The sequence below is a fragment of the Spirochaetota bacterium genome, from assembly GCA_034190085.1.
In the GTDB taxonomy this organism is placed as follows: Bacteria; Spirochaetota; UBA4802; order UBA4802; family JAFGDQ01; genus JAXHTS01.
In genome coordinates, this window is sequence record JAXHTS010000078.1 from 1 (window position 1) to 57,671 (window position 57,671).

Consider the following 57,671-nt stretch of genomic DNA (forward strand, 5'->3'; position numbering starts at 1 on the left):
AGATCTTATCCATAAGATTGTACATGTTATCAGCATAATATGATTCTGATAGAGAATCCCTGCGAGAAAAAACAGGATCCCTATCCAGCTTGTCCTGTTGAATTATCTGATTAACCAGGTTTCTGACGTTTGAGATAGTATCAGCTACAGGATGTTCCTTGCTTGTCAATAGATCATCTACAAGATATACCACGTTCTTGGTTTCGCTGAGATAATCATCCAAAGATTCAGCAAGTAGCTTATTGAATGTGCGCTGATCAATCGGATTGAACATGCTCCGTAAGGCGGGCCAGTCATCAAGCAGGTTAAATAACTTGAATTCAGGTTCAGGATCATTCTTCTGGAAATAAGAAAGATCCTCTGAGGAACAGAATACGAACGAAAATAGTAGTAATGTAGTACATAAAAAAGCTGAATATCTCTTCATAATAAATACCCCCTCAAAAAAACTTTGATAAGTTTAGTCCCTAATGTGCCTACAATGCAGCTTCTAACTCTGATTGAGGGTAAATTGAAAAGATACAGCCATAACTTGTCTTAATATTATGTATGACTAAGCTAAGATCCGTTCACAAATCAACATCGGGTATATGAGAGGTTATTTCCGCTTCCATTTCCTGCGTGTTATAGATGTAACCCTCCAAATTGTTAAGAAACATTTGTAGACCCAGAAAACTCGGACATTATTATAAACGAGATCAAAATCTCGCTAAGTAATTTAAAACTTAGCTTGGGTACAGAAACCTTGGACTTGTTTGTTAACGAGCATCATCCCGCTTTTTAAATAAAACTTAGCATGGGTGCAGAAACCTTGGACAAATTAGAAATTCATTTAAATCATTTAAGCTTAATCAGAATCAACTACGATAGCTGTAGTAAAGCTCCAATTATACTCTTCTTCCATTTTATTACCTGCAGGGTCTGCTACTTCAGTAGAAATAGTGACCCAATAGGTGGTGTATGGATTTAGATTCTTTGATGGTGTAAAAGTAATGGTTGTATTATCATCATTATAGCTAAAATCCCCACTATAGTAATGACCATCTCCCTTAACAGTAAAATTATTTATATACTCAACAGTATAAATATCAATGGGTTCGCTAAATGTAACCATGATTTCTTCATTGATTGGAACAGATTCATCTTCATCCTCAGGGAAGGTTGAAGTTATTGCCGGTGGGGTTGTATCAGATTCTAGTGGATCAAAGGTGTAAGATGGATTGTTATCAATATCCTCAAAGCAATTGATACAAACAAAACAGATTAGTGATAAAAGAACAGAAATTAATTGATTTTTTTTATACTTATACATTTTGCCTCCTCAAAAATATTCATTGTTACTTTGTATAAGCCCTTAGCTTAACTATATATTTTTATATCTTTATATACTTACTTATATCACTCTTAGCAATCGATAGTATCATTACTCAGGCATTCAGATGAGGAATTGTGTCGAAAATAGTTTTCAAAATTAAATATCATATAATGTTGTTTATAATTAACAACAAACCGTCTGGACTTCCTATTTCCAAGTTAGGAATAAATCGAAAGATAGTCAAGAAAAAATGATAATTGGTTGTTTTTTTTTAAATAATTTTGTAACTTCTAATAATTAGTGACCTGCTTTACCTAGGAAGAGTTTAACAAAACTTTGCTTGTCAATTAATTGAGTAGTCAATAATTCTATTAAAATGAGAATAGTTCAAGATTGGCATGATAACTTATCAATATTTGGGAGTCGATAAATTCTAACTATACCCAAATGGTGAGGTTTTATGCTTTGAAATATAGAGTATTTATCAGGATTTAATTCCAATTGATGGATTATATAAGAAGTACCATCCCTTATTTGCAATATTTCAAGATTGAAGGCTTTTATAATTTAGTAAATATATCAAGGAAGAGAAGCGATTTTGTTGAAAGGTGTTAAGATTTTTAAGGTATATGCATTGATATTTATCATGTTTTTCCCTTATTCAGATTTATATCCCTTTGGAAAGAACAAAGTAAATAGGGAGGTCTTTCGTTGGAATATCTTTAAGACAATCCATTTTGACATCTATTATCCCTATGAGATGGAGGGGCTTGTTGAGAGGGCTGCAAAATTTTGTGAAAATGGATATGTCCATCTTGCCAATAGCTTAAGGCATGAATTGACAGAAGTGATACCTATTATTATCTACCCATCACATATTGATTTTCAGGAGAATAATATAATCCCTCAGATAATTGGTGAGGGAACGGGCGGCTTTACTGAATTCATGAAGAACAGGGTGGTAGTTCCCTTTACTGGTTCATACCATGAATTTCGTCATGTGCTTATCCATGAACTTGTCCATGCTTTTCAATATAATATATTTCTTTATGATACTCATGGTAATGCATTACCTCAATTTGCCTTTAGAGGAGTTCCGCTATGGGTAATGGAGGGGATGGCAGAATATCTTTCAGTGGGATATGATGAGACCGCTGATATGGTTATGAGGGATATACTCTTTAATGAAAAATATGCCACCTTGATGGATCTTACAAATTTTCATATTGGAAGCCCGTACCTTCTATATAAGGAGGGGCAGGCATTCTTTTCTTTCTTAGAGGATAAATATGGAAAATATAGGATAGGCAATTTATTAAGAGATATCAGGGATATGTCTAATATTGAAAGGGCATTAAGGGTAATTACGGATAAATCTTTAGAAGAATTGAGTCTTGAATGGATCAGGTATTATAAGAAGAGGTACTTCCCGATTATTAAGGGTAAAAATTTTGATGAAGAGGAGGGGGAACAGCTAACCTTTCATGAGAAAACGAATTCGGTTTTTAATGTATGCCCTGCTGTATCTCCTGATGGGATGAAGATAGCCTATCTAACCAACAGGGATATCTACTCAAGCATTTCGATTATCGCCTTGGATAAGAAAAAAAAGAAAAGGGAGAGAAAGATCAGGTCTTTGGTTCTAGGGGGCAGGAGTTCTAGGTTTGAGGGAATGCATCTGCTTAATAACTATCTCTCTTGGAGCAGGGATGGGAAATATATAGTATTTGTCTCTCAATCCTATGGACGGGATGTAATATTTATGATTAATTCCGACGATGGTAAAATAGAGAGGGAGATAAGGCTTCCCTTCCGAAATATAATGGATCCTATCCTTTCAAGGGATGGAACCCTTATCGCTTTTGTGGGACAGCGCTGCGATTCATTGGACATCTATATCTATTCCTTAATAGAGAATGACTTATCAAGAATAACTGATGATATCTTCTCTGATAGATATCCGAATATATCCTCTGATAATAAATTTGTACTATTTTCCTCCAATTGGAATGTTGATGGGGATTATGAGAGGAATGACTATAACATCTTTAAAATAGATTTGAATACAGGTGAGAGGATTCTGGTTGTGGATAATGAGGGAAGCGATTTACAGGCTGATCTCTCACCAGACGATAGTAAGATCATATACATCTCAAATCGTACAGGTATATACAATCTATACCGGTTAGAACTGGATACAGGTATGGATCAGAGGCTTACAGATGTTCTGTGCGGCATTTTTTATCCGCGATGGTTCCCTGATGGGGAGAGGGTGGCCTTTGTCGCATATCAGAATCTTGGGTATGATATATTTGTAAAGGGAATTAAGGATGCTGATAAAGTCCATGAAGATTTAGCAAGGGATACCGAATATATTAAACCTAGCTATACTCAGTCATATCTTAATATGTCTGACACTGTATTTGATGAGTATACACCAAAAATAAGTCATGATCCATTATTGGGAGGTTTTGCGGCCACAGGAGGTGGTATGTATGGAGGTTTCCTGCGGGCTGGAATTTCTGATTATATGGGTGATCATAGGATGATTATTGCAATAGATTATGTCAGATATGAAGATGAGAATAATCCAAACTATGATATAGCCTATTATTCACTAAAAAATCGCTGGGATTTCGGATTAGGTCTATTTCGTCAGAGCAATCCCTATGGATTGATTACTATGGGTAGTGTTAATGATCTCATACAGGGGGTATACGATGATTTTCGCTATATGGATTATTATGGCGCCTATCTTTTAGCCAGGTATCCATTCACAAGATTCTTTAGGTTTGATATAAAGGCTTCATCCAGCAGATACGAGGTGGATTATAGGGAGGTATCTTTTATCGAAGGGGATGATGTATATTCATATAATGTGAGGCCTGATACATACGCAAATCTGAATCAATTGTCCCTTTCCCTAGGATTTGATAATGTGCTTTGGGGGTTTATGGTTCCCTTAGATGGAATTAGAGGTAAGGTTGAAGTTGAACAATCATTCAATTTGACAGGCCAGGATAAGAGATTTACCAGTATGGATATAGATTTAAGAAGGTATTTCCTCTTGAAAAAAAGGTATGTTTTAGCCCTACGGGGTAGTGGAGGGAGGATATTTGGAAGGGATAGGGAATATTTTAAATACTACATCGGAGGTTATAATACATTAAGGGGGCATCCATTTTTTGAATATAGTGGAGAGAATGTATTTCTCTTCAGCGCTGAATTTCGATTTACTCTTATTGAGGGTATTAAGTTTGGATGGCCCCTATTCTTCAGGATGGGTGGGATTGGGGGTGTTTTGTTTGCTGATTGTGGATCAGCTTGGGACGAGCATTTTAGATTTATAAATACTGAGACGAAGGAATTTGATGATTTTAAGGCAGACTTGGGTTTTGGATTTAGGCTAATGCTCTATCCTATAGTTATCCTGAAGCTTGATTATGCATGGCCTTATTATTATGAATACTTTGGAGATAAAGAAATTATTTTTAGTCTTGGATTCGAGTATTAGGGCTATTCACAATTTGCTATGATTGCAATCGAGATACATCTTCATCTGTATATTCCAGTTTCTATACAGAATGATAATATTAGAATAATGAGAGGGAAAAATGAAAAAGAAATCTGAGATAAAGAGGAAGACACTTGAGACGGATATTGTATTGAATCTCATTTTGAATAATGTTGATAAATCGATTATCAATACTGGAATGCCCTTTTTCGATCACATGCTAGGTGCTATGGCAAGACATGGAAGATTTTTCCTTGACTTGAATTGTAAGGGAGACTATGAGATAGATGGCCATCATTCTGTTGAGGATATTGGGATTTGTCTTGGAAAGGCATTTAAGGATGCTATTGGATCAGGGGCAGGAATCAAGAGATTTGGTGATGCTATTATTCCAATGGATGATGCACTGACAATGGTTGCAATAGATTTTTCAGGGAGGTCTTATTTTTCATATATAGGACCAAGACTTGATGGATACATCAATGGTTATAGCGAGGAGTTGACTCAGGAGTTCTTGCGGTCCTTTGCTACTAATGCGGCAATGAATATTCATGTTATTGTCCTTTATGGAGAGAACAGGCATCACATTCAGGAATCCATATTTAAGGCTCTTGGGGTATCCTTGTCAAAGGCATGTTCAGGTGATCCACTCTTAGGGGATAGCGTGCCATCAACAAAGGGAATAATTGTATGATAACTGTTATTGATTATGGTATGGGCAATTTGAGATCTGTTGTAAAGGCAGTGGAGAAGTATACTGACAGAGTGCGGATATCCAATGATCCATCTTCTATTGATTCATCCTCAGCCCTTATTATGCCAGGGGATGGCGCTTTTGGGAAGGCGATGGAAAACCTGGAAAACATGAAATGGATAGGGCCTTTGAGGGATTTTATTTCCAGTGGTGGTTTTTTTATGGGAATTTGTTTGGGGTATCAGTTATTATTTTCGTCAAGCGAGGAATTTGGATATCATGAGGGGTTGAGTATTATACCTGGCAGGGTTGTCCGTTTCAATACTCAAGGCCAAAAGGTGCCGCATATGGGATGGAATGATGTTAATATAAATAGCAAGTCCAATTTTTTAGATGGAATTAAATCAGGATCTTACTTTTATTTTATTCATAGCTATTATCCTATAATAGATGATAAGGATTTTGTATTGGGAAAGGTTGAGTATGGTGTCGAGTTCCCATGTATTGTGGGACATGAAAATCTAATCGCAACTCAGTTTCATCCGGAGAAGAGTCACAAGATGGGATTAAGGATTATTGAAAATTTTGTAGGGATGGCATGCTAATTATTCCAGCAATAGATATTAAGAATGGTAGGGGAGTGAGACTTGTTCAGGGAGATCCTAATAGGGAGACGGTCTATTCAGATGATCCGGTCAGCCTTGCTAGGGGGTTTGAAGGGAAGGGAGCAAAGTTATTGCATGTTGTTGATCTGGATGGGGCCTTTGAGGGGTCTCCTGTGAATAGGGATATTGTAGTTGAAATAGCAAAATCCATTTCTATCCCAATCGAGATTGGAGGAGGGATAAGGAATATAGAAATGGTGGAGGATTATTTAGATAATGGGATTGAGAGGATTATAATTGGAACTGCTCTAGTCACTGGAGCGGGTGAAGCTATTATTGAAAAATATTCTGAATATATTATTGTTGGGGTTGATGCTAGGGATTCCATTGTGGCTACTCATGGATGGAAGAATGTTTCTGATATTTCTGCTGTAGATTTGATAAAAAGGTTGCAAAATATTGGTATTGGAGAGGTAATATATACAGATATATCTAAAGATGGGATGTTAGGTGGACCAAATTTTAATTCAATAGAAACAATTCTCTCCGAGGTGAGTGATTTATCCTTAATCGCATCGGGTGGTGTTGTTTCAATAGATGATATATATAAGCTAAGTGAATTCGTCAATCGAGGTCTAAAGGGGTGTATTGTTGGCAAGGCCATATATGATGGCAAGATTGATTTAGAAAATGCAATATCCCTATTTGAGTAAGCAATTTGTTTGTGATGAGTTGAAATTCACCTTATAGTATCTTATGTAATGAAATTATCACAGGACCTTATAGATGGATAAACAAAATGATGAAGATCTAGATCATAATATAAAAATCATAATAGATCAGTTTGAAAAGAAGATATATGATCTAACTCAGCTAATTGAGATAAGTAAGGGTTTGAACTCTACATTAGATAGCAACATACTAATTGAGTCTATTCTATTAACCTGTATGGGGCAGATGTTGCTTGTTAAGGCAGGTATCTTTTTACAGAAGGATATCAGCAACAATACTTATATATTACATAGAAACTATAAGGGATTTGAGCTTAATCATGATATGGAATATGAGATAGATGCTGATTCACATCTCATGAGATTTTTAGAGGATAACTTTAGATGCTATACTCTAAATGAGTTGAATGAAATCATTGGGGATGATCCTTCAACGACCACCTTGAAAATTATTGGGCCTTCCTTAATAGTGCCCTTAAAGGGGAAGGGTAAGCTCAATGGAATTATTATCCTAGGAGAAAGGATCAATGATGATCCCTTTACTGAAGTAGAGAAGCAATATCTCTTGGATATCGCCTCGCTCGCAGGAATAGCTATCCAGAATGCACATCTGTTCGAAATGGCGACTACAGATATGATGACTAAACTAAAGATACATCATTTCTTCCAGACCTCCTTGGTGGACGACAGAAAGAGAGCCATTGAACAGAAGGTCCCTCTCTCCCTTATTATGATAGATATAGATAACTTTAAGGATTTTAATGATAACTATGGCCATACATGCGGTGATATTGTATTAAAGAATGTAGCTAGATTGATAATGGAAAATGTCAGGCAGAGTGATTTGGCATCAAGGTATGGAGGAGAGGAGTTTGGCATAATCTTGCCAGATACTGATATTGAGGAAGCGCTCATAGTGGCTGAACGAATTAAATCCTGTGTGGAAGAGTTAAATATTGAGTATGATAATAAAACAATGGGCGTAACGGTTTCTATTGGGATAGCCCAGCTTAATCCTGTTAAGGATAAGGATGCTAAAGACCTTATAAATAAAGCTGATAAGGCCCTTTATATTTCCAAGGCAGAGGGGAAGAATCGGATATCCCTGTTAAAGTAGGTATCTTGAAATAATATAAGGCGTTTTTTCTTTACATTTTTGCACTATAAAGAAAAGTGACTTGCCTGCAAACCCTTTATAATATAATATTTTTGTAAGTGTTTTTATTTATGAAAATACACATAAACCATATAAACATGGATTGTAGAATCGGCTAGAATTATTTTTTTTATTATTGGAGTAGGTGATGAGGGAAGTATTTCAATGTATATTGAGATCTGTATGTAAAAATAATCGATTTTTTAAGGCGCTATCTTTATTATTGGTATTTGTAGTATTTACGATACATACCACTATCCCTAATATTATACCCACTGCTTTTTCATTAACATTAGAAGAGCAGGCTGGCAAAAAGAGGAAAGAAGAGCCTCCAAAGTTTTTCGATGAGTTCAATGAGAAGACTCCAGAGAGGCGGGATTATCAGAGAATACCAATGGAGAAGGATCCAAGGCTGGCATGTTTGCTCTCCTTGGTAATCCCTGGTGGTGGGCATATCTATATGAAAAAGGATATAAAGGGGATAGGTATTTTTATGTCAACCCTTGTGGGGTATTCATTTGCCGGTTATTATCTATATGTTGCTACTGATAGCGATGCCTCCAGCAGTGATAAGAAGTCAAAACTAATCATATCGGGATTATTGTTTGTTTTAGCTGTAATTGTACATATTGTTGGCATTGTTGAGGCTTATAATGATGCTATTGAGATAAATGAGGAGAAGTACTATTTTGGAGTAGAAAAATCCCAGAGTCCATATATAGCTGAGATCATGATTGAATAATATGATCTAAATTGTAACTACATATGTAGTAGCAATTCCATAATCATCAGGGTTATATTTTGGAGGATGTGTCTGTTTTTGGCTTTATCTGAAATATTACTTGACATGATTTATTATAATCGGATTATTTTTGATTAAATAGTCAATGAGGGCCCATAGCTCAGTTGGTTAGAGCGGCTGACTCATAATCAGTAGGTCCAAGGTTCAAGTCCTTGTGGGCCCATGAATGAGGGGAGGAGCATCCTCCCCTTAAATTATAATGAAGGATGAATTATTATGTACGCGATAGTGCAAATAGGCGGAAAGCAATATAAAATTGAAAAGGATATGATGCTTCATGTAGATAAATTAAGAAATCAAAGAGAGGGTAGCATTACCATTGATAAAGTGTTGATGTATGTTGAGGGGGATCAGGTGCTTCTTGGACAACCATATCTGGATAATGTCAAGGTTACAGCGGATGTGCTTGGAGTAGTAAAGGGAAGGAAGGTTAGGGGAATAAAATTTAAGAAGAGGAAAAATTATACAAGGACATTAGGTCATAGACCTGAGTATTTGAGATTAAAGATAAATGAGGTATCAGCAGGTTCTGAGTGATAAAGGTCTATCTGAAAAATGTTGTTTTAGAAGATGGTGTAATAATAAACAAAGACAATAGTGAAGTGGGTATAAAGGCTTATGGTCATTCAGGATTTGACAAAAAGGGTTCTGATATAGTATGTTCAGCAATATCAGCCATAATCCAGACATCAATACTAGCAGTAACCAAGGTCGCGAATATTCATCAAGAGATAGTACAAGGGGATGGCATATTGGAATCATCTATACATATTGGAGAAGCGGGAAGGACAAATTTATTTGCTTTAGGGGTAATACTAAATACTATGATAATCGGGCTAAAGGAGATCATCAATCATTATCCTGATGCTCTGGAGATTATTTTTGAATGAGAGAGGTGCATAATGGCGCATAAAAAGGGTGGCGGTTCAACCAGAAATGGAAGAGATTCTAGATCCAAGAGATTGGGAGTCAAGAGATTTGGAGGGGAGGTTGTTAGGGGCGGGACAATTATTGTTCGTCAGAGAGGGACAAAGATACACCCTGGATTCAATGTCGGTAGGGGGGGGGATGATACCCTCTTTGCCAGGATTGACGGGGTTGTTAAGTTCGAGCACATCGATAAGGCTAGAAAGAGGGTTTCCGTGTATCCCTTATCACAACCTTAATCAAATTACACAGTATAATAAATGAGATAGAATCGCGCGGAGGAATAAATTCGCGCGATTTGTTGTTTATGGATTGGGGAATATCGGTTGATTCGAAAGATATTAAGTGAGGATTGCGAGGGTTGAATTTGTTGTTGGGGGATTATATTGAGTAAATTTACCGATTCCATAAATATTCGTATAGAGGCTGGAAATGGTGGCTCCGGGGCTGTTTCCTTTTGCAGAGAAAAATATATCCCTCGTGGCGGCCCCGATGGAGGTGATGGGGGAGCAGGGGGGGATGTTTATATTGAGGCTGATCCTTCATATCATAATCTCTCTCACCTCTTTAATGATAGAATCTATAGGGCTGAGAATGGCCATCCAGGCATGGGTAGGAATAAACACGGGAGAGATGGGAAGCCTTTGATAGTAAAGGTCTCTCCAGGAACTGAGGTGGTTGATGATGATACAGGTGAATTTTTATCTGACCTTCTTATGGGTGAGGAAAGGGTATTGGTGGGTAAGGGCGGGGTTGGGGGAAGAGGTAATGCCTTCTTTAAGTCCTCTACCAATCAGGCTCCTAAATATTCCCAGCCTGGTATACCAGGTCAGAAAAGGTGTCTTTCCCTCAATCTTAAGCTTATAGCGGATGTTGGTCTGGTGGGGCTTCCCAATGCTGGGAAGTCAACGCTGCTTTCCAGAATAACAAAGGCAAAACCAAAAATTGCAGCATATCCCTTTACTACCTTAATTCCCAATCTTGGAGTCCATGAAAGGGTTGATGGAACATTCTACACAATTGCAGATATCCCGGGAATAATAGAAGGTGCGCATAGGGGTCATGGCCTTGGTCTCTCCTTTTTAAGGCATATTGAGAGGGTAAAGGCTATCCTATTTCTTATAGACTCAACTGAGAGTAATCCAGCATTTAACCTGCAATTATTAAAATCCGAGCTAAAAACCTATAATGAGGAATTATTATTGAAGCCATATAGAATACTTCTCACAAAGGTCGATTTGGTAGATAGAAAAGATTTAAAGAAAAAGATTGACCTTTTAGGTGAAAGAGATATATTATCAATTTCTTCAGTTACAGGATGTAATATCCAAAGGCTTACGGATATTATTGATATTCTACTGTTGAATAAGGATGATTCCATTGTTATATTTTGAGTTCTAATGATCTTTGATGATGTGAGTGTTTAGCATTTCTCTATTGATAAAATTTCAAATAAACAGCATTGATTCACAAATGCTTAAGGTTGTGAAAGGTTGAAAAATGTTAGATAAAACATTGAGTATTTTTTTTGGTACAAAGCATGAAAGGGACATCAAGAAGCTTCGTCCATATGTTGAAAAGATTAATTCCCTAGAGCCTGAGATGAAAAAACTGTCCAATGCGGCTATGGAAGCCAAAACTTTTGAATTCCGCGGTCGACTAGAGCGAGGAGAGTCATTGGATAGCATATTACCAGAGGCCTTTGCGCTTGTGAGGGAGGCATCAATCAGGACTTTGGGAATGAGGCATTTCGATGTTCAATTGATGGGGGGGGTCGTTCTTCATCAGGGCAAGATAGCTGAGATGAAAACAGGCGAGGGTAAGACTCTTGTAGCCACGCTTCCCTTTTATCTCAATGCCCTTAATGGGAATGGAGTACATCTTATTACTGTAAATGATTATCTTGCCAGAAGGGATGCGGAGTGGATGGGGCCGGTATACAGATTTCTTGGGCTATTGGTTGGGATTATTCAGCATGATATGGATCCATACGAAAGGCAGGAGGCTTATAGTTGTGATGTGATTTATGGAACCAACAATGAATTCGGTTTTGATTATTTGCGTGATAATATGATTCAGCATAAACGCCTGCAGGTACAAAGGGATCTTAATTTTGCAATAGTGGATGAGGTTGATTCCATTCTGATTGACGAAGCCAGGACTCCATTAATAATTTCGGGTTCTACAGATGAATCAACAAAGAAATATATTCAAGTGAATAGAGTAATCCCAAGCCTTATCGAGGTAGAGGATTATGAGATAAACGAGAAGGATAGGAACGCCCTGTTGACTGAACAAGGTGTTCGACATGTTGAGAAATTATTGAAGATTGATAATCTTTATGATAGCAGAAATATTGAGATAGTTCATCACATCAATCAGGCCCTAAAGGCGCATACGCTCTTTAAAAGGGATGTTGATTATGTTGTGGCAGATGGGCAGGTGATAATCGTAGATGAGTTTACTGGGAGGTTGATGCCAGGAAGAAGATATTCCGATGGACTGCATCAGGCCCTGGAGGCAAAGGAGAATGTCTCAATTGCAAGGGAGAGCCAGACTCTTGCCTCTATTACCTTTCAGAATTACTTTAGGATGTATAAGAAGCTGGCCGGTATGACTGGAACAGCTGATACTGAGGCGGTTGAGTTTAAGAAGATATATAATCTGGATGTTGTAGTTATTCCAACTAACGAACCTGTAAAGAGGGACGACTATCCTGATAAAATATATCGGACAGAGAAGGAAAAGTATAATGCTATTGTTGAGGAAATCGAAGAGTTGAGTAGCGAGGGACGTCCCATACTTGTGGGTACCATTTCCATCGAGAAGTCAGAAAAGTTGTCACATTTGTTAAAGATGAAGGGGATTCACCATAATGTACTGAATGCAAAATATCATGAGAGGGAGGCGAAGATAATCGCTGAGGCTGGAAGTCCCGGAACTGTTACAATAGCGACTAACATGGCAGGACGAGGCACGGATATCGTTTTAGGTGGTAGAAAACTATACATAGATGAAGTTGATAATCATATGCCTGTTCATGAGGGTGAAATATGGGATGATTTTAAGATTTCAGTGCTGAATAATGAATTTGATAAGGCCGATGATATATCAGAAAAGATGACTGGCCAGGATAAACAGAAAGCAAGGGATATTATTAGGCAAGGGAGGGAGTGGGTAGGTAACCATCAGAGTGTTGTTGATGCTGGAGGTGTTCATATTCTTGGAACAGAGCGTCATGAGGCTAGGCGTATTGACAATCAGTTGAGGGGGCGGTCTGGCAGGCAGGGCGATCCTGGTTCGTCGAGGTTCTATCTTTCCCTGGATGATGATTTGATGAGGGTATTCGGCTCAGACAGAATATCATCTGTAATGCAGCGACTAGGCATGGAGGAGGGGCAGGAGATTGAGAGCAAAATGGTTACGAAGGCAATTGCAAACGCACAGAAGCGTGTGGAGGGGAGAAATTTTGAGATTAGGAAACACCTTCTTGAGTATGATGATGTCATGAATTCTCAGAGGGAATTTATATACGATATGAGAAATAAATTATTAGAGGGTGAAGATATATCGTCAATAGTAAATGAATATATAACCGAGGTCGCGGAATCTATAGTTGAGTTTTACACAGATGGCAAGTCTCACCCAGAGGATTGGGATCTTGATGGATTACAGAGTTTTATGAAAACAAGGTATTTAATTAACATTGATCATGACAGGATAGATCCCTATAAACTCTCATACAATGAGTATGTGAATAATATTAAGGAAGAATTGTTTAAAACCTATAATGACAAGGAGGTTACCGTAGGCAATGATGCTATGAGAATAGCTGAGAGGCTGATTACCCTTCAGGTTATTGATACTAAGTGGCGCGAGCATCTTCTGACTATGGATGAATTGAGGGATGGTATATGGACTGTTGGTTATGGCGAGAGAAATCCTCTGGTAGAATATAAACTAGAGGGATTTGAGTTGTTCAGGGGGATGATGGATAAATTGAGACAGGATATATTGGAATTTATTATGAAAGTGCAGATTGAGGAGGTCCTTGTGGAAGAGGATGAGGACTTTGAGTATACTAAAATAGGGGAAGAACATCATGCTGAAGTAGAGCAGTTTGCTGAGCAGGGAGGAATACCTGTTCTTACAGCACAGCCGTCCCAGGGTGCTAGGAAGGAATTCAAACAGAATGCCCAGGGAGAAAGGAATAATATTACAAGTGGCGGGGTTAAGAGGAAAAAAACCAGGAGGAGCAGGCGGAGATGATATGGCTTCAAGATTAATGAAGAGTGTTTCGGGTATCAGGGGTGTGGTTGGCGAGACATTGACTCCGGAATTGATTGTAAAGGTTGCTTCTGCCTTTGCAAAATATTCAAAGAATGGTACTGTTGTAGTTGGAAGAGACAGTCGGCCTAGCGGTGAAGCGATATCAAGGGCCTTGGAATCAGCTTTAGCACTTTCAGGATGTAGTGTGATTGATCTTGGAATTGTTCCTACCCCTACGGTTCAATTGATGGTGGAAGAACTTCAGGCTGATGGTGGTATAGTAATATCTGCTTCACATAATCCAGCGGAATGGAATGCATTTAAGTTAATCAATTCAAAGGGAACCTTTCTTAATTCAAGAGATATTTCAAAGTTTTTTTCTCTTATGGAAACGAAGTTTAAGTACAAGAAGTGGAATGGGATCGGCGAAGTCGTCTATAATAACATGGCCCATGACATCCATATTAAGAGGATTTGTGATGCATTGGATTGCGAGGCAATAAGGAAGAGGGATTTCGCTATTGTCTTGGATTCTGTTAATGGAGCCGGATCCAGAATAACGGTTGAACTTCTGAATAGACTTGGATGCAGGTTGACGACCCTCAACTGTGAGATGAATGGTATATTCCCAAGAGGTGCTGAGCCCTTGCCAGAGAACTTAAAGGAGATATCTAAGAGAGTAATTGATGAATCAGCGGATATCGGATTTGCGCAGGATCCAGATGCGGATAGATTGGCCATTATTGATGAGAATGGAAGGCCTATTGGGGAAGAGAATACAATACCGCTTGTTGTGGAGCACCTGTTATCTAAACAGATCGGAAGGGTTGTTGTGAATTTTTCCACAACCAATGCTGTTAAAGATATAGCTGATATGTATGGAGCAACCTTTAAGCGGGTGAAGGTTGGCGAGATAAACGTTGTGGAAGATATGTTAAAGAATGGAGCAAGGATCGGTGGCGAGGGGAATGGTGGAGTAATATCTCCTGAGGTTCATCTTGGTAGGGATAGTCTTGTGGGAATCGGATATATCCTGGAGATGATGGCTGAGAGGGGGAAAACTATCTCTCAATTGGTGAGGGACCTTCCGGTTTATGTGATGAAAAAGGGTAAGGTTAAATATGATAACAGTTTAAGGGATAATGAGATATTCTTAAAACTAAAGAATTTTTATAGAGATGAGAAGATATCGACGTTGGATGGAATGCGTATAGATTTTGTCAAGGAAGGGGAATTCAAGGGGGGGTGGGTTCATCTGCGTCCATCCAATACTGAACCAATTTTTCGTATTATTTCAGAGGGTAGAGACAAAAAGCATGCTTTAAGAATATACAATCATTTTGCAAAGATGTTCAAAAATTAGGCTACAATATTTGGAAATCATGAGAAAAGGAATTATATTTGTCTTATCCGTTGTAACAGTGTTGATGTTGTTATCACAACAGCTATTTGCCAAGAGGGATAGCGGATTAAATCTTATCCTTTTGGGTGATTCAGCAATTTCTCTTGGCAGGGGAGGGACGGGTGTTTCATCACAAGGGGTAGACCTCTTCTATCTGAATCCTGCGTCCATCGCTTTCTCTGAGAGATTGGGCTTTGGTATACAATTCGGAACATTGGATTTCGGATTCTATAATCCCAATATATCTGTCGCTTTACCCACATCTTACGGTGTTATTGGGACATCGCTTCGAGTTATGGACATTCCATCCGATAGGAATGATATCAAGAATGGATATCTTCTCTCAATAGGCGGAGCAAAGGATTTTACGGATAGGCTTATGATGGGAGCTGCGTTGAATCTCTTCAATGGTTCGGATGCTTCGGACAAACTTTATTATACAGGTATTTCCATTGGATCAATTTATAGATTGAATTATGGGAAGCGTTTTCAAAAGGGATTCGGTATCCTTAATCCACGAATAGGTATTTCCCTGAATGCAGGAATACCTACAGGAGAGAATGATGACTATTCAAATTTTAATCAACTAACATTCGGTTACAATTTCCTATTCTATAGTAAAGGGAAGATGGATATTGCCTTTTTCAATGATTTCTCTGCAATCCATAAGTATGATCATTTTCCAGCCAAGTTTGGATTTGAGACTACATATAAGAAGCGATATATTGGCAGGGTGGGATTTATATTGCCGCAATCTTATGAATACGGAGATTCTACGATTGGATTAGGTTACAGGTTCAAGGAAGGAATGATTGAGGGTGATATCAATTATTCCCTTGTCCATTACAGTGGCTCGGATTTTGTTCATTATATGGGATTGAATATGAAATATGGGAGGTTGGATAGAAAGCCGCCAGATACTAAGATAGAGGCAAGCGAAGAATATATCTCTCCCAATTATGATGGCAGGCAGGATTTTGTCTTTTTTAATCTTGAGGTAGATGATCGAAGCCGCATAAAGGGTTGGAGGCTGCAGATTATCAATGCTGAGGAAGAGGTAGTCAGAGAGTACAAGATATCTGAACGTGATATTGAGGAGGATTTGGGATTTAAGGATTTTATTAGAAAGATATGGCAGAGGAAGGAATCCATGGTAGTGCCTGAGACCATTCTATGGGATGGAACAGATTCCAGGAGAAGGAATGTCCCGGATGGTAGGTATAAATATTCCTTTATTGCATGGGATGAGAGGGATAATATTGCAGAGTCAAAGGATGGGATTATATATGTCGATAATACTCCCCCTGAGGTAAAGATAAAAACAGAATATCTCCTCTTCTCTCCCAATGGAGATGATCAAAAGGATACCATAAAAATAGGATTGGATGTAACAACCTCGATTGATGATGAGTGGAGGGCAGGATTTACGGATTCAGGGGGCAATATAATTAGGTCTTTTCAATGGGTAGGGGATCAGTTTCCCGATTCAGTTGTATGGGATGGTAGGGATAACATTGGGGTTGAGGCTAAAGAAGGACTCTATTCCTTTTTTATCGAATCAAATGATAGGGCTGGTAATAGGGTAGAGAAATTCAAGAGAGAGATTTCACTCACTCGAAAGTACGAAGTAGCAGATTTGACAACATCAATGGAATATTTTTCTTATAATATGAATAATGATATTTCATTCTATCCATACATCTCACAAACAGAAGGACTCCAAGAGTGGAGTATAATTATCACTGATAAGGATCAGAATGAGATGAGGCGAATCGATGGGAAGATTGACTTTCCAAAGTTTATCAAGTGGGATGGCAGGAATAGAAATGGAAAGAGGCTGAAGGATGGAAGGTATTCCTATAAAATCAGCACAAGATTTAACAGCGGGAATAGGCCAGCATCCTTCCAAAAGGAAATAATAATAGATAGCACTCCACCGCGTGTGTCTTTAGATTATTCCCCTAGTCTCTTTTCTCCTGATGAAGATGGCAATAATGACATATTGACTATTTTCCCTGAAGCAAAGGATCAGTTCGGCATCACAGAATGGAGTTTAGATATATATGCATCCTCAGGGTCAAAATTTAGGACATTTAAGGGCAAGTCAGAGTTAGCAGGTGAGATTAAATGGGATGGGGTAGGGAAGTCGAATATGCTGGTTGAATCAGCGGCGGATTATTATCTTCAGCTTACAGCAACAGATCTTGCCAGAAACATATCCAAGACAGAGCGGATAAGATTGCCAATAGATGTGCTGGTGGTTGTAACTGAACGTGGATTCAAGATTATGATCAGTAATATTGAATTTAAGTTTGACAGCGCAAATCTTACAGGAAGGGCATTCCCAATCTTGAATAGGGTGGCAGAGATACTAGACAAATACAGCAGATATAATATTATGATTGAGGGTCATACCTGTGACATTGGTGAGGAGAAGTATAATCTAAAATTGTCTGAGGATAGGGCAAATTCTGTTAGGGGTTATCTTATCTCAAAGGGAATCGACGAAGACAGATTGACATTCCGTGGGATGGGGGAGACAGCCCCCTTTCTTCCAAATACCACTTCAGAGAATCAGAGGAGGAATAGGCGAGTGGAATTTTTATTACTTAAGAAGAAATAATTTAATATAGCCACAGGCAGCTTAGGCCTGACATCACTGCAAGTCAGTTCAAATGAATTCTTTGATGCTTATAACCATAAATAATAATGGATAGAAAAATGTATGCGGTATTCACTGATCTTGATGGAACAATGCTGGATTTTCATACATACAGCTATGAAAAAGCGTTAGACGGGATTAAAATTTTAAATGAAAATGGCGTTTTGCTCATCCCTGTATCAAGTAAAACTTTACCTGAGATGAAGGAACTGCATCGGGAGCTGAATCTTGCTTACCCCTTTATATTTGAAAATGGAGGCGGAATTGCTTTCCCTTCCCAGGTGAAGGAAGGTGATTTCAGGATTGAGATACTTGGTATAGGTATAGAGGAATTAAAGGAAAAGTTTGGGGTATTGAGAGAGGTGTTACAGACCCCAATACGGACATTATTGGAGATGGATATACAGGAGATAATAGCGGAGACAAATCTTTCAAAAAAAAGCGCCAAGTTTGCTAAAGATCGTTTAACCTCACTCCCCTTTTTGCCTTCTTCGTCTGAGAAGAAGATTGACATCTTAAAAGCAAACGATCTTTTAGAGAGACATAAGATTAAGATTACAAAGGGTGGAAGATATTATCACATTTCTGATGAGAATGCTGACAAGGGGAAGGCTGTGAGGAGGGTTATCGATTATATTAAATCGTCATATGGAATCGATGAAGTCATTTCAGTTGGAATAGGAGACAGTGAGAATGATATCCCTATGTTGGAGGTTGTGGATATCCCATTTCTTGTAAAAAAGTATGACAACACAACAATTGAGACTGCGCTTAAGGTAAGGAGAACAGAGAAGATTGGTCCAGCAGGGTTTTCAGAGGCCATGAGGTCAATCTTTTGTGATTGATGTGATATGTTATTTAAGCTACGATGTAGCTTTATATATAGTGTAACATAATTATTACATAAGGGAGATAGTTTATGGCATGGTATAACTCGCTATTGAAATTTTTCTCAAGTTCTTCTGGAGGCATTATTGACAGTATAGCGGATTCTATTGATCGATTTGTTACCACCGATGAGGAGAAGACCAAACTTAGAATGGAATTGCAGAAATTGGAGGTTGAACAGCAGAGGAATAGTTTTGAATTTCAGCAGCAGATGCAGGAGCTAATCCAGAAGAGAGAGTCAGAGATAGAGCAAACTATAAGGAGTGAACTCGAAGCGAAGTCGGAGATAATGCTGGCAGAGTTGCGTCAGGATGATAAGTATACTAAAAGGGCTCGACCAACTGTAGTATATGTTGGGCTTATTTTTATATTGTTAGAAATTTTTGGCTTGAGGCATATAATCCTTAGCAAATTATGTGCTGATAATTTTGGGGATATAATTAAAAGCTCCGATTCTATTTTTAAGACCTTTCTTATAGCGTGGAGCGGTGTGATAGGGGTTTATTCAATAGGCAGATCAGCTGAAAAGAGGGGTTTAAGAGGCAAGTTGACGTCACTCGTAACGGGCGAAATTCCTCCCCAAGTTAAGCTAAGTGAAAGGCCAAAAATACAATGGTAGATGTAATATTTCACTGTTCTGATTCCAGATTTGGAAATACAGCATTGATTACCATGTGGCATACATTGCCGCCTCGAGAGGTTGTTCAAAATGGGAAAAGATATAAGGGTAATGGATGGGATAATATAGGGTATCACTACGTCATTCTGAATGGATGGCTAAATCTTAATAGATATAATTCAAGATATAATGGGTACATTGAAACCGGAAGGCCATTGGATGAGGATCACCTAATAGAATCTGGTGAAAGGGGGGCTCATGTCAGGGGATTTAATAGGAATTCCGTCGGGATATGCTTAATTGGCAAGTCTGGCGAATTTACAGATGAGCAGCTTAATTCCGCATTAGAGATAACCCTTTCCATGGAAAAGCAATTTATTATAATTAACCTGCTTCAACATAGCGATCTCGATATGAGTAAACCCTATTGTGCTGGATTGGATATGGATCAGTTTAAGATAAATTATGAGATCTATAAGGAGTGGCAATTATAAGGGTATTAATTCACAATGGGGAGGGTAACCGTTATTATCCAGAATAAATTGAGAATAAGCTACCAGATGTTGAGATAAGGATAGGTTATTAGCAGCTATTATCAATATGAAGGGGTTATTGGCGATTGCAGTGCTTTTCTCATTCCTTTTTTGCGGAAGGGTTGAAGAGCTTGGCATCTTTGGGGAATCCAGAAAGGGGGATGTGCTTGGTCAGGATGGCATTACGCCAATTATATTGTCAGATTCAATAGTACTATGGACTTTTGGCGATACAATCCTAGGGACATGGAAGGGTAATATCTCAACATCAGCAACCTTTTCTGAGTCGGTTAATATCACTGATATGATCTCGAATTCGCTTGCATTTTCTGAAGTCCCAACACCAGAAAATGTCAGGAATTTGAGATTTTTTTATTTAAAGGAGGAAGGCAGGGTCTGTCAATTCTTAAAATATAGAAAGGATGAGAATCCGAGGCTATACAGACTTTGGCCTGTAGACGGGGTAAGAATTGATAATAGGGTTTATATATATTATTATATAATAAAGATGAACTGGCCCACCTCCTTTCATATGATGGGTGTAGGGATTGCAGTATGGAATATACCGAATAATTGGAATATTGGAGATGATGTCGAGTTCAAGAGGCTTCCAAATCTCTTCCCATCTTCATATCCTGCCTTTGGCGCAACCGTTTTAAGGAAGGGGAATTACATATATACAGCAGGTCATTACAAAGAAAAGGATTATACTTCGCCAATAAAGATAGCCAGAGTAGATGTTAAAGGGATAGAGAACCGCGCATCATATGATTATCTTACACGGGATGGGAATTGGGTGAAAAACATCGAAAATGGTGAGCCCTTTCTGGGAGATGTGATGGGGGAATGCTCAATCTCTTATAATGAAAATTCTGGTATGTATGTGATCATATACTGTCAGACAATGACTGGAAGGATAATAATGGTCGCCTTCAGCGATTTTAGGGAGCTCTATAAATCTCAAAAGAGGATTATCTATGAACCTCCTATGTTGGTTCCCAATGGCACAAATAGATCCCTGTGGTATTATTCTGGGAAGGAGATATTCTCTTCTGGGGACTTAATATTTGTTATTTATATTAATCCATTAGAATATCAACCCTATCTGCTAAAACTTACTATGAAATAGCCTTGAATATACTACCTTCCCTCCATTTTTTTGTAAGCCAAACTAATATGCTTATTGACCTCTTTTAAGAGACTGATAATCTCTTTCAACTCTGAAGCCACATCATTTAATCCCATCTCTTCTGTTTTCTTTAGCCATTTTTCATGATCATTTATATGTTCTTTGTTATGACTCAGCCAGTATTTCATTAACATTTTTAACTTTTCATAGTCAGTTTTAGCAGTTTCAGAGTCATGATTATGACTATGATGATGATTGTGATCATGCATTATCAGTCCTTCCTCTCGCCAAGTATAATATAATTTTCCATGAGGTTTGTTTCTTTAATAAAAAAACCTTCGATTTCCTTTTTTTCACCAAAAATTGAATTTATTTCAATTCTGCCATCATTATCTATAATTGAAGCGGCCTCTTCAATAATGATTTCGCTATTTTTATCTTTTAGATACACCTTTGAAAGACACATTCAAATCCTCCTCTGCTATGTTAACATTTCATCAATATTCTAATCAATGATTCTTTATCAATTTGTCCTAATATATATTAGGATAGGTGAAAGATCTCTTATATCCTTTTTCAGCTTCATGTCAATTTATAATTGACTTATTAGGATAAATATATATAGGATGCTTCAGTTTGATGTTATTAATGAGTTATGATCTGGATATGTCAATATGTTTAGCATTGTATAATAATTATTTTCATTCAATACAATTATATTATCAAATAATAAGAGAGAACTATACTATAATAATTACCAATAGCTTGGCAGTAAACTTATTAGTTTTATTAAATACTCTTTTTTAACATACTTAGAGGAAATTTGTATTTATAAATATTATCCTCTTGAAATAGCATTTTGATAATTAGAGAAATAATATTATTTGAAATATCAATACCCCAGAAAGGGATAAAAGGCCCATGCATCTCTCTAAAGAGTAAAAGGGCAGCTTCCTCATCCGCATACTGATTACACTAATACAATAACTTATAATGTTTATTAATATTATTAACAAAGGTGTACAAGTCAAAAGGAAATTTATATCTCAATTGATATCCCTTTTCATTATTTTAGCCATTATGATGTCCTGTAACACAAAAACATATGAGGAGATTGAACCTAATGATGCCTTTTCCAGAGCTAATCGAATTGAGACCAATTCAATAGTGGAGGGATTGCTAAATACACTAGATGATATTGATTTTTACAGGCTTGAGGTAATAACCCCAATGGTGGTTGACGTCTCCATTGCTCCAGTGAAGGGGGTTAATCATGCTTTTCAGATTTGGGGGTATGATGGTTCTCATGTGTTAATGAAACATGTAGATGATTTGAGAAAGTCTTCACCTGAGCGAATATGCAATTTATTTGTAAATAAGGGTGTATATTATATAACAGTTCTGCATGGCGAGATGGATAAGGTAAATGGAAATAGCCAGAATAAATATAAATTGCGATTGTCTGGAAGGGAATGGGATAACGAAGAGCATGAAACCAATGATAGCAATAAGAATGCAAACCTATTGGAGGTGGGAAGTGAAATTCTAGGCTATTTCTCCCCATCATATAATAGAATGAACTATAGCGAAAATCACCCATTGCGGGAGGAAGACTGGTATTATCTAAATGTTGAGTTAGATAGCGAAAAACCGATACTTCTAAATATTGAACTATCGGGGGTGCCAGAGATCAATTCTATCCTGCACTTTTTAGATTTTGAGCAGGATGAAATAGGATCTTCGGATATGAATGGCCTAGGACAAGGAGAACTTTTGAAGGATATTGGTATTTCTATATCTGGAATATATTATATTATGGTTGCCTCGAACTTCGAATCTAATTGTGATGTGCCATATAGGTTATTAGTTACTTCAAGGGATTATGATCATTCTTCAGAGATTGAACCAAATAATATAATCGATCAGGCTAATGTTATTGTTGGTGATAATGTGAAGGGCAGGATATTCCCTAAAGGGGATATAGATTATTATTTATATAATAATATTAGTAGTGAAAATAAGATATATAAAATTGAAGTAATCCCTCCAGGTGATCTGGATATCAAGTTTGAAATATATAGCAGCAATGACAAAAGGCTTTTTGAGATTGATTGTTATGCAAAAGGGGTGAGGGAAATAATGCCCAATGCCCTTCTATTCAGCGATTATTATATAAAGGTGATGTCTAAGGGGGGTGAATATGATCATGATTTCCCTTATCAAGTATCTGTATCCTCTTCCCCTTTTTCTGAGGGGAATGAAATAGAGCCGAATGACAAGAAGGGATTGGCTAATGTGATACGCAATGACATTATTAAGGGTTATATCTCCAGCAAGGGGGACAAGGATTATTATTATTTAGAGTACAATCGAAGAGTAATGAAGAAATTTACTGTATATGGAGTAAAGGATTCGGAGTTAAAGATATCTATTACTGATCCCTTGGGTTATACAATAAAATCAGAAATCCTGAGAGGTGATGAATCTAAATCTATCATTGAAATGATAGATAATAAGGGTTATGTTGTTGTGGAATCTCTAGTTGAGAATTATGATGGACCATATAAAATTGAAATCGGAGAGAAATAGATGGGGATTATGGGAAGGTGTTTGTATTTTATATATCTAATAATATTGATATTTCAGCTTTTCTGTGTTGAGGAGAGGAAAACCGTTAAGGATATCAGGGTTTACAGAGAACCCAAGGGTTATAATATTAAATTTATAGGTTATGATATTAATATTAATAATCCTGAAAGGGATAGGAGGGCATATTACAAGGTTTATATTGATAAGCTTGAAGTAGGTAGAACTACAATAGGTTTGGAGTCGCAGTTGAAGACATTTGAATATAAGATCCAGAGCAATAGGCATCTTTTGATGGTTGAGAAGTATGCATTGGATGAAAAGAGGGGTAAGTATATCAAATTGAATAATATTGAGCAACCCAAACCGAATTTCATTTATTTTAATCTTCCACTTGATAAAGTAGTAGTCATTACCCTAATTAATGATATTATTTATAATAAATCATCATTTGGAATAGATGTTGAATGAATAAGATAATCTAAATAATCCACTATTTTTGAGAAGGGAGAGATGCCTTCTCTTCATTAAATCCAGATAAACGCAAATATTCAACTTTTAGTATCATTCAATTAGATAAGTATATAATTCTACAGAATATGGGATAGTAAATGAGAGTAACCCTATTGTAGTAGGGTACAATATATTTATCGCAAAAGTCTTTTGAATCTTAATATTAGATCTATGTAGGTTATGTTGATATCAAGAGAGATCATAGAGAGAATAAGGGAGAGAGCACAGATAGAGGAAATAGTGAGTAGATACGTTCCTTCTTTAAAGAGGAAGGGGAAGAATTATACCGCTCTCTGTCCATTTCATAAGGAAAAAACCCCATCCTTTACCGTTTCGCCAGATAAACAGATTTTTTATTGTTTTGGGTGCCATATAGGGGGAAATGTATTTTCTTTTATTTCAAGGATTGAAAGGTTAAATTTTCCAGAGAGTGTCAGATTCATCGGAGGTCTTGTAGGTGTTGAGGTTAAGGGGGAAACAAATAGGGGAGGTGGGGAACAGTTCGATAGATTGAAAAAGATTAATTATGAAGCGATGAATCACTATCATAAATCGATAAAAGCAGAGTTCGGACGAGAGGGTCGCAGGTATTTAATGAATAGAGGGATATCCAAAGAGAGTATTATAGAATTTAGGTTGGGTTTTTCTCCTGATTCATGGAACTTCCTTACAAATCACTTTAAAGATATGAATATTCCATTATCATTGCCCTCTGAGGTTGGACTTATTGGAGTATCAGAAAAGGGTGGAAATAGTAATTATTATGACAGGTTTAGAAATAGGATTATATTTCCCATATTTAGTAGAAGCAATGATGTAATCGGTTTTGGTGGAAGAATAATAGGAAATGGAGAACCAAAATATATCAATTCTCCTGAGTCATCTCTCTTTAAGAAGAGAGAGGTGCTCTATGGCATGAATATTGCACAGGAATACATTCAGCAATTGGATAGAGCAATTGTAGTAGAGGGGTATCTTGATGTAATTGGATGTCATCAGGCTGGAATAAAGAATGTCGTTGCTCCCTTAGGTACCGCGTTGACCTCGTCTCAGATAAGGCTTTTGGCAAGATTTTGCAATGAAGTAATATTATTATTTGATGCTGATTCATCTGGATTTAGGGCATCTTTACGTTCTTTGGAGACGTTAGAGGATATAAGTATTGAGGCTAGGATCGCAGTATTACCAGAGGGTGATCCATTTGAGTTTATAATCAATAGGGGGGTTAGAGAATTCATGGTTGTTGTGGATTCAAGTCTAAAGCCCCTAGAGTTTAGAATTGAGATGGCATTTGCTGATTATCAAAATGAGGATAGGCTAACTATTCTATTTAAAGTATTTAATATTATTAAAGATATAAAATATGAGACAGAACGGGATATATATTTCAAGAAGGTCAGTTCTCATTTAAAGGTTGATGAGAATTCAATAAGGGAAGATTACAAAAAATTTATTGCCAGGGGAAATAAATATGAAACAAAATTAGATAATAATAACTCAAATACAGATAGTATAAACTACCTTACAAGAAGCCATAGAGAATTGATCCTCTTATTATGTAATTATCCAGAACTTATTGAAAGAGCGATATTGGATTTCACGGAAAATGAATTTATAGATCCTATTATAAAAGATATTTATAAAAAATTAATTGATCTTTTCTATAATAGTGAAAAAATTTCTATTGACAGAATGTTTGATTTTTTCTCTGAAGGAAAGACGCGAGATTTTTTTCAGGACAGTCTCTTTAGGTGTGATATAATTGATAGTCCTGATGGAGTATATAATCAGTTATATTTAAATATAAAATTGTATCAAATTGATCAGAAAATAAATCGATACATAAGTATGATACAAAATCCGGATTATTCTAAAAAAATTGAAGTGAATGAATATTTAGCTGAGATCGATGTGTTACGACGAGAAAAGGAGAAGTTATCACCCTATCTCTATAATAAGATAATATAAATATACCAACCTTAGCTTTATTATTGCCTAAGAATCTATATAAATAATAATTCCAATTCTGCGTCGTCGCAAGTTTTAAAAATCTTAACAGAGGTTTTACAAGGAGAATTATGAAGGAAGAAGAATTAGTTTTAGAGAAAATTGACGAGGTGAATAAATTAATACAGTTAGGAAAATCCAATGGCGAAATAACATATGATGAGTTTAATGAGATTTTACCTGATAAGCTGTTAAATTCAGATAAAATAGATGATGTCTTTATTCTCTTAAATCAATTGGGCATTGAGGTTGTGGAGGAAACATCAAGAAAGTCAATTACTCTAAATCAAAAAGGAAAAGGCAACACCTTACAAAAGAGAACAACATCCTCTAGCCCAAGGGAAGCCTCATCTATTGATGATCCAATTCGGCTTTATTTGAGAGAGATTGGTAAGGTCTCTCTTCTATCAGGAGATGAGGAGGTCGATTTAGCAAAAAAAATTGAGGAGGGAGAGATTCTAATTGAGAATGCGGTTCTCAACTCTATGTTGTTTATTAATGAATTGATTAAGAGTTATCCTAAGGTTAAGGCCGGAAAGATTAAACTAACTGATATAATGAAAGTTAATAAGCTATATTACTTTTCATCTGTTGATATGAAGGAGCTTGAGAGACGGTATAATGAAAAAATGAACATAATACTCTCTGGTGATAAAAAGGTATTACATCTTGAAAGCAAAATGAAAAAGATAGATGAGGATTCCAAGAAGGCATCAGAATATGATGATAAAAAAAGTAAATTGATGGAATCGATAAGAAATGCAGCTTGGGAGATTGGAATAAATGAGGATGAGATATCAAAGCTTGCTAATAAGATCCAGTCTATGGTTTCAAGAATTCATGATACATATGATTTATTTACAAATATTGAGAGAAGTTATGGCAAGACAATAAAAGAGATCAAGCATCTTGTACGTAAAGTAGAAAAGGGTGAAAATGTTGATCAAATCCTTGGAGAACTGAAAATTAAGGATAAAGAAGAACTCTTCCAACTGGTGAAAGATATTAGAAATAATGAGAGAAAGATAAGAAGGATTGAACAGGATTCTGGTTCTTCATCTGAGACAATAATTGAGTGGGGGAAGCAGATAGACCTCGGTCAGAGAAAAATTTCCATTGCCAAAAAGGAGTTAATAAAAGCAAATTTGAGATTGGTTGTTTCCATTGCAAAGAAGTATGCAAATCGAGGTATGCATTTTTTTGATCTGGTACAGGAAGGAAACATAGGCTTAATCAAAGCAGTGGATAAGTTTGAATATAGGAAGGGTTATAAGTTTTCAACTTATGCAACATGGTGGATAAGACAGGCTATTACAAGGGCCATTTCTGATCAGGCCAGGACTATTCGTGTTCCTGTTCATATGATCGAACAGATAAATAAGGTAATGAGAGAGACAAGGTTGTTTCAGCAGGAATATGGCAGAGAACCAACATCAGAGGAGTTGGCAGATAGGCTTGGCTGGCCAGTAAACAGGGTGAAGGGTGTGAAGAATATTGCACGAGAACCTATTTCATTGGAGACTCCGGTAGGAGAGGAAGAGGATTCATTGCTTGGTGATTTTATTGAGGATAAAGAGGTCGATTCACCTGCTAGTGTAGCAGCCTTTAGGCTGTTGGCTGAACAGATCGATTCAGTTTTAAATACCCTTCCTGCAAGGGAACAGAAGGTATTAAGAATGAGATTTGGCCTTGATGATGGATATTCACATACACTGGAAGAGGTGGGATATGTATTTAAAGTAACGAGAGAGAGGATAAGACAGATTGAGGCTAAAGCATTAAGAAGATTAAGGCATCCTACAAGAGCAAGAAAGTTAAAGGATTACCTTGAAATTTTATAAATAAAAGTATAAATATTATAAATTTTTAAAGGGGATCATGATTTCCCCTTTTTTTAGTTTTTAATGGACATATCAAAATGCAAATGCTATTATATCCCTTTCTGATTTGAAGATTGACTTATTTAAGACTATCTTATTGATTTAATATGCAAAATTTGTTAATTAGAGAAAATGACTTATATTAATGATGACAAAATAACAATTATTGGAGCAGGTTCTTGGGGTACTGCAATTGCAAAAGTGATAGCAGAGAATAATCCTGTGCTTACAATAAAATTATGGGCTAGAGGGAAATCAGTAATTAATTTGATTAATGAGACTAGAGAGAATAGCTTATACCTACCTGGGGTCAAGCTGCCTAGCAATGTTATAGTAACCAACAATCTAAAGTATTCTTTGGAAGAATCAAATATTGTTCTACTTGCCACTCCATCAAAGGCTGTTTATGATACTAGTTTAAGGATTGAAAAATATATATCCGTTAATTCACATTTGGGTTATCTCTCAAAGGGCTTTTGCAGGGTAAATAATGAAATACTTACTATATCTGATACGATCACCAAGGCTATACCCTTTCTTGAGGGAAGAGTTGCAGCTATATATGGACCAAGCCATGCCGAAGAGGTGGGTGATGGATTCCAAACATGTATAACTGTTGCGGGTATATTTAGAGAGACCAGGGAGGTATTTGTAAAACTCCTTTCCTGTAGTTATATTGGATGCAGAGAAACCGATGACATTAAAGGCGTAGAGTTGGGAGGGGCCTTGAAAAATCCTGCTGCAATTGCTGTAGGTATGATTAGCATCCTACCGCGCTGTGGGGACAATCTTTCAGGTGCTCTGATATCAGAGGCATTTAAGGAGATATTGAAGATATGTAGTCTTTTTAATGTAAGAGAGGAAACACTTTTTGACATCTCAGGCTTGGGAGACCTTATCACTACTTCTCTGAGTGATCTCAGCAGAAACAGACGCTTTGGAAAGGATATTGCTGAACAAATTGTGCAGACAGGGAAGTCAATAGGCCTGTACGATAAACTTTTAATGCGATTTCGTCCAGATACTGTTCTTGAAAAGATGAGTCAAAGATTTAATTATTTAGCAGAGGGTGCTTATGCTATTGAACCAATAATTGAGTTGGCTGACAAAGCAAATATTTCTATACCCGTTTATAAGTCCCTGTATGAGATCCTGTTAAATAAGCGTGATCCAGAACTTCTGATTCAAACAGTTAAAAATCCAGAAAGATTTGAGGAGATATTTGAGAGTTCTAGGATTCAGGTTTCAAAGAGAAAGAGGGGTATGGAGAAGGCAAGGGGCACTATTTTTAAGAACATTATAGTCTCAAACGCTCTCGCTAGAATGACTGAAAATGATGATTTTAAGAAAAAAATATTGGATACCAAGAGTTCAATTCTAAATAATATTGTAAATGAAGATAGTATAAATTATAAACACAATAGGGAATTCATTGAAAAGGAATGTACATTATTCAAGCAGATAGATAACAGAAATTTTGAAAGAGTCTTGGAGGATATTTGTAAATTATATGTGGAGGAGACATGTGATAATTTTAATTATATAGCGTTCAAGCTTTTTGTTAAATATGTAAAGTTAATCAATCTGAAGAATATATTATATCTTAAATCCTATGGCAAGAGAATGTTTGGAAACAATATTAAGATATCCGGACACCTGAAGATCGTACAGAAAATAATCAACACCTCTCATGTTGTTTATGTGTCTACGTATAGAAGTTATTATGACTTTGCTTATATAGGTATGGCTATTGATAAATATAGACTTCACGTGCCCAGGTTCTTTGTGGATAAATGCATAATAAATAGCAGATTTAAGAGATATTTTCTAAAGCTAATGGGTGGATATGTCATAGATACGAACAGACTTTACAATCCTATTTACAGGGAAATTACTGAGACCTATTTATCCACTTTAATTGAACATGGGGTACAGGTACTTTTCTTCCCAGAGTTAGAGATATCAAAAGATGGGAAGATTGGAAAAATTGATCAGGATTTTCCTTCACTTATTATGAAATCTCTATATAAGAATTCGGAAGAGATCGCCCTTATACCAATTGAGGTCTCATATTATCAAAGACCCTTGGTGAATAATAATGATTCAACAAAAGTATTAACTGTCAAGAATGTGCTTAATAACAGGGCAAGGGTTAATTTCTCTGATCCAATCATCACATCTGATTTATTAAATACAGATAAATTTATTTCACATATCACTGACATCATAAACCTTAAGTGGAAAACAGATTCATATATTTTTCCACATTATATCTTTTGCAGGATTATTAGAGAAAATAACTATGAACTTGCTATGGATGATGCTCGAAAAGCTATTGAGCATTTTTTGCAACATCTAAATATGGAAAAAAGATACAAGGCCAAGAGCATCCTGAAGAAGGGGATAGAGTTCATTGAAAAAAATAATATCGGCCAGCAACGGGATGGTAGAATAATAATCATGAAAAAGGACGATATTGATTATTATTCAAATTTGATTACTTACAATTGATGATAATACTGTGATTAACCATGAACAGGTCGAGATTGACGCTAATTTGTTAAGAGGTTACTTTACTTTTTATTTAGAACATTATCCAGGTGCATGTATACGTCACTCAGATTCTTCGCGATGTGGAATAAGTCCCTTTTCCTATTATCGATGGAGGTTGTCAATGACAACCTTTCACTCCATCCGCCCGTGAAAGCACATAGAATAATTGGCTTTGTAAATTGCCATCCATAAGCTAGTTCTGAAAGGGTGCCGGATTTTCCTCCAATTGATATTATTGCATCGCCCGAAAGGACATTTATCATGTTCCTTGCATAACCTATTCCAGTTGGTATGACTATATTGCAGTATTTATTTGCAGATTCATGATCTGATTCAGGTATTATGCCAATTACAATTCCGCCTTCCTCTCTGGCGCCCTTGGATACTGCCTCCATAATACCACCTCTGCCGCCTGAGATGAGTACCCATCCCTTTGATGCAATGTATTTACCAATCTGATAGGCCTCATTAGCATATGAATTATCATCGCTTGATCCAATAACAACTACTTGCGAATATCTATTCACTTTATGTCTCCAGAAGAGATATATTCCTCAAAGACAAAAACCTTTTCCCAAAGATTATAGATTGAATTTTCAGTATCAATCTTAAATGTGATGGTGGCAAAGGGAATTGAGATATCCTGATATAAAAATTCGATATTTTTATTTTTTTGGTTATGAGTCTTATCACCTTTCATCAGTTTTGATAGGACAATATATTCTTTTAACGAAAGGGCATAACATCTTGAATCTTGTGCAGAATTTTTCTTAAGTGTGTCAATGATCATCTCAGAAGACTCTAATAACGATAGTATCCCCAAATGGTTAAAAATGTTAACAATATTATTGAATATAAAGAGTTCTGCAGTTATGTAGTATTCATCATTTACATTTTTACGACAGTAACTATCAATATCACTGGTCACTGTTTCAAAATAGTTGAAGGTAATTGGACTTGCAATAATAGATGTATTAGATAACAGCTTATTGAGTAGTTCTCCAATAATAATAAATTTTTCATTTGAATAATATATGGATGATGACAAGTTTATAAAAATTATTTTGTTTTTTTTCTCAGAAGTTAGAGGGTATATATGAGTTGAATGATGCAAAATGCTGTTATTTGGTGGAATTGTTAGGATATCTTCCCCCATGATCTTAAATATGTTTTCTTGTAATACATGAATTGTTTTAGAATTCAGTTTATTGTCTCCATAGTAGGCTATAGGTGTAATATCCATTGTATTTATTTGATAAACAGCAGTAAATATGGAATAGTTTTCAGAGTTGTGATAATAGCACAGACCTTGTAGAATATTAAGACCCTCGTGGCTTCTGTTTTTCTTCTCCAAGATGTTATATCTATTAAGTAATTTCAGGTATTCATCCCTTGCCTCCTCAAAGGATATGTTGCCCTCTGTATACTCCTTTAACGAGTCTTTTATTGATAAAATGAGTTTATTTATTTCGTTTTTCATTATTTTTTCTCATTAAATCGGTTTGGTGAAATTATGGAGAACAAAACAAAAATGTCTTTCATCTTAACGAGCTGTCTGACACTATGGATGACTCAGTATAGGAGCTTCCTTTCTAAGGATGCGTATCCTGTAATGTTGAAGTAACCTTTTTTGCCAGATCAAATAATCTAAAGGTGCCGGTAAAAAGTAGCAGGCTATCCGCTGTTATGTCATTTCGCAAAGCCTTGGTTAAATCAAGGGAATTTTTAAATACCTGAATATCATGATATAGAGAATTTTGTTTATGAATTTTTTCTTCAGAAATTTTAAGGCATCTTTCATCATTCAGCTCAAAATAATATATTTTATTTGAAAGATTTTTAAATAGTAATTTTAATATTATTGAATAATCCTTATCTTGCATAATTGAGAGGATTATCATGATCTGTTTATCTTGATAGTTTTTATTAATGGTATTTATTATGGTTTTTAGGGCAGCCGGATTATGAGCTGGATCAAATATTATTAAAGGCTTTTTAGATATTATATGAAATCTACCTGGAATCCTTACTCTCTTAATCCCATCAATAATATTACTCTCTTCTATCTTAAAACCGAACTCCTTCAGAAGGTGTGATGTAGCGATTGAAAGTGTTGAGTTTGTGATCTGGAATTTAGATGGGATTTTGAGTTCAATATCCTTGATATAGAGGTTTAGAGGATTCCCATCATTTATATGAGTATCATTAATTGAGCTTAAATCGTAGGTAAAGCCCTTGCCCACAAGTTCTCTAATTCGCTTAACCTGAAAATCTTTATTTAATACATATAATCTTGAACAAGATTCAATCGATTTTTTGATAATAATATCAAGTATATCCTTTTTTTTATTTGATGTTATAACAATGGAATTTGGTTTGATTATGCCAGCCTTCTCCTGGGTTATCTTCTTTAGAGTATTCCCAAGAATGGATTTATGATCAAGAAATATATCAGTAATTATTGAGATTAAGGGGGAGACTATATTTGTAGAATCTAGCCTGCCGCCAAGTCCAGCCTCGATTATGGCAATGTCTATCTCCTCTTCACTGAAATACCTAAAGGCAAAAAGCGTGAGAACATCGAAATATGTAGGCTGAATATCTTTCATGGTTGATAGCAATTTATACAATTCGTCGATGTATTCATGTAGTCTTTTACTTGAGATTTCAATATTATTAATTTTAATTCTTTCATTAATCCTTGATAGATGTGGAGATAGATATAATCCGACCCGATAACCAGCGGATATCAATATGCTATTGAGCATATATGCCACTGATCCCTTTCCATTTGTGCCAGCGATATGTACAATCTTTAATTTGTTATGTGGATTCCCGTAATGCTTACATAGATACTCCATGTTTTTAAGTGAGTAGTTCAAATATTGCAGATAACCCGTCTTTTCGTTATCTGTAAGTATATTCAGTCTTTCTGCTATCGATTTCATGGTAAGTAGTATTTTAGATATATTTCTCTAGGGATCTCTTCATAATATCATATGGAGCCTTTATCCCTGTCCATATCTCGAACTGTTTTGCTCCCTGATGTAGGAGCATTTCAATGCCTGGGATTGTTTTACATCCCTTTTCTGCCCCAATCCGTAATAATTTTGTATTCGGAGGGGAATAGACGATATCGAAGATAGTATGCCTTTTCAATATGAACCCTTCATCCAGTGGAGTTGAAGTGATATCCGGTGTCATTCCAACTGGAGTGGTGTTTATTATTACATCCACTTCTTCTATAAATGTGTGTGTAATATTTTTAATTAGTCTATATTCAACATTATAACTATTCTCATTAAGATCATTCACCAGATGGATGATTCTATTTTCATTTCTGCCCGCAATAATGATCTTGGCTCCATAGTTGAGGAGTGTAAATGCTATTGCTCTAGCAGATCCGCCGTTTCCAATTATTAAAAAACTAGATTTCTTAATATCAATCCCCTTCTGTATTAGAGAAGAAATAACTCCATATCCATCGGTATTATAGCCCATTATTTTACCATTGGAGTTTATAAGCGTATTGATGGAGCCGATTGATTGCGCTAAAGGATCAATTTCATCAAGATAGTTTATAGCGTCTCTCTTAAAGGGTATTGTAACGCTTGCTCCACTAATATGTAATATTTTCATAGCCGAGATTGCATCCTTGATATTATTGACCTCAAAAGCTATGTATACTGAATTTATACCTGATGAAATGAAGGCGGAATTTTGTATAATCGGGGATAAAGAGTGCTTTACTGGATTTCCAAAAATGCAGTAAAGTCTAGTATGCGAATTTATACAAATTTTAGTATTAGGATTTATTTCCATATTAATAACTTTTAGCATTTTGTTAATTGTAGGCAACACTTTTTTCATCGTGCAATTTAATTTTCTCGTGCTATCGAGTAGATCCGTTCATCAGTCTTGCCTTTGGTATAAGGGTGAAGATGCTAGCGATTTAAGTAATAATTAAGAGAAAAAGTGATTGCAGTTGAAAATTAGAGCCCTTAATCTCTATATCAAGTATTTACTATTATATGTTAAATTATACTTGAATACATTTTCAGCTTGGATGGAGGGACCGGAGAGATGGCAGGTAGGGTACCATCAGATAAAAGATCCTCTGCAAAGGGAAGGTCAAAGGGCAAGGCTAAAGTAGCTAAGACAACGAAAAAAGCTGGCTCAAGGTCTGGGGTTGGTGGGGATGGTAGAGACAAAACACCATACTATGTACTGGCTATAATGGCGCTTGTTACTATGATAGTGCTTTTATTGAATGAATATTATGGTAAGGATCAAAATGGTCTGGAAAGAAAGGACGTTGTTTCAAGAGAGATATCAGTGCAAGATGTTGTTGTCAATAGAAAGAATAGTGAGAAAGAATCAAGGGATATAGAAATAATGAATACGAATAGTAACCATGTGACAAGTTCAATAATAGAGGATAAGAAAGCAGTAAATGAATATAGAATATATCTGGTGAAATATAATGAACTTAGCGAAAGGGTTTCACTTGAGCCAGTAATTAGGAGATCAAGGGGAAAATTGAATATAAGGGTAGCAATGAATGAATTGATAAAAGGACCTGAGGAAAACGAGAGGGGAAGAGGACTCCTGACCGCTGTGCCAAGTAATCTGAAATTAAAGGAATATGAATTGAAGGATCAATGCGCTATCTTGGATTTTAATAGAGCGATTGAAGAGAATGCTAATGGAGATATCCTTCTCATGAGGATTGATCAGATATTATACACCATAACTCAATTTGACAATATTGATAGTATAATGATTATGGTGGAAGGGAAGAGAAAAAAATTTCTTGGGGGAGAGGGACTTTCTATAAATGGGCCGATTACTAAAAGGAGATGAGTGCTATTGTGCTGGAGATTGAGATAAAGGCATGGTGTGATAATCGCAATGAGGTTATTAACAGGATTGTCTCACTTGGTGGAGTAATGTTCAAAAGAGTAAGAGAGAGGGACATCTATTACAGTCATCCATGTCGAGATTTTGCAGAGACAGATGAAGCGTTGAGAATAAGAATTGAAGATAATACATATACTTTGACCTATAAGGGGCCGAAGTTAGGCAAAAGGAGTAAGTCAAGATTTGAGGAGGAGGTTCTGTTCAATGAACTCTCTGCAATGAAGAGCATATTAAATGAGATTGGATTTGTTGAGGTTGATAATGTTGTAAAAGTGAGGGATATCTACATCCTAAACAATGTTGAGATATGCGTTGATAGGGTAGATGGTGTTGGGGATTTTGTTGAACTGGAAAAGATGGGGGGTGATAGAGAGAGTACAGAGAGTGAGTTATTCGCTCTAGCTGAGGAACTTGGCCTTAAGAGATTCGAGAGAAGATCTTATTTGGAGCTAAAACTGGAAATTAAAGAGTAGCAAAAAGTACACAATTTATATGTAGCTATACATTAGCGAGAGACACTATCTTATCTCAATTGATAACCATTCTTTTTTAGGTCTCCTATTACCCTCTTTTGATGCATATCAATTTCATCAGGGGAGAGGGTCTTATCCCTGGATGCAAATACAATCTTGAAGGAGACGGACTTCATCCCTTCTGGGATGGGATTTCTATCATAGATCGATATCACATCAACGCTTTTGATGCAATCGCTATTACTCTTTTGAATTATTGAGCTAATACTATCTATATTTTGATATTTATCAGCCAATACGGAAATCTCAAAGGGAACCTCAGGATACTTTTGTAGATCCACAAATATTTTTTCCCTTTTTTGGCTATTAAAGCATATTGACACATTAAGATCGAAAATTCCTGCCTTGCCCTTTATCTCAAATCTATCTATAATCTCTGGATGGAGTTCAAAGATTAACCCTATATTTTTGTTATCTATCAGTACGTTCATTGATCTTGCGGGATGTGCATATGATGGCAGGCCGGTCCTAGCTGGTGAATATTTCACGTTCATAATGCTTAGCTGTTCCAATAGATCTATCACTATGTTCTTTGCATCATAAAATAGGGGGTCTTCTGCCTTCTTTGAAAATACTAGTCCTGAAACATATCTCTCTTCACGAGCAAGCTCAGAGGACTTTCTCTTCTCCTTTAGATACACCCTCCCCAACTCAAAGATCCTAAATGTTTCGTTATATCTCTGATTCAGTTCAATATTATTGATTAGATTTGGGATTAGACTCCTTCTCAATCTATCCTGTTCCTGGGAAAGCGGATTTTTGAGGTGAAGCTCCTTGTCCTCGTTGGTCTTTAATAGATTGAGGAGCTTCTCGCTCACAAAGGAGTAGTTGCTTACTTCCACTATATTGTGATCCCTTGTCAGAATCTCCTTGATAAGCCTTTCAAAAGATCTCATCTCATTCTTGTGGGGTGTAATACAAGGAACGTAAGGGGCTTTTGGGGAAATATTATCATATCCGTAGATTCTACCCACCTCTTCCACAATGTCTTCAGGTATTGATATATCTCCAGTTGCCCTGTGTGAGGGGATCTCGATCCTAATGTCATCATTTTTGTTTTGTATTTTAAAATCCAGGGATGTTAAAATATTATTTATTCTTTTATCATCCATGTCAATCCCAAGCCTTTTTCTTATGAAATCATAGCTCGTATTTACATATATTTTGTTTGGCTTTCCTGGGTATGAGTCCACAATTGGGGTTGAAGCCTCCGCTTTAGGGATGAGTCGCTTAATTAAATCATAACATCTAAATATTGCAGATGAACAGAGATTGGGATCTAAGGATTTTTCAAATCTGATAGCTGCCTCTGTTCTGAGGTTAAATCTACTGGAGGTCTTTCTTATCCTTATTGGATTGAAATTAGCCGCCTCAAGCACTATTTCGCAAGTTCCGCTATCAATCTCGCTATCTATGCCTCCCATCACACCAGCAAGGGCGATCGGAGCAACCTGGTCAGCTATCACAATATCATCAGGGGTTAATATCCGAGTCATACCATCTATGGTGTTCAGTGATTCTCCATCCTTTGCCATCCTGACAACGATACTATCTCCCTTAAGTTTGTTCCTGTCAAAGGCGTGCATCGGCTCACCAATCTCTGCCATCACATAATTTGTAATATCCACAATATTGTTGATAGGGCGCATGCCAATGGCGATAACCTTTGCTTTTAGCCAGTCAGGTGATTCTTTAATCTCAATGTTTCTGATAAGCAATCCGCAATAACGAGGAGCCGCATCTGGATTTTTTATAGCAACAATTAGCCTGTCAGTATCCCTAAATGATTGTTGAATGTTATAATCAATAACATCCCTGATGTCTCGACCGAATATTGCGGCTATCTCTCGAGCAAATCCTACATGGCCCCAGAGGTCAGGCCTATGGGTTATGGATTTGTTGTCAATCTCAAATCTTGTATCCATCCAATGAGGGAAGAGTTCGCTAAGGGATAGGCCCAAGGGCGTATTTTTCGGAAGGATCATTAATCCTGAATGATCATCCGATAGCCCAAGTTCCTTTTCCGAGCATAGCATCCCATTGGATTCTTCACCCCTAATAGTGGTTTTCTTTACGATAAAATCTTCCGTAAACCTTGTGCCAATGGTGGCCATTGCCACAATATCGCCTTTCATAGGATTTGACGCCCCGCATACAACGCGGATACTCCCTCTGCCTGTATCAAGATCAACTAATGTCAACTTATCAGCATTGGGATGAGGAAGAATATCAATAATCCTTGCTGTAAATATACTCTTTAGATGATGATTTAAGTAATCGATGTCATCAATCTCAGCTGTTGACATAGTAAGTCTATCTGCTATCTCTTGGGAGTCTAGGTCTTTGATATCAACAATGTCTGAAGTTATATTTAATGAAAGCCACATATGAAATTTCCCTAAAATTGTATCACAAATCTGATATCGCCACTTAACAGGTATCTTATATCGTTTATGCCGTATCTCATCATTACTAGCCTGTCCAGGCCTAGGCCAAAGGCAAAGCCTGACCAGTTCTCAGGATCTATTTTGCCATATCTTAATACATTTGGATGAACTAGACCGCATGGAAGAACCTCCACCCACCCGCTATATTTACATACACTGCACCCCTTGCCATCGCATATTAGGCAATGTATATCCAACTCAAATCCAGGCTCCACAAAAGGGAAATAACCAGGTCGAAGCCTTATGGTAATATCCTTTTTAAATATCTCATTAAGAAGTACCTTCATAAAGAAGATGAGATGGGCAACAGATATATCCTTATCCACCATCATACCCTCAATCTGATGAAATGTATTCTCATGGGACGCATCAGTGGTCTCATATCGGAATGCTCTGCCAGGACCAATAATCCTAAATGGCGGCCTTAGTTTTTCCATGCCCCTGATCTGAATTGGGGATGTATGAGTTCTGAGTAGATTCCCATCCTCTGTCCAGAAGGTATCCTGCATATCCCTTGCTGGATGATGTTTGGGGATATTGAGGGCCTCAAAGTTATAATAGTCTGTCTCAACTTCTGGTCCGTCAAGGATTTCAAAACCCATTGACGTGAAGATATCCTCTATCTCATATTGAATTTGTGAAATAGGATGCAGATGTCCTCGTTTAAATCGGTGTGTTGAGTCTGAAGTATTGAGTGTCACATCAATCCATTCGTCTTGAAGCAGTTGATCAATTCTATATTCAGAAAGCTCATTTCTTCTTTTATCAATGGATGACTCTATCTCTCTCTTTATTTCATTTGATTTTTTCCCTAAGCTTGCTCTTCTTTCTGGAGATACCTCTCCTAATGCTCTCAAAATTCCTGTTAGCCTTCCCTTCCTTCCCAGAACATCAATTCGAATTGTCTCTAATTCCTCAATACTATTTGATTTAAATATTTCTTGAATAGTCTCATTTCTGATTTTTTCTAATTTTTCTTCCATCACATTTATTGTTGTTAAGTTTGGTGTTTTTAATGACGAAAATTTTTATTTTATTCTAAAAAAAGTCAAGGAAAATATCTATCTGTTTCGGGCAAGGATTCAGGATAAAGGATCTATAAAATTTCAAAGGTTCTGTTGATTGTCAATTGCAACCTTGGCTGCACCCAGTGCAGCTTTTTTATCTTCATCCTTTACAACCAAATACTTAATATCCTCCTTTAAACCATCCAAGGCTCTCTCTCCTACAACGTCCTTTATGACTGGAAGAATGAGTTTATGAGCCCTAGATAATCCTCCTCCAATGATTACCGCTTCTGGATTAAATATATTAACCAGATTTGCAATTCCAATTCCCAGGAGGGTTGATACTTTTAGGAATGTCTGAAATGCAAATTTATCGCCCCTATTTATCTCTTCATATACTATTTTAGCGGTGAGCTCCTCCTTATGAATACGAGAGTAAATAGTAGAATCCGTATATTTCCATAATTCCCTTCTAATTGTTCTTACTAACGCTGTTGCTGAGGCATACATTTCTAAACATCCCCTATTTCCACAGGGACACTTTCTTCCATTATAATCAATTGTTATGTGTCCAAACTCCATAGCGCTTCCCTGTTTCCCCGTGTACAACTGATTGTTGATTACTGCCCCTCCCCCGATCCCTGTCCCCAGTGTTAACATAATCCAGTTTTTGAATTTGTTGCCGTGTCCCTTCCACCATTCTCCAATAACGGCTGCTGTTGCATCATTCTCAAGAAATGTCACAATTCCAGTAGCCTCCTTTATCCTTTTTATTAATGGATAATTATCCCATACAGGAATATTTGGGCTTGCTATAATAATCCCCTTTTGTTTATCTATAGATCCAGCGGCTCCAATGCCAATAGATTTTATCTTTTTTATTGAAATTGATTGTGATTTTGTAAAACTATTTATAATATTTATAATTTTGCTTTCGATTAAACAAGCGCTTTTAGGAGTTGAAGTCTTTGTAAATCCAATAGTATCCCCGCTTTGGTTTGTGATGACGGCCTTTATATGTGTTCCTCCAATATCAATCCCAATATACATAGCAACCTCGAAATGTTTTTTCATAAATGTTTATCCCTAACACTTTGGCCATCTGTTATATCATTGATAAATTAGGATGCAATCAAAATTTATTATTGATAAAAATTAGAATGCTATATTAAGTGGACTGATGAAAGAGGTTATTGACTGAATTCTATATTATACAGAAGTGCTTAAAATGATTAGCATAGGGATTGAATAATTGAACATCTTGTCAGTTGTCATGATGGATTTGTATCCATATCTTTCTGTGAATCATACTTTCATATCATTATTGAAAAACATGAAACTAGTAATAGCAACAAGGAATGCGAATAAAATTATAGAGATAAGAGAGAAATTTGAGCATATCACAGGACTAGAGATTTTGACTTTAAAAGAATTTGAAGATGTTCCTGAGGTGGTTGAGGATGGGATTACCTTTGAGGAGAATGCCCTCAAGAAGGCTAGGGTGATCTCAAATTTTACAGGACTCCCTGCACTAGCGGATGATTCAGGCCTGGAGATAGAGGCTCTTGGAGGAGAGCCAGGGATCTATTCTGCTAGATATGCGGGTGATGAGGTTACAGATGAATTTAGAAATATATTAATCCATGAAAAGATGAGAGATGTGCCGGCTGAGAAGAGGGGAGCGAGGTTTATATGCATTATTGCAATTTGTATGCCTGATGCAAGGGAATATGTAGTCAGAGGGGAGTGTTATGGGATCATTTCTTATTATATACAGGGGGAATATGGATTTGGTTATGATCCAATTTTTTATCTTCCTCATATGAAAAAAACCATGGCCCAATTATCGCTATCTGAGAAGAATCGAATAAGTCATAGGGCTATTGCTCTTGAGAAGTCAATTGATATCTTAAATGGATTAATATCCTTTGAAAATTAAGTAACAAGACTTACTTAGGTATGACGAAAAGCAGGTCAAAGAAGATAATAGAGAAGCTTAAGGAGTATTATGGTAATCCGGAGACTATACTATCATTCAATAATATTTATGAGCTTGTAATTGCTGTTGTCCTCTCTGCACAGACAACCGATAAACAGGTTAATTCTGTAATTAAGGATCTTTTTAGTAGATATTCTGATTTTCATGATCTATCATTGGCTACACAGGCTGATGTTGAAGATATAATTAGAAGTGTTGGCCTCTACAGAAGTAAGGCAAAAAATATTATAAATTTATCTATTGATATTATTAAAAATCATAATGGCAAGGTGCCGGATAGCCTGAAGGAATTGGTTCACCTTCCTGGAATTGGGAGAAAAACAGCCAATGTAATTCTTTCATTAGGATTTGGCAAACCTGCCTTTGCGGTTGATACCCATATACTCAGGATTGCGGGTAGGATAGGTTATATAAATTCAAATAATCCTAATATAGTGGAAAAGGCCATCACATCATATATTCCAAAGGATGATTGGATTTCCGCTCATCTTTTATTTATTAAACATGGTAGAAGTATATGTGTAGCCAGAAACCCGTTATGTGACGAATGTCCTATTAACCCTTATTGTGACGCATCAGGTAATATTTCTTGAAGGCTATTATAGTTTCAGGATCATTAATGCCTAATTTATTATCATTATCTGGATCGAGACCAGTAATCCGTTTTAATGCCTTATAAGCGTTCATTGAAATTTTTATGTCGATATCTGTAAGAAATTCGAGTAACAATGGTATAGATTCTATACTCTTAAGTTCGGCTAACACAGCTATTCCCCAGAGCTTGAATTTCTTGTTGGAATTGTTTAATCTATTGTAGAAATCGATCTCATTACCATCAAGGTATTTAGAGGATAACTTTATGAAAAAAAGGGCGCTTTCAAGATCTGTATTTGGTTTCTGAGAGTAGTCATGAGCATAGCTGACAATTTTTTTATAGGAGATATCTATATTTTTGTTTAATATATACCCTGAAATGAAGTCAGTCATGTTTAAGGTACCTAAAAAGAGTAGATCCTCCCATTTTGACTTATTATATTCTATATCAATTTCATATTTATTAGCGAATACTAATAGATTTTGAAAGAGATGAAAATCCATTTCCTCTATTACTATATCCTTAAGTTCTTGTATTGGTGAAGTGTAACCGAATCGCAGTAGAAGCAGCCCTGATTCCTTTTTTTGATAGGAGAGTGTATTGGAATATTTGAATACGGTTGATAGAAATACAATTATTGAAAAGAAAATGAATATACTTATAGCGATTGAGTATAAAAGTGGTCGGATGGGTTTCCTGAAGAATTCATAAAATAATAGGTAAAGGAATGCCGTTGATTTTAATGCCTTAATAGCGGTGATAGCGGTTCCGCATGTAATAGTGGAATAGATGATTTTATCTGAAATAAAATATAGGATTGAGACAAAGAGGAAGAGAGGAATGGTTATGCTAGGCCTTCTTTTTAGCTTTAATATGAGTAAAAGAAGAAGCGAATAGATGACAAGATTTGAATATCTGCCATTCAATAAACTCAATATCGGATTCCATGGCCAATTGGGTTCTCTAATATAATCAATAAAAGTGAAGATGATAGTGATTATATAGATTAGTATAAATGGGAATATCCTTAACTCGAGAAATAGTAGTAGTCCGCCCCTTTTGCCGTATCTATTCTCGTATTTTTCCTTATGATAATAGGTTTCGACAGAGGAGAAGTTGAAGATTAAATAAAAGGAAAACACAAAGAGATACATCCGTACAATTAAAGAAATTCCATACCAATCATAGTATAGGTTGAAACCAATATTAAAGATTAGAAGGAATATTAAGATGTATATAAAGGCCTGTATATCCTTTAGCCTTGTTAATAGGATTGACATGTTTAATCCATAGATTTTAGTTTTTCTAATGAAATAAAATGATCTTCCATCCCTATACCTTTTTTATTGGTGCCTATTATAGTAAAGTCAGAATAATTTATTAATTTAATAAATTTATTTTTATAATTTTTAGGAAGAGGCATCTGTAATGAATGGATGGTTTTTGATACTATGAGATCTAAATCATCCTGCGCATCCTTATATGAGAATTCGGTGGATGTTGAACTCTGCTTATTTTGATTTAGAGAAATAGATTCGAAATCTATGTTTTGGATAGGGATATTGCCGCTTTTTCTTGAAACAAATCCTCTAGAGAATTGTGCACCATCTAATTCAATATATGTGAGCAACATGGCCATATCTCGGAATTGAATTGAAATCCTGCTAAGACAAGTTATCTTGTCAATATATCTCTTGCCCCATGAATGCTCCCGTTGTCCAAAGCAGTTGATCTTTTTTTCAAGTCCTTTATCCTTTCCATCAATTATTGTTGCTGTACCCGTAATCTTACATCTTTGCTCATATTGCTCCCAGAGTTGAATCTCTTTCAATAGTTTTTGATCGGAGGGGCTATTGGCCCGTTGCGGAGTGAAAAAATATATTGGAAATATGCCTGATATATTAAATTTGGACTTTATATAGTCATTATTCAGACTCAATTCAAAGTTATCAAAGGGTGTTAGTATTTCATATACATAATTATTGCCATCCGCTATCTTCTTCTTGCGCCCATTCTCATCAAATTTTATTTGATTGTTGTATTCAAATTTGTTGCCATTTATAAGCAACAGCCATGTAAATTCTATTATATTTTTACTAAACCTATAATCTATATCAGCGAAACCAAAGAATTTATTCTTCTTGTCAATAAAATTAATAGTGAATGATTCTATCCAATCTTTACCCCTCTTATACTCGTGTATATATTCGTCTTTCTCTTGTATCATCAAATAGTATCTCCTGGTTTAAATATATTGAATTACTTGAAGGTAATATGGCAATTGTGATTATCTGATTAGGTCAGATAAATTTATATTGCATTGATTTTTTTAGTAAAAGTGGATTATTTTTTTCAATTTTGACCTCATAGTATATGTTCCTAATAAATTCATCAATTATTTTTGTTATGGTTGCTGATATTTTTGTAACAATTTTGTATATTAGGTTTAATTTATTAGTGTATAATTACTGCTATTAAGGATGAAGGTGCTTATTTGACTCTGATGGCCGCTACTCTTGGATGGATAGCATAATCATTAAAGATATCAATGGAAAGGTTTCTCCTTTCACATAAATCCTTGATATAGTCTTTAAAATTTGGATTAATCTCTATTAGCAGCAACCCATTGATATGTAAATAGTTCTCAAAGCCTGAGATAATTCTTCTGATAACCTCTTTACCACCTTTATGCGCAAAGAGGGCAATCTCAGGTTCGAATGATATCTCTTTTTGTAGATTTTTTCTTTCTTTAATATCTAAATATGGTGGATTTGTGACAATTATATCAAATCTTTTATTCAGTAATGACTGAAATAGATCACTTTGTATGCAATTGATTGAATCATTATTCAATATTCTTTCGGCATTTTTCGATGCAACGATCAATGCTGCTTGGGATATGTCGGAGGCTGTAACATCTACATCTGGTCTGTTATGTTTGATGGCTATTGCAATTGCGCCTGATCCAGTTCCAATATCCAGAATCTTAGCATCCTTTTTCGCGTAGTATATTACAAGGTCTACCAGTAACTCTGTCTCAGGACGAGGAATCAGAACATCCCTGTTTATTTGAAAATTAAGTGAATAAAATTCTTTGTAACCTATTAAATAGGCTACAGGCTCTCCCCTTAGTCTTCTCTGCACCAATTCTGTAATTATTGTATTCTCTGTCTCAGATATATTTTTTTCTCTCTCTGTAATTAGTCTAAATCTCTCAATTTTTAGCACGTGGGATAGGATTACTTCAGCATCTAATCCTGGATTTTCAATATCAAGGCTTTGGAATTGTAAAATTATCCCTTTAATCACATCTGAAAGGATCATTGCATATCATGTTGATTCTCTTCATATGATGGATGAACATTGATAATAGTAACATTACTGCTTTGAAGTGAGTTGTCGCTCTGAATCATTTTTTTTTAATTTTGTAATAAACTCATTAAGGTCCCCTCGAAGAACTGAGTCAAGAGAATAGAGGGTAAGCCCTATTCTGTGATCTGTTACCCTTGATTGAGAGAAGTTGTAGGTTCTAATCTTTTCACTTCTATCTCCTGAGCCAACCTGGGATCGCCGTATTACTGCTTCCTTTTCCATCCTCTCCATCTCAGTCCTTTCATGAAGCCTTGCCCTTAAAACCCTCATTGCCTTACTCCTGTTCTTGTGTTGAGATTTCTCATCCTGGCATGTGACGACTATCCCACTGGGAATATGGGTTATCCTTACTGCTGAATCAGTGGTGTTGACTGATTGTCCACCATGACCTGAGGAACGATAAACATCAACACGTAAATCATCAGGATTTATTTCAATCTCGCTTTCCTCTACCTCTGGCAGAACTGCTATAGTAACCGCAGAGGTATGAACCCTTCCGCTGGATTCTGTGGCAGGTATCCGTTGAACCCTGTGTACACCCGATTCATATTTTAGGTTGCCATAAACCTCAGACCCACTAATAGAAAATATGACTTCCTTGTAGCCATCTATCCCTGTGGGATTTGAATAGATAAAATCGAGTTTCCAACCCTTTGAATCTGCGAAGCGGCAGTACATCCTGAAGAGATCTGATGCGAAAAGGGCCGCTTCATCGCCCCCGGTTCCAGCGCGAATTTCCATTATTACATCCTTATCAGAATCTGGATCCCTTGGGATGAGCAATAAAGTGAGTTCTTCTTCCAGCACCTCTATTCTATTCTCTATTTCTTCAATCTCTGATGATAAAAAATCCTTCATTTCATTATCATTTTCTTCTTTAAGGAGCTTTTTTGTGTCAGTTAACTCCATGTTCTGTATTTTAAAATCTTCATATTTCTGAATAATAGGAGTTATGGAGGAATATTCTTTGCTCAATATTTTATATTTATTCTGATCAGAGATTACCTCTGGATCAACCATCTCTATTTCAAGATCCTTAAGCCTTCTCTGCAGTTCCTCTAACCTTTCCACAATCATACCTTGTACCTCTATTAATATCCTATAGTGGCATTTATATCTACACTTGTTGTTAGGCGATAAAAAAAAGCGACTTTAACCGCTTGCTCTGTTTGGAATAAATTGGCTAAATATGTAAAAAGTTATCCGCTCCCGAGAGGACTCGAACCTCTGGCACATAGTTTAGGAAACTACTGCTCTATCCTACTGAGCTACGGGAGCATTGAGTTCTTTACGAATACATGCTCTTTCTTCTTGAATTAACAAGCCTTTGAAAGTCCTTAATATTCTTGACAACCACCTTGTTGTTGAATAATTCAATTTTGCCGATTTGATTTAGATGTGTCAATACCTTTTGTACCTCATTTATCTTCATCCCTGCCCAGTTTGCTATCTCCTGTGATGTCACATTAAATGTAACCTCATCCTGAAGATCGAGATGAGGATTTTCTTCAGCCAGCATATTCATAACATCCATTATCTTTAATTGTGGTTCGTCAAGTAGAAGGATTTTTAGCCGTCTTTTGGCATCGTAGATCCTCTTTGAGAATACGAGAAGAAGCTTATAAGCCAATTGGGGATTCCCTTGCAGGAGTGCTTCAAAGTTATCTCTATGAAATCTGAGGAGTTTCACGTGAGTAACTGCTATTGCAGAGGCTGACCTTGGCGCCTCTTCTAAAATTGCCATCTCACCAAAAACATCTCCAACCTCAAAAAAATCAAGGGTTTTTTCAATGTTATTCACAATTTTAACTATCTCAACCTTTCCGGATTGAACAAAATAGAATTCGTTACCCGGTTCGAATTCACAGAATATTATCTCCTTTGGTGAATATTCAACTCCAAATTTATCAAAAAGTTGATCATCTAATTTCATTGTTAAGCTTTTTCCTGTTTGTCTTTGATTGTTTTGAGCCTCTTCAAGGCTTGCTTGGTAATTGAGTCTTTAGGCTCCAATAACGCAACTTTTTTATAATATGAATTTGCGATATCAAGCTTATTTGACATTTCATAGGCTAAACCAATATGAAGCAGTACATTTTTCATATTATCGGACTCTGGAAACTTCTTAATCATAGAGGATAGAGAACCCAAGGCATCCTTATATTTCCCAAGCTTCAGGTAACATCTACCAACCTCCAAATGAGCTTTTTCGAAGATTTTCTTTTCAGAAGCATTTTTCAACTCTTTAATATTTAAAATATTAGTAAATAATGATACTGCTTCCTGGTAATTTTCCTGTGAGAAAAGGCTTACTCCGTTGTAGAATATTTCTGTTATATCCTCTTTCTTCTCCTTGCTCTTCTTCGGCTGTGATTCATCAAAGGAAAAGTCGTCGATATCATTATCATCGTCTGAAAATAAATTATCCATTTCATTATCAATAGCGGATTCTGCTTCTAATTCTAGACTAAAATCAATGTCATTATTTGAATCTCCATAATTGGAGTCTTCATCAATGCTGAAATCTGTAAGATCGATATCTTGATCCTTTTTAGCCACATTAGGTGATTGTTCTTCAATATCTAATTCTGAATCGGTATTTCCAGTTTCAATAGCTTTTATCCGATTCATCGCAACACTGGAGTATTTTGTATCCGGATAGTATTCCATATATCGTTTAAAGGAGTGAAGCGCCTGTTGATACTTTCCAATTTTATAGTAATAGTCCCCAATCTTAAATAATTCGACCTCAGGATTAATTGTATCTGTCTCACCCAAAACCTCTCTCACCATTCTCCCAATCCGGCGTAGTTGATTGCTGAAGACGCGTAACATCTTCATTACCAATTCAACCTTCTTGAGGATCAATTTCTCAAAATCAGCCAAAGTTAATACAAGCAATATCGTTTCCCCAATGGTTTGTGCTGTCTCTTCCCTAGGATATTTCCCTAAAGCAGATTTCACACCAAAGAATTCTCCAAGCTTAATTTCTTCTTTATCCTCTTCACCTGTATCAATCTTTATAGATGTTAGAATAACCTTCCCAGCCTTAAGTATATAAATATATTCACTCTTATCACCCTCAAAGTAGATTATTGATCCATGTTTATATCTCCTGGTTATAATACCAGTTTGTGTGGATGTTCCACCATTTGACATATCAAATCTCCGGGAAGACTAAAAATCAAATTCGATTGGTAAAAAGGGGAATTCTTTTTTAAAGCCCACTGCTCTTGAAATCCTTTGCATTAGACCAATTAAATCGCCAATTATTACTTTATCAACTCCGTCTATTTTCACTTCTTGGTATTTTATTTTTAAAGAGTCAAAAATATCCCTATATTCATAATTGCCATATACTGGTTTCCCATCAATTACTACTAAATGGATATCTTTTAATTCTGCTGAAATGATAGATTTATAGGGGGTACCACTATTATATTTAAACACCACAAAATCTGCAATCTGCCCAGCTTCTATTGTGCCTCTATTCTTCAACCTAAAGGCTCTTGCTGGATTGATGGTAACCATCCTTATTATTTGATCATCTGGCAACTCTTTATTATATACTTCTTTATAATAGATTTTATCAAACTTAATTTCTGATAAAAGATTTTTCCCTCCTGACATTGGGGAGTCTGTGCCAATACAAACATTTATTTCATTATCAATTATTTTTTTTATATTGGTTGTCCTGTTAAACATAAATAGATTAGAATCAGCACACCATACAACAGAAGCATTTCTCTTTTTTATAAGCTTAATATCCTCATCAGAGAATGCAAGACCATGGACTAATACAGAGTACTCACCCAAACCACCCTTTTGGTCTAAAACTTTAACATCCTGAATGGTTTCTGAATCAAAACCCTCGGAGATATGAGTAATGAAAGGGATGCCCTTTGTATTTGCTCTTCGATATTCTTCCTCTATCCCATCTCCCCATGCAAGTGCAAAGGATGCAATTGAGTGAGCGAGGGCATAATCCCTGATTACATTAACCGGCAGCATATCGAGAAATGGTTGGTTTACAAAATGAGGTATGTGATCAGAAACGCTAGTTGTACCTGCTATAAGGTTTCTGTAGCTACCAAGAAGATATAGATCGCTATTATCAATCTGTTGCCTCTCCGCATATATGGGGGAACTCTTCAGATCATTATCCCAGGGCAGCCAATTCTCATATGGGCCATTTCCGACTTTTGGGTAATATGTCCCTAATAAGTGATCATGACCATTGATGAGACCAGGAGTAATAATGTTATCTTGCATATCAATTTTAATTGTGTTATTGGTATTCGTTTCAGTAATCCTCTCAATTATTGAATCTTGGATTATTATATTAGCTCCTTCAATTGTTTCCTCTGGGGTAAGTATGATTGCCCCTGAAATTGACCACTTGCTCATAAATGCTTTTCCTTATAGAGTTCAATAGTATTGGAGAAATTTTATCTCAGTTGAATTGAGAAAATACACGTGAATGTGTAATTATTATGATTAAATCAAGTTTTCAAACCATATTACTCAAAAATCCTGATCCTTCATCATCTTCTATTAGCGTTTAGATGGGACTAAACGAATAATAATATTTATACTCATTTGAACATATCTAAACCAATTTAATCTACTAATGTTATAGTGATATGTTGAGCATAGTCAAGTAAAATTACATATTCCTATATCATAAGCATCATATTAATATATCAATTGATTAATCGACTAATATCAGTTATAATAATAACAAAGGGCTAATACCTCTATCATTGATCAGGGCGAAGCTTCCTTTAGTGCTCTGAATACTCTCAAGATCATATATTCATCGATTATGGGATGATAAGAAAAGTACTATTATGTAAGCAGTAGTTTTAGCAGTTGCATCATAATATATCAATGCACTCTACTTATTATCGGAAGATGCATATTATAAAGCAAATATTTATTTATATTAAATGGACCTTCAGTATCGCAAAGTAATTAATATGATAATCCCATATTCATGGATTAGGCGGTCGTTTATACTTATTCATAGGCCCTATTTTTCGATGGATGAAAGGATTAGTAGAGTAGAATATAATTAGTAGGTGTATTGTCTAATTTTGGTTTGTAACTAATGCATAGAAAATGACAAAAGAAAAAAGTTGTTGCATTATGAGTATTTTATACTTATTTTTAAACAAAGGAGAAAGATTATGAAAAGGGTTTCAAACAATGATTTTGAGATAATCCTGCTCGATGGAGTTATCGATCAAGATAAAGCAATAGAGCTTGACGCTTTGCTAAATGAGCTGACTAATGAGCAGAAATATAAAATATTAATAGACATGATAAATGTTAAACGTATATGCAGTGGTGCTTTGGGTGTATTGGTAGCAACAAAGAGAATGATAACTGATAAAGATGGCGATATAAAATTAGTAATAACTGATGATTCGATTTTGAAAATTTTTCAGACAACAATGCTTGACAAGGTTTTTGAGATATATGAATCTACACGAGAATGTGTTAATATATTTGATTGATGCAATAATATGCTAAAAACTGATAAAGTTACGTTACAAGATATAGTCGATCCAATCAATTGTTACTTATGTAAGGTTGATGAAGAGATAAAGAATAAATTAAAGACAGGCATATCGATTTTGGATGAGAGCGCTCTTCATCTGTTTAAGAGGGGAGGCAAAAAGATACGTGCCTCCCTTATTATTATTGCCAGTGGATTGAAGAATAATATTCCCGATGACATTATTGAAGTAGCCGCTGCAGCTGAGATTGTACATGGCGCTACTCTAATCCATGATGATATTATTGATGAGGCCAATTATAGGAGGGGTGAGGTAACTGTTTCTAGAAAATGGGGGAATAAGGTTGCAGTTTTAGTTGGCGATTTTATGTATACAAGGGGGTTAGATGTTGCTGTTGGTGAGGATAGAATTGACCTTTTCCCTGTAATGGTATCAGCCGCACTCGATATGGTTAAGGGAGAACTCTATCAGATAGAGTATTCTGATATAGATCTGATAAATAAAGAACATTACTATAATATAATCGATCTAAAGACAGCAAGATTTATGGCAACTTGCGCTAAACTTGGGGCTGTTAAAGCTAAGATGTCAGATATTGAGAGCAATATCCTTTATAATTTCGGTCTAAATATGGGATATGCATTTCAGATCGTTGACGATGCTATTGATTTCCTTAATGATAAAAAATGCCCGGAAAAGGATACAGGGGGTGATTTCCTATCGGGTAAAATAACATTACCATTTCTTCGTTTATTGGAAATTTCAAATGAAGAGGAGAGGGCCTACTATACTGATATAGCGAAGAATCCAGATAGTGAGGGCTATAAGATAATTCAACAGAAGATAATGAGTTGTGGAGCTATTGATTATTGTAGGGGAGTGGCAAAGGAATATATTTCGATAGCGCTGAAGCATCTGGATTATTTTCCTTTTACCATATACAAAGAAGTAATGATCAATCTATCAAATTTCTTTATAGAAAGGAATTATTAATCTGGGATAATCCTATGATCACGAAAGATAAACAGGAGTTGTTGAAGTATTATGATCTTGGCCTTACGGCATATAAGCAGAGGAAATGGAATGAGGCAATCAAGGCCTTTGGGTTAGCATTAAGGATTGATCCAAATGATGGACCCTCAGGGGTTTATTTAGAGAGATCAAAGACCTACCAGGAAAAACCTCCACCAGAAGATTGGGACGGTGTGTTCGTTATGCCTACAAAATAGAATTACAATTTGGTAATGATGTCAAAAAAGATAATAGAGGTAAACAAAAATCCGGTATATGAATTTGGGATGGTCTCCACTGTCTTTGGAGAGGATACACAACTCTATGGAGATCTTACATTTAAAAGATCACTTCAAATAAATGGATTATTTGAGGGTGAAATCTCATCCGAGGGTTTTCTCGTAATTGGAGAGGGTGCAATAGTTAAGGCGAATATTAAGGCTAAGACTGTAGTTATTAATGGCACAGTGTATGGAAATATTGAGGCTAATGATAAATTAGAGATTCAATCCAAGGGGAAACTCTATGGAAATATAAGAACAAGCAAACTCAAGATCGCAGATGGTGTTGTTTTTGAGGGCAATTGTGAGATGATAAAACCCCTTGAGGGTATTGGCGGGGAAGAAGACACATCAAGGGTTGAGTCTGCTTGATGATCCATTAATTACTCCCTTATGCTACTGAAGTTCAACTTTTATTCTAATATTTCATATTAAAGTTAAATGAGTGGTACAATAGAAGCTCAATACTATAATGTAATTGATAGAAGCAGGGTGAAATGCCTACTTTGTCCGCATAATTGCGTAATCCAGAATGGCAAGACGGGAATTTGTGGGGTTCGCAAGAATGTTGATTCTAGGCTTATCACAACAATATATGGTGAACTAACTGCTCAAGCAATAGATCCTATAGAAAAAAAGCCCTTATATCACTTTTATCCTGGAAGTGATATTCTCTCCATTGGGACTAAGGGATGCAATTTCAGTTGTTTTTTTTGCCAGAATTGGCATATATCCCAAAACTTGAATGTGAATACTTACTATAGCAATCCTGAGGATATTGTCGCTGATGCCAAGAATAATAACTCTTTGGGTATAGCATACACCTATTCTGAACCATTTATATGGTTTGAATTTGTAATGGATTGTATGATCTCGGCCAATAAAAATGGAATCAAGAATGTATTTGTTACCAATGGCTATATCAATTCAGAACCGTTAAAGGAAATATTAGAATATGCAGATGCAATGAATATTGACCTGAAATCCTTTCGGGAGAGTACCTATAAGAAAATAATGAACGGAAGGTTGAGCAGTGTGTTAGATACTGTTCAAAGTGTATACAAAAGATCTCATTTGGAGATAACTACTCTTGTCGTCACAGGCATGAATGATGATATCGAAGAGATGCGTGAGATTGTTGATTGGATATCATCAATTGACAGACGTATACCTTGGCATATATCAAGATATTATCCCAGTTATAAATACAACGCGCCGTCAACGGATATTGATTTTATGTTTCGTCTTTACGACGAGGCTGTGAAAAAGTTAGATTTTGTTTATTGCGGTAATATTAGCCCATCTCATGGTCGAAGTGATACGATTTGTCCATCCTGTCGCGATATAGTAATATCACGAAGCGGATATAGTGTTAAAGTTCAAGGGCTGGAAGCGGGTAAATGCGCAAATTGCGGGTACCATCTGAAAATAATCCATTAGTTGTATTACAGCAATTCAAGAGGATAGGGTATGTAGAATATCGAAAATGCTGACTTTTAATTGAGATATCGGGGCATTCCCACATGAGAAATCAGGATTAGATATCCTGTTAATATTTGAATATCAATTTTTTGTGAAAATATCATGTTAAAAAAAGTTATTTTATATATATTTTCTTTTGTTTTGCTCTTTACCAGTATTGGAAATGCAAAGGATGTTTTTGGGATTGGAATCTATATGGGGGCACAGCATGATGTAGGGAATCTAAACTCATATAATCCATATATCCAGATTGATCCACAGAACAATCTTTTATTGGGATTTGCATGTAAGGTTAATTATTTATACTTTTTTGGGAAGACAGGTGTTGAAACGACCTTTCTAATCAATAGAGGCGAAGTAGAGGAGAATTCAGATGAGATTGAATATGTTAAGATTGACTACACCTCCATACCCATCTTTGCGGGTATGAGTTTCCCTATCTTGAGTTCAGCAGAATTCTATATGGGAGGGGGATTCGCATATTTTCTCGGTAGGGGGGAAATAAAGAGTTCCTCAAGCTTTTATGAAGACGAAATCGATACTACTGCCTTTGGAATTGGATTTATCCTAGGGATCAGTTATATTTTCCCTTCCTCAATTCGTTGTTACTTTGAGTGGAAATATCTGGATGGTCGGTCTGATCAAATAAGCCAAACTCAAAGCTCATATAATTGGCAAAACTATTATGTTGATTTTACTGGACATAGAATATTTATCGGAATTATGTACTATCTAATCTAAACAATTGTGAATATCCAATGATACGAAGATTACTTGCATTCATACTCTTTACTCAACCCTTCAGCGCTCCACTCATTGCTGCAAATGTTAATTATACAATTGGTATATTTGGAGGTGTTATGCCTTCTTTTGGTGGTAGTATGAATTCCTCTATTCAGCGTGAATATTTCGATTCAGAGAGTGGGATAGATGGAATGAGGAGATCCATGAGTGGTATAGAGACCAGCAAAATAGACAGACTCACTGGTATATTCCTAGGTATTCAGACAAAGACTATATTTCGTGATTTCTATATGATTCGATTTGCTGGAAGTTATTGTAATGGTTTCATAGGGGGTAGCGGCAAATCGATTTTTTATTCTACAGATTATGGTAACTATTATCAATTGGAATGCGATTATTCATTCTGGGAATTCGATTTCCCCCTAACATTGGGATTATCCATTCCATTTTGGAAGGATGCGAAAATATTCCTAAGTTGTGGTGTAGCCTTTGCCTATGGAGAGTATAAGAATAAATTTACATCTAGCACATATCCAGATCCTTTTACAAGAAAGGGATCTTTTAGCAAATGGGCCTTTCCATTAATAGTATTGCTTGAAGGGGAGTACTTCATTTCATCACAGATCGCAGTCAATTCAACAATATCTTATTATCGAGGTTCTACAAAGGTGCTAACAGATAATACGAAGAATGATTATCTGGGATTTGGTATGAATGGGGCTGTGGATTATGCAAAGATTGATTTCTCAGGATATAGATTTAGCATGGGTGTATCATACTATTATTATTCTATTTAATCTAATGAATGATAACATAAGAACTAACGTATCATATGATAAATAATAGAAATAGGATTTTACTCATAATAGTTCTCATTCTTGTGATTAACATGATTTCCTCTAATAGAGTCCTTGCTATTGGGGAAATCGCTGTTGGTATGAATGTTGGAATTACATATGATCCGAATCATCTAGAGGATGAGATCAATAAGTATAATATTGTAATGGAGACATATAAGGAGTCAAATCCAGGGAGCAGGGTCTCCACAATAGATATCCCCTATTCTCCACTTTTAGGCTTTAACTTCAGATATCAATTCAATTATCTCCTTTTTAGGCTGGGTTGTCATTTGGCTAAACCTGTATATACTGAGGGAAGCATTACTCCTTTAGGTGGTGTGAAGAATAAAATACGGGTTACAACCTATCAAAATTCATATCCCCTAAGCATAGGTTTTATCTTGCCGTTGAAGGAGAGAACATACTTTTTCATGGGTGTTGGGCTAGCATATAATCAGGCATATGTTAAGATTAATCAATCAGTCCCTTCACAGAGCAGTTCACTTTTCAGTGGAGCTGGGTTATCCACTAATAGACGGGATAGGTATACTCAAGACTTTGCCGGATACCATTTAATCTTTGGAGCAGAGGTCCCAATCAATAAAAGATTTACAGTGTCAACAGAGTGGATACACCAGGAAGGTAGATCCTATCCTCTCAATAATGGAGGAATAGACGAAAGCGGTAATGAGATTATCCTACCAAGAAGAACAATCAATGTTGAAGGGGATTTTATTCTATTTGGAGTAAATTATTATATTAAGATCTAATATTATGATCAGTAGGCATATAGATCAATTATGATGAAAGAATGGGAGATATCTAATAGTTTCGGTCCTTTTAGTATATTCCAGACAGTAATCCATCCTTATATTGATTCATGGATTACGCGGTGAAATGGGTACTCATGTTTTTTTTCGGGGCAATGTGGGGAAGCTTCTTCTTTACCCTGGCTGTGCGTTATATCAATGGATCATTTCATGATAATAGAATAAAGGCCCTCTTTTCAGCTTCCAGATGCCCTAATTGCCAACAGAAGATTGCTCCAATTTATCTAATTCCGATAATCGGATATTTAGTCCTTAAGGGTAGATGTAATAAATGTAGTTCTAAAATAAATCTATCATATCCCGCATTTGAGGTTGTATATGGTGTATTGTTCATATTGATTGTATCGAAGATAGGGATGAATGCCTATTCCTTTACCATCTTCTTAATCACTGGACTGGCAATATCAATCTCAATAATTGACACGAAGATTCTGATAATTCCAGATTCATTGGTTATAGTATTTGTTGCGCTATCGATCTATCCAATAGTTCTCAATTATTCATTTAAGGATAACTTATTTGGATTGATTATGATGTTTCTATTTTTTTCAGTTATACTTCTGATTTTTCCTGGAAGCTTTGGAGGCGGAGATCTGAAATTTGCCAGCTCAATTGGTCTTCTTCTGGGAGTAGAATTGTCGATTGTTACTCTTGAGGTTGCCTTAATCTCCGGTTCGATTATAGGGACTATATATGCATTGATTATAAAAAAGGGATTGAGGATTAAAATTCCCTTTGCTCCTTTTTTAGCGTTTGGTGTAATAACGGCCTTTCTATATGGGAGAGATATTGCGCTTGTTTACTATAACATTGTCTATTAACTCAATACTAATGCTCTTCTCTTATTGATATTTCGTTTCAGGGATGAAATACACAAATTGATTATATTTGAATTAACACATATCAACTCACTCGATATTTTCGGAGTCTAATCATATTCCCTTTTTCGTTCCAGTCAACTTCATCCATATGAATGTTTATTATCAAAAGCCCTCTGCCGCTAATATTAGCTATATCTAGCTCCGGAAGAGAACTATAGTTAAAGCCTGGTCCATCATCCTCAATAATGTATTCAACGTATTCCTCAGTTAGTTCTTGTAGAATTCTTACTTGTCTCTTTTGAAATCTCTTATCCTTTTTCCTCTTCTCTACTTCTTCATAAAAACCCCTGATACCCCGTTCTTTGACAACATCTGATTTAATCTCAAGATTGCCATGAAACATGGCATTCTCGATCGCTTCGCATAATGATAGAGAAATATTTTCAGAGGTAGTGCGATTACAGAAGCCCATGGAAGTCAGGT

54 protein-coding genes and 2 tRNA genes (1 of these 56 running past the window's edge) are annotated in these 57,671 nt (G+C 36.1%); 36 read left to right on the forward strand and 20 right to left on the reverse strand.

Translation table 11 applies throughout. The features are described 5' to 3' along the window. Both SVZ03_16065 and SVZ03_16070 read right to left on the reverse strand, forming a co-directional pair. A partial coding sequence (locus tag SVZ03_16065) for a hypothetical protein (GenBank protein ID MDY6935721.1) occupies positions 1-427 on the reverse strand: 427 nt, incomplete at its 3' end. Positions 428-847: 420 nt separating this feature from the next. After that, positions 848-1,312 (reverse strand): Ig-like domain-containing protein, encoded by a 465-nt coding sequence (locus SVZ03_16070; GenBank protein MDY6935722.1) that lies wholly within the window; start codon positions 1,310-1,312, stop codon positions 848-850. A 604-nt stretch (positions 1,313-1,916) separates the two neighbouring features. Between SVZ03_16070 and SVZ03_16075 the strand changes: the two genes are divergently transcribed. The 18 genes from SVZ03_16075 (at position 1,917) to SVZ03_16160 (ending at position 21,246) form a co-directional block, all read left to right on the forward strand. Next, positions 1,917-4,829: a BamA/TamA family outer membrane protein gene (locus SVZ03_16075; protein ID MDY6935723.1), complete on the forward strand. Its 2,913-nt coding sequence runs from the start codon at positions 1,917-1,919 to the stop codon at positions 4,827-4,829. Positions 4,830-4,929: 100 nt separating this feature from the next. Further along, on the forward strand, positions 4,930-5,523 hold the full coding sequence (hisB, locus tag SVZ03_16080) for an imidazoleglycerol-phosphate dehydratase HisB (protein ID MDY6935724.1): 594 nt from the start codon (positions 4,930-4,932) through the stop codon (positions 5,521-5,523). Continuing rightward, on the forward strand, positions 5,520-6,128 hold the full coding sequence (hisH, locus tag SVZ03_16085; protein MDY6935725.1) for an imidazole glycerol phosphate synthase subunit HisH: 609 nt from the start codon (positions 5,520-5,522) through the stop codon (positions 6,126-6,128). Before hisB ends, hisH begins: the two co-directional genes overlap by 4 nt. Continuing rightward, positions 6,122-6,841: a 1-(5-phosphoribosyl)-5-[(5-phosphoribosylamino)methylideneamino]imidazole-4-carboxamide isomerase gene (gene hisA / locus SVZ03_16090; GenBank protein MDY6935726.1), complete on the forward strand. Its 720-nt coding sequence runs from the start codon at positions 6,122-6,124 to the stop codon at positions 6,839-6,841. The genes hisH and hisA overlap by 7 nt, the downstream gene beginning before the upstream one ends. Before the next feature lie 73 nt (positions 6,842-6,914). Then, positions 6,915-7,976: a diguanylate cyclase DgcA gene (dgcA, locus tag SVZ03_16095; GenBank protein ID MDY6935727.1), complete on the forward strand. Its 1,062-nt coding sequence runs from the start codon at positions 6,915-6,917 to the stop codon at positions 7,974-7,976. Positions 7,977-8,163: 187 nt separating this feature from the next. Then, positions 8,164-8,757 (forward strand): hypothetical protein, encoded by a 594-nt coding sequence (locus SVZ03_16100; protein MDY6935728.1) that lies wholly within the window; start codon positions 8,164-8,166, stop codon positions 8,755-8,757. A 149-nt stretch (positions 8,758-8,906) separates the two neighbouring features. Next, positions 8,907-8,980: transfer RNA gene (locus SVZ03_16105), tRNA-Ile, on the forward strand. Between the two features lie 53 nt (positions 8,981-9,033). Beyond that, positions 9,034-9,354, forward strand: a complete 321-nt coding sequence (rplU, locus tag SVZ03_16110) for a 50S ribosomal protein L21 (GenBank protein MDY6935729.1) — start codon at positions 9,034-9,036, stop codon at positions 9,352-9,354. Beyond that, entirely contained in the window at positions 9,351-9,707 is a 357-nt protein-coding gene (locus tag SVZ03_16115) for a ribosomal-processing cysteine protease Prp (protein MDY6935730.1), read from the forward strand. Before rplU ends, SVZ03_16115 begins: the two co-directional genes overlap by 4 nt. A gap of 12 nt (positions 9,708-9,719) precedes the next feature. Next, complete coding sequence (gene rpmA, locus SVZ03_16120; protein ID MDY6935731.1) at positions 9,720-9,983, forward strand: 50S ribosomal protein L27; 264 nt, start codon at positions 9,720-9,722, stop codon at positions 9,981-9,983. A gap of 147 nt (positions 9,984-10,130) precedes the next feature. After that, positions 10,131-11,138 carry a GTPase ObgE gene (obgE, locus tag SVZ03_16125; protein ID MDY6935732.1) on the forward strand — a complete coding sequence of 336 codons (1,008 nt, stop codon included), beginning with the start codon at positions 10,131-10,133 and terminating at the stop codon, positions 11,136-11,138. Positions 11,139-11,244: 106 nt separating this feature from the next. Next, positions 11,245-14,013, forward strand: a complete 2,769-nt coding sequence (gene secA, locus SVZ03_16130) for a preprotein translocase subunit SecA (protein ID MDY6935733.1) — start codon at positions 11,245-11,247, stop codon at positions 14,011-14,013. Position 14,014: 1 nt separating this feature from the next. Further along, the gene (glmM, locus tag SVZ03_16135) at positions 14,015-15,376 is read left to right on the forward strand and encodes a phosphoglucosamine mutase (protein ID MDY6935734.1); all 1,362 of its coding nucleotides are present in this window, start codon (positions 14,015-14,017) and stop codon (positions 15,374-15,376) included. Between the two features lie 19 nt (positions 15,377-15,395). Further along, a complete protein-coding gene (locus SVZ03_16140; GenBank protein ID MDY6935735.1) occupies positions 15,396-18,038 on the forward strand; it encodes an OmpA family protein in 2,643 nt (880 codons plus the stop codon). Positions 18,039-18,124: 86 nt separating this feature from the next. Beyond that, positions 18,125-18,922, forward strand: coding sequence for an HAD-IIB family hydrolase (locus tag SVZ03_16145; GenBank protein MDY6935736.1), 798 nt, complete (start codon positions 18,125-18,127; stop codon positions 18,920-18,922). Between the two features lie 74 nt (positions 18,923-18,996). Further along, on the forward strand, positions 18,997-19,584 hold the full coding sequence (locus SVZ03_16150) for a 3TM-type holin (GenBank protein MDY6935737.1): 588 nt from the start codon (positions 18,997-18,999) through the stop codon (positions 19,582-19,584). Next, the gene (locus SVZ03_16155) at positions 19,578-20,078 is read left to right on the forward strand and encodes an N-acetylmuramoyl-L-alanine amidase (GenBank protein MDY6935738.1); all 501 of its coding nucleotides are present in this window, start codon (positions 19,578-19,580) and stop codon (positions 20,076-20,078) included. Before SVZ03_16150 ends, SVZ03_16155 begins: the two co-directional genes overlap by 7 nt. A 106-nt stretch (positions 20,079-20,184) precedes the next feature. Next, positions 20,185-21,246 (forward strand): DUF4185 domain-containing protein, encoded by a 1,062-nt coding sequence (locus tag SVZ03_16160; protein ID MDY6935739.1) that lies wholly within the window; start codon positions 20,185-20,187, stop codon positions 21,244-21,246. A gap of 11 nt (positions 21,247-21,257) precedes the next feature. Here SVZ03_16160 and SVZ03_16165 read toward each other — a convergent pair whose 3' ends face one another. After that, a complete protein-coding gene (locus SVZ03_16165) occupies positions 21,258-21,515 on the reverse strand; it encodes a hypothetical protein (GenBank protein ID MDY6935740.1) in 258 nt (85 codons plus the stop codon). Between the two features lie 2 nt (positions 21,516-21,517). Continuing rightward, a complete protein-coding gene (locus SVZ03_16170; protein MDY6935741.1) occupies positions 21,518-21,712 on the reverse strand; it encodes a CooT family nickel-binding protein in 195 nt (64 codons plus the stop codon). A gap of 584 nt (positions 21,713-22,296) precedes the next feature. On the opposite strand from SVZ03_16170, the gene SVZ03_16175 reads away from it, so the two are divergent. The 5 genes from SVZ03_16175 to SVZ03_16195 all read left to right on the forward strand — a co-directional run bounded on the left by SVZ03_16175 (position 22,297) and on the right by SVZ03_16195 (position 30,743). Beyond that, positions 22,297-23,835 (forward strand): hypothetical protein, encoded by a 1,539-nt coding sequence (locus SVZ03_16175; GenBank protein ID MDY6935742.1) that lies wholly within the window; start codon positions 22,297-22,299, stop codon positions 23,833-23,835. A 9-nt stretch (positions 23,836-23,844) separates the two neighbouring features. After that, positions 23,845-24,303, forward strand: a complete 459-nt coding sequence (locus SVZ03_16180) for a hypothetical protein (protein ID MDY6935743.1) — start codon at positions 23,845-23,847, stop codon at positions 24,301-24,303. 222 nt (positions 24,304-24,525) lie between these two features. Then, positions 24,526-26,313, forward strand: a complete 1,788-nt coding sequence (dnaG, locus tag SVZ03_16185; protein MDY6935744.1) for a DNA primase — start codon at positions 24,526-24,528, stop codon at positions 26,311-26,313. 110 nt (positions 26,314-26,423) lie between these two features. Beyond that, positions 26,424-28,193, forward strand: a complete 1,770-nt coding sequence (gene rpoD / locus SVZ03_16190) for an RNA polymerase sigma factor RpoD (GenBank protein MDY6935745.1) — start codon at positions 26,424-26,426, stop codon at positions 28,191-28,193. A 171-nt stretch (positions 28,194-28,364) separates the two neighbouring features. After that, on the forward strand, positions 28,365-30,743 hold the full coding sequence (locus SVZ03_16195) for an NAD(P)H-dependent glycerol-3-phosphate dehydrogenase (protein MDY6935746.1): 2,379 nt from the start codon (positions 28,365-28,367) through the stop codon (positions 30,741-30,743). Between the two features lie 62 nt (positions 30,744-30,805). Here SVZ03_16195 and SVZ03_16200 read toward each other — a convergent pair whose 3' ends face one another. From SVZ03_16200 to aroE, 4 genes are all read right to left on the reverse strand, one after another. Then, positions 30,806-31,312: a TIGR00725 family protein gene (locus SVZ03_16200; GenBank protein MDY6935747.1), complete on the reverse strand. Its 507-nt coding sequence runs from the start codon at positions 31,310-31,312 to the stop codon at positions 30,806-30,808. Continuing rightward, positions 31,309-32,265, reverse strand: a complete 957-nt coding sequence (locus SVZ03_16205; GenBank protein MDY6935748.1) for a hypothetical protein — start codon at positions 32,263-32,265, stop codon at positions 31,309-31,311. The genes SVZ03_16200 and SVZ03_16205 overlap by 4 nt, the downstream gene beginning before the upstream one ends. A gap of 112 nt (positions 32,266-32,377) precedes the next feature. Further along, positions 32,378-33,733 carry a Mur ligase family protein gene (locus SVZ03_16210; GenBank protein ID MDY6935749.1) on the reverse strand — a complete coding sequence of 452 codons (1,356 nt, stop codon included), beginning with the start codon at positions 33,731-33,733 and terminating at the stop codon, positions 32,378-32,380. 13 nt (positions 33,734-33,746) lie between these two features. Continuing rightward, positions 33,747-34,655, reverse strand: coding sequence for a shikimate dehydrogenase (gene aroE / locus SVZ03_16215; protein MDY6935750.1), 909 nt, complete (start codon positions 34,653-34,655; stop codon positions 33,747-33,749). A 213-nt stretch (positions 34,656-34,868) separates the two neighbouring features. On the opposite strand from aroE, the gene SVZ03_16220 reads away from it, so the two are divergent. Together SVZ03_16220 and cyaB are read left to right on the forward strand one after the other, a co-directional pair. After that, positions 34,869-35,648, forward strand: a complete 780-nt coding sequence (locus SVZ03_16220) for a GerMN domain-containing protein (protein ID MDY6935751.1) — start codon at positions 34,869-34,871, stop codon at positions 35,646-35,648. After that, positions 35,645-36,178, forward strand: a complete 534-nt coding sequence (cyaB, locus tag SVZ03_16225) for a class IV adenylate cyclase (GenBank protein MDY6935752.1) — start codon at positions 35,645-35,647, stop codon at positions 36,176-36,178. Before SVZ03_16220 ends, cyaB begins: the two co-directional genes overlap by 4 nt. A gap of 50 nt (positions 36,179-36,228) precedes the next feature. Here cyaB and pheT read toward each other — a convergent pair whose 3' ends face one another. From pheT to SVZ03_16240, 3 genes are all read right to left on the reverse strand, one after another. Continuing rightward, positions 36,229-38,625 carry a phenylalanine--tRNA ligase subunit beta gene (gene pheT / locus SVZ03_16230; GenBank protein MDY6935753.1) on the reverse strand — a complete coding sequence of 799 codons (2,397 nt, stop codon included), beginning with the start codon at positions 38,623-38,625 and terminating at the stop codon, positions 36,229-36,231. Positions 38,626-38,636: 11 nt separating this feature from the next. Then, positions 38,637-39,677 (reverse strand): phenylalanine--tRNA ligase subunit alpha, encoded by a 1,041-nt coding sequence (gene pheS / locus SVZ03_16235; GenBank protein ID MDY6935754.1) that lies wholly within the window; start codon positions 39,675-39,677, stop codon positions 38,637-38,639. A 114-nt stretch (positions 39,678-39,791) separates the two neighbouring features. After that, positions 39,792-40,766 (reverse strand): ROK family protein, encoded by a 975-nt coding sequence (locus tag SVZ03_16240; protein MDY6935755.1) that lies wholly within the window; start codon positions 40,764-40,766, stop codon positions 39,792-39,794. A gap of 259 nt (positions 40,767-41,025) precedes the next feature. On the opposite strand from SVZ03_16240, the gene SVZ03_16245 reads away from it, so the two are divergent. Then, positions 41,026-41,631: an XTP/dITP diphosphatase gene (locus tag SVZ03_16245; GenBank protein MDY6935756.1), complete on the forward strand. Its 606-nt coding sequence runs from the start codon at positions 41,026-41,028 to the stop codon at positions 41,629-41,631. A gap of 20 nt (positions 41,632-41,651) precedes the next feature. Next, positions 41,652-42,284: an endonuclease III gene (nth, locus tag SVZ03_16250; GenBank protein ID MDY6935757.1), complete on the forward strand. Its 633-nt coding sequence runs from the start codon at positions 41,652-41,654 to the stop codon at positions 42,282-42,284. Here the strand turns inward: nth and SVZ03_16255 are convergent. From SVZ03_16255 to SVZ03_16290, 8 genes are all read right to left on the reverse strand, one after another. Beyond that, positions 42,247-43,566, reverse strand: coding sequence for a hypothetical protein (locus SVZ03_16255; GenBank protein ID MDY6935758.1), 1,320 nt, complete (start codon positions 43,564-43,566; stop codon positions 42,247-42,249). The two genes, nth and SVZ03_16255, sit on opposite strands and share 38 nt — an antisense overlap. 2 nt (positions 43,567-43,568) lie before the next feature. Then, complete coding sequence (locus tag SVZ03_16260; GenBank protein MDY6935759.1) at positions 43,569-44,513, reverse strand: hypothetical protein; 945 nt, start codon at positions 44,511-44,513, stop codon at positions 43,569-43,571. Positions 44,514-44,776: 263 nt separating this feature from the next. Further along, entirely contained in the window at positions 44,777-45,610 is an 834-nt protein-coding gene (prmC, locus tag SVZ03_16265; GenBank protein ID MDY6935760.1) for a peptide chain release factor N(5)-glutamine methyltransferase, read from the reverse strand. Between the two features lie 54 nt (positions 45,611-45,664). Beyond that, the gene (gene prfA, locus SVZ03_16270; GenBank protein MDY6935761.1) at positions 45,665-46,732 is read right to left on the reverse strand and encodes a peptide chain release factor 1; all 1,068 of its coding nucleotides are present in this window, start codon (positions 46,730-46,732) and stop codon (positions 45,665-45,667) included. Positions 46,733-46,862: 130 nt separating this feature from the next. Then, positions 46,863-46,936 (reverse strand) — tRNA-Arg (locus SVZ03_16275). A 10-nt stretch (positions 46,937-46,946) separates the two neighbouring features. Next, a complete protein-coding gene (locus SVZ03_16280) occupies positions 46,947-47,591 on the reverse strand; it encodes a Crp/Fnr family transcriptional regulator (protein MDY6935762.1) in 645 nt (214 codons plus the stop codon). Between the two features lie 2 nt (positions 47,592-47,593). Next, complete coding sequence (locus SVZ03_16285; GenBank protein MDY6935763.1) at positions 47,594-48,817, reverse strand: cyclic nucleotide-binding domain-containing protein; 1,224 nt, start codon at positions 48,815-48,817, stop codon at positions 47,594-47,596. Between the two features lie 18 nt (positions 48,818-48,835). Further along, positions 48,836-50,065: an amidohydrolase family protein gene (locus SVZ03_16290; protein ID MDY6935764.1), complete on the reverse strand. Its 1,230-nt coding sequence runs from the start codon at positions 50,063-50,065 to the stop codon at positions 48,836-48,838. A gap of 782 nt (positions 50,066-50,847) precedes the next feature. On the opposite strand from SVZ03_16290, the gene SVZ03_16295 reads away from it, so the two are divergent. The 9 genes from SVZ03_16295 (at position 50,848) to SVZ03_16335 (ending at position 57,188) form a co-directional block, all read left to right on the forward strand. Next, complete coding sequence (locus tag SVZ03_16295; GenBank protein ID MDY6935765.1) at positions 50,848-51,177, forward strand: STAS domain-containing protein; 330 nt, start codon at positions 50,848-50,850, stop codon at positions 51,175-51,177. Between the two features lie 9 nt (positions 51,178-51,186). Continuing rightward, positions 51,187-52,173, forward strand: coding sequence for a polyprenyl synthetase family protein (locus tag SVZ03_16300; GenBank protein ID MDY6935766.1), 987 nt, complete (start codon positions 51,187-51,189; stop codon positions 52,171-52,173). A gap of 14 nt (positions 52,174-52,187) precedes the next feature. After that, entirely contained in the window at positions 52,188-52,409 is a 222-nt protein-coding gene (locus tag SVZ03_16305; GenBank protein MDY6935767.1) for a tetratricopeptide repeat protein, read from the forward strand. 18 nt (positions 52,410-52,427) lie between these two features. Next, positions 52,428-52,844, forward strand: a complete 417-nt coding sequence (locus SVZ03_16310) for a polymer-forming cytoskeletal protein (protein ID MDY6935768.1) — start codon at positions 52,428-52,430, stop codon at positions 52,842-52,844. A gap of 69 nt (positions 52,845-52,913) precedes the next feature. Then, entirely contained in the window at positions 52,914-53,912 is a 999-nt protein-coding gene (amrS, locus tag SVZ03_16315) for an AmmeMemoRadiSam system radical SAM enzyme (protein MDY6935769.1), read from the forward strand. A gap of 144 nt (positions 53,913-54,056) precedes the next feature. After that, a complete protein-coding gene (locus SVZ03_16320; protein MDY6935770.1) occupies positions 54,057-54,695 on the forward strand; it encodes an outer membrane beta-barrel protein in 639 nt (212 codons plus the stop codon). A 17-nt stretch (positions 54,696-54,712) separates the two neighbouring features. Beyond that, complete coding sequence (locus tag SVZ03_16325) at positions 54,713-55,495, forward strand: hypothetical protein (protein MDY6935771.1); 783 nt, start codon at positions 54,713-54,715, stop codon at positions 55,493-55,495. A 92-nt stretch (positions 55,496-55,587) separates the two neighbouring features. After that, positions 55,588-56,307 carry a hypothetical protein gene (locus SVZ03_16330; protein ID MDY6935772.1) on the forward strand — a complete coding sequence of 240 codons (720 nt, stop codon included), beginning with the start codon at positions 55,588-55,590 and terminating at the stop codon, positions 56,305-56,307. Positions 56,308-56,429: 122 nt separating this feature from the next. Beyond that, positions 56,430-57,188 (forward strand): prepilin peptidase, encoded by a 759-nt coding sequence (locus SVZ03_16335; GenBank protein MDY6935773.1) that lies wholly within the window; start codon positions 56,430-56,432, stop codon positions 57,186-57,188. An 82-nt stretch (positions 57,189-57,270) separates the two neighbouring features. Here the strand turns inward: SVZ03_16335 and SVZ03_16340 are convergent, their stop codons facing one another. Then, a protein-coding gene (locus SVZ03_16340) for a response regulator (GenBank protein ID MDY6935774.1) crosses the window boundary here: on the reverse strand, positions 57,271-57,671 show its final stretch. The gene runs 496 nt beyond the window's last position; only the last 401 of its 897 coding nucleotides appear in the window; its start codon lies off the right edge, out of view; the stop codon is at positions 57,271-57,273.

Excerpts from the sequence above, each read along its gene's own strand:
- SVZ03_16070 (MDY6935722.1), bottom strand. The coding sequence starts at position 1,312 with ATGTATAAGTATAAAAAAAATCAATTAATTTCTGTTCTTTTATCACTA.
- hisB (MDY6935724.1), top strand. The coding sequence starts at position 4,930 with ATGAAAAAGAAATCTGAGATAAAGAGGAAGACACTTGAGACGGATATT.
- hisH (MDY6935725.1), top strand. The coding sequence starts at position 5,520 with ATGATAACTGTTATTGATTATGGTATGGGCAATTTGAGATCTGTTGTA.
- hisA (MDY6935726.1), top strand. The coding sequence starts at position 6,122 with ATGCTAATTATTCCAGCAATAGATATTAAGAATGGTAGGGGAGTGAGA.
- dgcA (MDY6935727.1), top strand. The coding sequence starts at position 6,915 with ATGGATAAACAAAATGATGAAGATCTAGATCATAATATAAAAATCATA.
- SVZ03_16100 (MDY6935728.1), top strand. The coding sequence starts at position 8,164 with ATGAGGGAAGTATTTCAATGTATATTGAGATCTGTATGTAAAAATAAT.
- rplU (MDY6935729.1), top strand. The coding sequence starts at position 9,034 with ATGTACGCGATAGTGCAAATAGGCGGAAAGCAATATAAAATTGAAAAG.
- rpmA (MDY6935731.1), top strand. The coding sequence starts at position 9,720 with ATGGCGCATAAAAAGGGTGGCGGTTCAACCAGAAATGGAAGAGATTCT.
- secA (MDY6935733.1), top strand. The coding sequence starts at position 11,245 with ATGTTAGATAAAACATTGAGTATTTTTTTTGGTACAAAGCATGAAAGG.
- glmM (MDY6935734.1), top strand. The coding sequence starts at position 14,015 with ATGGCTTCAAGATTAATGAAGAGTGTTTCGGGTATCAGGGGTGTGGTT.
- SVZ03_16140 (MDY6935735.1), top strand. The coding sequence starts at position 15,396 with ATGAGAAAAGGAATTATATTTGTCTTATCCGTTGTAACAGTGTTGATG.
- SVZ03_16145 (MDY6935736.1), top strand. The coding sequence starts at position 18,125 with ATGGATAGAAAAATGTATGCGGTATTCACTGATCTTGATGGAACAATG.
- SVZ03_16150 (MDY6935737.1), top strand. The coding sequence starts at position 18,997 with ATGGCATGGTATAACTCGCTATTGAAATTTTTCTCAAGTTCTTCTGGA.
- SVZ03_16155 (MDY6935738.1), top strand. The coding sequence starts at position 19,578 with ATGGTAGATGTAATATTTCACTGTTCTGATTCCAGATTTGGAAATACA.
- SVZ03_16160 (MDY6935739.1), top strand. The coding sequence starts at position 20,185 with ATGAAGGGGTTATTGGCGATTGCAGTGCTTTTCTCATTCCTTTTTTGC.
- SVZ03_16165 (MDY6935740.1), bottom strand. The coding sequence starts at position 21,515 with ATGCATGATCACAATCATCATCATAGTCATAATCATGACTCTGAAACT.
- SVZ03_16170 (MDY6935741.1), bottom strand. The coding sequence starts at position 21,712 with ATGTGTCTTTCAAAGGTGTATCTAAAAGATAAAAATAGCGAAATCATT.
- SVZ03_16180 (MDY6935743.1), top strand. The coding sequence starts at position 23,845 with ATGGGAAGGTGTTTGTATTTTATATATCTAATAATATTGATATTTCAG.
- dnaG (MDY6935744.1), top strand. The coding sequence starts at position 24,526 with ATGTTGATATCAAGAGAGATCATAGAGAGAATAAGGGAGAGAGCACAG.
- rpoD (MDY6935745.1), top strand. The coding sequence starts at position 26,424 with ATGAAGGAAGAAGAATTAGTTTTAGAGAAAATTGACGAGGTGAATAAA.
- SVZ03_16195 (MDY6935746.1), top strand. The coding sequence starts at position 28,365 with ATGACTTATATTAATGATGACAAAATAACAATTATTGGAGCAGGTTCT.
- SVZ03_16205 (MDY6935748.1), bottom strand. The coding sequence starts at position 32,265 with ATGAAAAACGAAATAAATAAACTCATTTTATCAATAAAAGACTCGTTA.
- SVZ03_16210 (MDY6935749.1), bottom strand. The coding sequence starts at position 33,733 with ATGAAATCGATAGCAGAAAGACTGAATATACTTACAGATAACGAAAAG.
- aroE (MDY6935750.1), bottom strand. The coding sequence starts at position 34,655 with ATGAAAAAAGTGTTGCCTACAATTAACAAAATGCTAAAAGTTATTAAT.
- SVZ03_16220 (MDY6935751.1), top strand. The coding sequence starts at position 34,869 with ATGGCAGGTAGGGTACCATCAGATAAAAGATCCTCTGCAAAGGGAAGG.
- cyaB (MDY6935752.1), top strand. The coding sequence starts at position 35,645 with ATGAGTGCTATTGTGCTGGAGATTGAGATAAAGGCATGGTGTGATAAT.
- pheT (MDY6935753.1), bottom strand. The coding sequence starts at position 38,625 with ATGTGGCTTTCATTAAATATAACTTCAGACATTGTTGATATCAAAGAC.
- SVZ03_16240 (MDY6935755.1), bottom strand. The coding sequence starts at position 40,766 with ATGAAAAAACATTTCGAGGTTGCTATGTATATTGGGATTGATATTGGA.
- SVZ03_16245 (MDY6935756.1), top strand. The coding sequence starts at position 41,026 with ATGAAACTAGTAATAGCAACAAGGAATGCGAATAAAATTATAGAGATA.
- nth (MDY6935757.1), top strand. The coding sequence starts at position 41,652 with ATGACGAAAAGCAGGTCAAAGAAGATAATAGAGAAGCTTAAGGAGTAT.
- SVZ03_16255 (MDY6935758.1), bottom strand. The coding sequence starts at position 43,566 with ATGTCAATCCTATTAACAAGGCTAAAGGATATACAGGCCTTTATATAC.
- SVZ03_16260 (MDY6935759.1), bottom strand. The coding sequence starts at position 44,513 with ATGATACAAGAGAAAGACGAATATATACACGAGTATAAGAGGGGTAAA.
- prmC (MDY6935760.1), bottom strand. The coding sequence starts at position 45,610 with ATGATCCTTTCAGATGTGATTAAAGGGATAATTTTACAATTCCAAAGC.
- SVZ03_16280 (MDY6935762.1), bottom strand. The coding sequence starts at position 47,591 with ATGAAATTAGATGATCAACTTTTTGATAAATTTGGAGTTGAATATTCA.
- SVZ03_16285 (MDY6935763.1), bottom strand. The coding sequence starts at position 48,817 with ATGTCAAATGGTGGAACATCCACACAAACTGGTATTATAACCAGGAGA.
- SVZ03_16290 (MDY6935764.1), bottom strand. The coding sequence starts at position 50,065 with ATGAGCAAGTGGTCAATTTCAGGGGCAATCATACTTACCCCAGAGGAA.
- SVZ03_16295 (MDY6935765.1), top strand. The coding sequence starts at position 50,848 with ATGAAAAGGGTTTCAAACAATGATTTTGAGATAATCCTGCTCGATGGA.
- SVZ03_16300 (MDY6935766.1), top strand. The coding sequence starts at position 51,187 with ATGCTAAAAACTGATAAAGTTACGTTACAAGATATAGTCGATCCAATC.
- SVZ03_16305 (MDY6935767.1), top strand. The coding sequence starts at position 52,188 with ATGATCACGAAAGATAAACAGGAGTTGTTGAAGTATTATGATCTTGGC.
- SVZ03_16310 (MDY6935768.1), top strand. The coding sequence starts at position 52,428 with ATGTCAAAAAAGATAATAGAGGTAAACAAAAATCCGGTATATGAATTT.
- amrS (MDY6935769.1), top strand. The coding sequence starts at position 52,914 with ATGAGTGGTACAATAGAAGCTCAATACTATAATGTAATTGATAGAAGC.
- SVZ03_16320 (MDY6935770.1), top strand. The coding sequence starts at position 54,057 with ATGTTAAAAAAAGTTATTTTATATATATTTTCTTTTGTTTTGCTCTTT.
- SVZ03_16325 (MDY6935771.1), top strand. The coding sequence starts at position 54,713 with ATGATACGAAGATTACTTGCATTCATACTCTTTACTCAACCCTTCAGC.
- SVZ03_16330 (MDY6935772.1), top strand. The coding sequence starts at position 55,588 with ATGATTTCCTCTAATAGAGTCCTTGCTATTGGGGAAATCGCTGTTGGT.